The 41,372-nt window shown below is 60.4% G+C and carries 28 protein-coding genes and 1 tRNA gene; 17 read left to right on the forward strand and 12 right to left on the reverse strand.

What is annotated here, in order from left to right:
- The 4 genes from WKF55_14330 to WKF55_14345 all read left to right on the forward strand — a co-directional run.
- Positions 1-463 (forward strand): hypothetical protein (locus WKF55_14330; protein ID MEJ7760758.1); only part of this gene is annotated, 463 nt, incomplete at its 5' end.
- A complete protein-coding gene (locus WKF55_14335; GenBank protein ID MEJ7760759.1) occupies positions 460-1,743 on the forward strand; it encodes an MFS transporter in 1,284 nt (427 codons plus the stop codon). The genes WKF55_14330 and WKF55_14335, both read left to right, overlap by 4 nt.
- 141 nt (positions 1,744-1,884) lie before the next feature.
- Complete coding sequence (locus WKF55_14340; protein ID MEJ7760760.1) at positions 1,885-3,273, forward strand: MFS transporter; 1,389 nt, start codon at positions 1,885-1,887, stop codon at positions 3,271-3,273.
- 35 nt (positions 3,274-3,308) lie between these two features.
- Entirely contained in the window at positions 3,309-5,174 is a 1,866-nt protein-coding gene (locus WKF55_14345; GenBank protein ID MEJ7760761.1) for a PDZ domain-containing protein, read from the forward strand.
- Positions 5,175-5,340: 166 nt separating this feature from the next.
- On the opposite strand, the gene WKF55_14350 is transcribed toward WKF55_14345, so the two are convergent.
- Both WKF55_14350 and WKF55_14355 read right to left on the reverse strand, forming a co-directional pair.
- Positions 5,341-5,469, reverse strand: a complete 129-nt coding sequence (locus tag WKF55_14350; protein ID MEJ7760762.1) for a hypothetical protein — start codon at positions 5,467-5,469, stop codon at positions 5,341-5,343.
- A gap of 710 nt (positions 5,470-6,179) precedes the next feature.
- Positions 6,180-7,412 carry an acyltransferase gene (locus WKF55_14355; GenBank protein ID MEJ7760763.1) on the reverse strand — a complete coding sequence of 411 codons (1,233 nt, stop codon included), beginning with the start codon at positions 7,410-7,412 and terminating at the stop codon, positions 6,180-6,182.
- Between the two features lie 54 nt (positions 7,413-7,466).
- Between WKF55_14355 and WKF55_14360 the strand changes: the two genes are divergently transcribed.
- From WKF55_14360 to WKF55_14370, 3 genes are read left to right on the forward strand one after another with little or no spacing between them, the layout of a single operon-like run.
- The gene (locus WKF55_14360) at positions 7,467-9,020 is read left to right on the forward strand and encodes an SLC13 family permease (protein ID MEJ7760764.1); all 1,554 of its coding nucleotides are present in this window, start codon (positions 7,467-7,469) and stop codon (positions 9,018-9,020) included.
- 2 nt (positions 9,021-9,022) lie between these two features.
- Positions 9,023-10,261, forward strand: coding sequence for an MFS transporter (locus WKF55_14365; protein ID MEJ7760765.1), 1,239 nt, complete (start codon positions 9,023-9,025; stop codon positions 10,259-10,261).
- Between the two features lie 23 nt (positions 10,262-10,284).
- The gene (locus WKF55_14370) at positions 10,285-13,065 is read left to right on the forward strand and encodes a UPF0182 family protein (protein ID MEJ7760766.1); all 2,781 of its coding nucleotides are present in this window, start codon (positions 10,285-10,287) and stop codon (positions 13,063-13,065) included.
- On the opposite strand, the gene WKF55_14375 is transcribed toward WKF55_14370, so the two are convergent.
- On the reverse strand, positions 13,048-13,836 hold the full coding sequence (locus WKF55_14375) for a glycerophosphodiester phosphodiesterase (protein MEJ7760767.1): 789 nt from the start codon (positions 13,834-13,836) through the stop codon (positions 13,048-13,050). The genes WKF55_14370 and WKF55_14375 overlap by 18 nt on opposite strands.
- A 122-nt stretch (positions 13,837-13,958) precedes the next feature.
- A complete protein-coding gene (locus tag WKF55_14380; protein ID MEJ7760768.1) occupies positions 13,959-16,661 on the reverse strand; it encodes a TonB-dependent receptor in 2,703 nt (900 codons plus the stop codon).
- A 190-nt stretch (positions 16,662-16,851) separates the two neighbouring features.
- On the opposite strand from WKF55_14380, the gene WKF55_14385 reads away from it, so the two are divergent.
- Positions 16,852-18,126, forward strand: a complete 1,275-nt coding sequence (locus WKF55_14385; protein MEJ7760769.1) for a hypothetical protein — start codon at positions 16,852-16,854, stop codon at positions 18,124-18,126.
- A 55-nt stretch (positions 18,127-18,181) separates the two neighbouring features.
- Here the strand turns inward: WKF55_14385 and nagB are convergent, their stop codons facing one another.
- The 3 genes from nagB to WKF55_14400 all read right to left on the reverse strand — a co-directional run bounded on the left by nagB (position 18,182) and on the right by WKF55_14400 (position 23,300).
- Entirely contained in the window at positions 18,182-20,107 is a 1,926-nt protein-coding gene (gene nagB / locus WKF55_14390) for a glucosamine-6-phosphate deaminase (GenBank protein ID MEJ7760770.1), read from the reverse strand.
- Positions 20,104-21,237, reverse strand: coding sequence for a serine hydrolase (locus tag WKF55_14395; protein MEJ7760771.1), 1,134 nt, complete (start codon positions 21,235-21,237; stop codon positions 20,104-20,106). The genes nagB and WKF55_14395 overlap by 4 nt, the downstream gene beginning before the upstream one ends.
- Before the next feature lie 197 nt (positions 21,238-21,434).
- Positions 21,435-23,300 carry a glycoside hydrolase family 3 N-terminal domain-containing protein gene (locus WKF55_14400; GenBank protein ID MEJ7760772.1) on the reverse strand — a complete coding sequence of 622 codons (1,866 nt, stop codon included), beginning with the start codon at positions 23,298-23,300 and terminating at the stop codon, positions 21,435-21,437.
- Between the two features lie 251 nt (positions 23,301-23,551).
- On the opposite strand from WKF55_14400, the gene WKF55_14405 reads away from it, so the two are divergent.
- The 4 genes from WKF55_14405 to WKF55_14420 all read left to right on the forward strand — a co-directional run bounded on the left by WKF55_14405 (position 23,552) and on the right by WKF55_14420 (position 30,496).
- Positions 23,552-26,611, forward strand: a complete 3,060-nt coding sequence (locus tag WKF55_14405; GenBank protein ID MEJ7760773.1) for a SusC/RagA family TonB-linked outer membrane protein — start codon at positions 23,552-23,554, stop codon at positions 26,609-26,611.
- The gene (locus WKF55_14410; GenBank protein MEJ7760774.1) at positions 26,611-28,173 is read left to right on the forward strand and encodes a RagB/SusD family nutrient uptake outer membrane protein; all 1,563 of its coding nucleotides are present in this window, start codon (positions 26,611-26,613) and stop codon (positions 28,171-28,173) included. The genes WKF55_14405 and WKF55_14410 overlap by 1 nt, the downstream gene beginning before the upstream one ends.
- Before the next feature lie 7 nt (positions 28,174-28,180).
- Positions 28,181-28,951, forward strand: coding sequence for a hypothetical protein (locus WKF55_14415; protein ID MEJ7760775.1), 771 nt, complete (start codon positions 28,181-28,183; stop codon positions 28,949-28,951).
- 102 nt (positions 28,952-29,053) lie between these two features.
- Complete coding sequence (locus WKF55_14420; protein ID MEJ7760776.1) at positions 29,054-30,496, forward strand: carboxypeptidase regulatory-like domain-containing protein; 1,443 nt, start codon at positions 29,054-29,056, stop codon at positions 30,494-30,496.
- Positions 30,497-30,551: 55 nt separating this feature from the next.
- Here the strand turns inward: WKF55_14420 and WKF55_14425 are convergent, their stop codons facing one another.
- Complete coding sequence (locus WKF55_14425; GenBank protein ID MEJ7760777.1) at positions 30,552-31,484, reverse strand: hypothetical protein; 933 nt, start codon at positions 31,482-31,484, stop codon at positions 30,552-30,554.
- Between the two features lie 111 nt (positions 31,485-31,595).
- Between WKF55_14425 and WKF55_14430 the strand changes: the two genes are divergently transcribed.
- Both WKF55_14430 and WKF55_14435 read left to right on the forward strand, forming a co-directional pair.
- Positions 31,596-31,994 carry a hypothetical protein gene (locus WKF55_14430; protein ID MEJ7760778.1) on the forward strand — a complete coding sequence of 133 codons (399 nt, stop codon included), beginning with the start codon at positions 31,596-31,598 and terminating at the stop codon, positions 31,992-31,994.
- 198 nt (positions 31,995-32,192) lie between these two features.
- Complete coding sequence (locus WKF55_14435; GenBank protein MEJ7760779.1) at positions 32,193-34,178, forward strand: Ig-like domain-containing protein; 1,986 nt, start codon at positions 32,193-32,195, stop codon at positions 34,176-34,178.
- A gap of 125 nt (positions 34,179-34,303) precedes the next feature.
- Here the strand turns inward: WKF55_14435 and WKF55_14440 are convergent, their stop codons facing one another.
- The 4 genes from WKF55_14440 to WKF55_14455 form a co-directional block, all read right to left on the reverse strand.
- Positions 34,304-34,663, reverse strand: coding sequence for a hypothetical protein (locus WKF55_14440; protein MEJ7760780.1), 360 nt, complete (start codon positions 34,661-34,663; stop codon positions 34,304-34,306).
- A gap of 41 nt (positions 34,664-34,704) precedes the next feature.
- Positions 34,705-36,234 carry a leishmanolysin-related zinc metalloendopeptidase gene (locus WKF55_14445; GenBank protein MEJ7760781.1) on the reverse strand — a complete coding sequence of 510 codons (1,530 nt, stop codon included), beginning with the start codon at positions 36,232-36,234 and terminating at the stop codon, positions 34,705-34,707.
- Between the two features lie 175 nt (positions 36,235-36,409).
- Complete coding sequence (locus tag WKF55_14450; protein MEJ7760782.1) at positions 36,410-39,136, reverse strand: FtsX-like permease family protein; 2,727 nt, start codon at positions 39,134-39,136, stop codon at positions 36,410-36,412.
- Positions 39,133-39,816 (reverse strand): ABC transporter ATP-binding protein, encoded by a 684-nt coding sequence (locus tag WKF55_14455; GenBank protein MEJ7760783.1) that lies wholly within the window; start codon positions 39,814-39,816, stop codon positions 39,133-39,135. The genes WKF55_14450 and WKF55_14455 overlap by 4 nt, the downstream gene beginning before the upstream one ends.
- Between WKF55_14455 and WKF55_14460 the strand changes: the two genes are divergently transcribed.
- From WKF55_14460 to WKF55_14470, 3 genes are all read left to right on the forward strand, one after another.
- Positions 39,815-40,570: an arylesterase gene (locus tag WKF55_14460; protein ID MEJ7760784.1), complete on the forward strand. Its 756-nt coding sequence runs from the start codon at positions 39,815-39,817 to the stop codon at positions 40,568-40,570. The two genes, WKF55_14455 and WKF55_14460, sit on opposite strands and share 2 nt — an antisense overlap.
- A gap of 102 nt (positions 40,571-40,672) precedes the next feature.
- Complete coding sequence (gene efp / locus WKF55_14465; protein ID MEJ7760785.1) at positions 40,673-41,236, forward strand: elongation factor P; 564 nt, start codon at positions 40,673-40,675, stop codon at positions 41,234-41,236.
- A gap of 61 nt (positions 41,237-41,297) precedes the next feature.
- Positions 41,298-41,371, forward strand: a tRNA-His gene (locus tag WKF55_14470).
- Position 41,372: the final 1 nt, after the last annotated feature.

Genomic DNA, 41,372 nt, shown 5'->3' on the forward strand with positions numbered 1-41,372 from the left:
GGCGCGGGAGGCGTGCGATGTAGGCGCGGCATTCGTGGTTTCGCCCGGATTCAACCAGGGTGTGGTCGAGTACTGCCTAGGCGTTGACGTACCGGTTTATCCGGGGGTATGCACGCCGACCGAGATCGGTGCAGCGCTGGAAAAGAACTTGAGCGTACTCAAGTTTTTTCCCGCCGAGGCGATCGGGGGCATACCGTTGCTGCGCGCTATATCGGGGCCGTTCAGGGAAGTCAGGTTTATGCCGACGGGAGGGATCACTGCCGCTAACGTGAGCCAGTACCTGGCGCTCGATAATGTCGTGGCGTGCGGTGGATCGTGGATGGCACCGGCTGACTGGATTGCGGGAGGCCTCTTCGAGCGCATTACGGCTGCGGTTGGGGAGGCGGTGAAAATCGCCGGCAAACGCGGGGCCGCCTCTGCGATCGCCGGAGCAGAGCACGGCGGCGGCAGGGTGCGCCGATGACTGCGGCGCCGGATGTCACGCAGGACACCACAGTGACGGCAAGATACCGCTGGACGATTTGCTCGCTGCTTTTCTTCGCCACCACGATCAACTATGTCGACAGACAGGTACTCGGCATTCTCGCTCCGACACTGCAGAGCGAGCTTGGCTGGTCCGAGGTTGACTACGCGGCCATCGTATCCTGGTTTACGCTCGCATATGCGCTGGGCTATGTCGGTGCCGGACGATTGTTCGACCGCATCGGGGTGCGACTCGGCTTTGCTGTCTCGGTTACCGTATGGAGCATAGCGGCGATGGCGCACGCGCTCGCGAGCACGGCCGGAGGCTTCGGCGCCGCTCGATTTGCCCTGGGGCTCGGAGAATCCGGAAATTTCCCCGCGTCGATCAAGGCGATTGCCGCCTGGTTTCCGGTAAGGGAACGCGCCTTCGCGATGGGGATCGTCAACGCAGGAACCAACATCGGCGCGTTGGTCACGCCGATCGTTGTGCCAGTGATCGCACTGACCTGGGGATGGCGGGCGGCGTTCGTTGTCACGGGCGCAATGGGATTTGTCTGGCTGATTTTCTGGCTGCTGATGTACCGCTCGCCGGCTGGCGACGCGAGCGGAGAGACGATTGCCGCGGATGGAACCCGGTCCCAGGCGTCGGTGCCGTGGTCGCAGGTTCTGCGTCATCGGCAGGCATGGGCGTTCATTATGGGGAAGCTGCTGACTGACCCGGTGTGGTGGTTCTATCTGTTCTGGCTGCCGAAGTTTCTCGATGTCCGTTTTGATGTGAAGCTGGCGAAGGTGGCGGCGCCGCTGATCGCGATTTACCTGCTTGCCGATGTCGGTTCGGTGGGTGGCGGGTGGATTTCCGGGGCTTTCATGCGCCGGGGTTGGAGTTTGAACAAGGCGCGGAAGACGACGATGCTCATCGCAGCTCTCGCGATCGTGCCGACCATGTTTGCACCCGCTGCGCCGACTCTGTGGGCAACTGTTGCGGTTGTCGGTCTGGCGGCGGCGGCTCACCAGTGGTGGTCGACCAATCTCTTCACGCTTCCGAGTGACATGTTTCCGCAACGTGCGATCGGCACTGTTGTTGGAATTGGCGGGTTCGCGGGTGCGGCAAGTGGATTTTTCTTTCAGCGGGCCACCGGCGCCGTGCTTCAGGCAAACGGCAACAACTACACACCCGTCTTTCTGTTCTGCGGTCTTGCGTATGTCACGGCGCTGCTGGTGATCCATCTGCTGGTGCCGCGCATGGCTCCTGCGACCGTGTCTGAACCCGGGCCGCGCTGATCTTCTCGCGGACCCGCGCGACCATGTAGCAGGCGCGCGTACAACGCATGAACTGATTCATTCGTTCGGAGGCGGGGGTGGTCGCGGTGCGTCCGGGGGTATACTGGCGCCACCTCGACCTGCGGCTTCAATTTGCAGTCGATGATTGAACCCGATAGTTCGTCACCCCTGCTTCAAAGACTCGGCTTGCATCGCCGGGAGCTTCGCGCCTGGGCAATGTACGACTGGGCGACGTCCGCGGCGCAAACGACCATCGCCGTTGCAGTGTTTCCGATCTATTTCATCGCGGTTGCCGGCGCTGGGCGTCCCGAGGTCCAGGCTCTCTCCTATTGGTCGATTGCCAGCACGATCGCGCTGATAATCGCCACGGTGATTTCTCCGATACTCGGTACGATTTCGGATTACGCGGCGGTAAAGAAGCGCATGCTGGGTTTCTTCATGGGGGTCGGCGTGACCGCCTGCACTCTCATGTATCTGATACAGCGCGGCGACCTGCTGCTCGCCGCAGTCCTGTTCATCATGGCGAACCTCGGCATGCAAGGCAGTTACGTATTCTATGAAGCGCTGCTGCCGCATGTCGCCAGGGAACACGAACGGGACCGAGCTTCGACCGCGGCGTACGCGATTGGCTATCTCGGCGGGGGGATTCTCCTTGCGCTCAACCTGGCGTGGATCTCAAAACCGGAGATAATCGGACTTTCGGACGCAGCCGACAAGCTGTCGCCAGCGGGGACGTTACCCGTGCGACTCGCGTTTCTGTCCGTCGCGGTGTGGTGGTTCCTGTTCTCGATTCCGCTGCTCCGGTATGTGAAAGAACCGCCAATACGACTCGACGAAAACGAGAGCGGAGGCAGAAATCCCGTTGTCGTCGCGTTTGTAAGGCTCTCCGAAACGTTTCGTGAACTGCGGAAGTACCGGCAGACATTTCTGTTTCTGCTTGCCTATCTGATTTACAGCGACGGCATCGGCACCATCATCCGAAATGCGTCGGTCTATGGAACCGAGCTCGGTATCCCGCGCAACAGTCTGATCCTGGCGATTCTCATCGTCCAGTTCGCTGGCGTGCCTTTCTCGTTTGCATTCGGCATGCTTGCCGGCCGTATCGGCGCGAAGCGGTCGATATTCCTGGGGCTGCTCGTGTACGCGGGAATCAGCGTCCTTGGATATCTCATGCGTACGGCGACGCACTTCTACATTCTGGCTGCCCTTGTAGGCATGGTTCAGGGCGGGACACAGGCACTGAGTCGTTCGCTTTTCGCGAGCATCATTCCGGCCTACAAGTCGGGAGAGTTTTTTGGGTTCTTCAGCGTGTTCAGCCGGTTTGCGGGCATTTTTGGACAGATTCTTTTCTCGATCATCATCGCGTCAACCGGCACTATGCGGCCGGCAATTCTCGCCGTGATCGGCTTCTTCGTGGTTGGCGCAGCGCTGCTCTATTTCGTGGATGTCGACGAGGGCCAGCGTGTCGCCCGGGAAGCGGAAGCGATGGCTCGAGTAGCATCCGGCGGCGAACCTGTTCCCGCTTCCTGAAGGGATAGCTATGCAGACCTGCTGCAACTTCTGACATGCATGCGATTTCACGAACCATTCTGACGCTCGCCGCGGGCGTGTCGATACCGGGCGTCGCCGCCGGGCAGTCTGCGCGCGGCAGCGCCCCGGTGGTCTATGAGATTGCGTTTCCAAACGCAGTCCATCACGAGGCGCAGGTGAAGGTCAGCTTCGCTAACGTGCCGAACGGTCCGCTCGAGCTCCGCATGAGCCGAAGCTCGCCGGGCAGATACGCACTGCACGAGTTTGCAAAGAACGTGTACGGCGTGAGGGCGCTCGATTCCAAGGGCCGGGAGTTGATGGTGTCGCGTCCCAATCCGCACCAATGGAACGTGAGCGGACACGACGGGACCGTTGTCGTTACTTACACGCTGTTTGGAGATCGAGCCGACGGCACCTACGCCGCGATCGACCTCACGCACGCGCATCTCAACATGCCGGCAACCTTCATGTGGGCGCGTGGAATGCAGTCGCGCCCGATAACAGTCGTGTTTCGCCCGCTTCGGGCGGACTGGAAGGTGGCTACGCAGCTTGCCCCGACGCGTGACCCATTTACGTTCACTGCCCCCGGTTTGCAGTACTTCATGGACAGTCCGACGGAGGTGAGTGCCCACGATGTGCGAAGCTGGGCTATGCAGAGCGGTGGCCGGACGCAGACGATCCGGTTCGCATTGCACCATGAAGGCACGGCGGCTCAGCTCGACAGTTTCGTCGTGAATGTCAAAAAAGTTGTCGCCGAGCAGGAAGCGATGTGGGGCGAGCTGCCACGGTATGACAATGGCACATACACCTTTATCGCCGACTATCTGCCGTATGCGTCGGGCGACGGCATGGAGCACCGCAACTCCACAATCCTTACCAGCACGAGACCGCTTTCAACCGGCGCGGCCGGAAATCTTGGTACGGTGTCGCATGAGTTCTTCCATTCGTGGAACGTCGAACGCATCCGCCCGAAGAGTCTCGAGCCATTCGATTTCGAAGAAGCGAACATGTCGGGCGAGTTGTGGCTGGCAGAGGGATTTACCAGTTACTACGACGATCTGTTCATCCGGCGGGCGGGGCTGATGGATGTCGCCGGGTACGCTCAGTCACTCACCGGTAATGTGAATGCCGTGGTTAACGCGCCTGGCCGCAGATTTTTTTCTCCGGTCGGGATGAGCCAGCAGGCTCCCTTTGTCGACGCTGCCGCTTCGATCGATCCACAGAACAAGACCAACACTTTCATCTCGTACTACACGTACGGCGCAGCGCTCGGGCTCGCGCTTGATCTGGAGATTCGATCGAAATTTCCGGGCCGGTCGCTCGACGATTTCATGCGTCGGATGTGGATCAAGTACGGGAAAACCGAGCGGGCGTATACGCTTGACGACGTTCGACGAACGCTGGGCGAAGCAGTGGGGAATCCCGCGTACGGGGATGATGTTTTTCGGCGATACATCATGGGCAGCGACCTGCCACGTTACGAATCTTTGCTCGCTGCGGCCGGGATGTCACTGCGGCGCGCAAAGCCAGGCGCGGCGTGGATAGGAGATCTGGGGTTGCGGGTGCAGGACACCGGTATTGTGGTCGGTGCATCGGTGTTGCTGGGAACACCGGCTTATGTCGCTGGAATTGCGCAGGGTGATCGGATTGTTTCCATTGGTGGGAGGACAATTACGGCGGCAGGGGACGTGGATACAGCCGTCGCCGCGACTAGGCCTGGCGGTCGGCTTGCCATAGTGATCGCGGGGCGCGGCGGCCGGCGCGAGATTCAGGTAGCGGCAACAGAGAATCCGCGAATGGAGATCGTGCCGTACGAGGTGGCGGGGTTGCGTGTAACCGCGCAGATGAAGCGTTTCAGGAACGCCTGGATGGGTTCCAGGACAGAGTTGCGGCGGAAGTAGGAGGGAAGGCATACCCGGCGGAGGGGGTCTGAGCCAGCGAGCGGCCGCACGACGCTGCATGCGGCCGCACGGGCGGTGGTGAACGTGTTGTGGTGTTGGTTGCCGGCACCCCCTAGCCCACTCTGTTGGGGTTGCCCGAACGCTCCTGTTGAGCGTGGTTAACCGGTCATTCAGGGTTGGCTTCCGGCGGGCTCGCTTTCTTCGGAATGGTGCGGATATAGCCAACCAACGTGCCAAGCGCCATTGCTGGTGTTCCGTAGATAGCAATGTCATATAGTGGCCCGATGGTGAACATACAGTCCTCGCAGTCTCGGTCAGCTGTACGATATGAGACGAATCCCGCCACGGCCCCCAAGAGGGCCCCGACACCCATGTGCAGCGCGATGATATCCGACCGCGATCGAGTTCTCTTTGTCCGGTCCCTGACGGTGGTGCCCAGTCGGAGAGGCCCCGGCGCAAACGGCGCTGCCGCGTGTGCTTCAGCCAGTCTTCCTGTGTGAGCGAAGCCATCTGAGACTCTTTGCGCGGGCAGTTCTGCGGACACCAGTAGTAGCGTCGCCGAATTCGCGGCCAGGCAAGCTACAATCCGGTTCCTCGTTGCGCGTTTCATTTGCGTTCCCTCCCTCCTTCGCTCATGGCGGATCGGTCACGCACGTCGGGCACCCTTCCGGCGGCTCGGTGAAGTTGTGGCTACATTCTCGCCTGTGCGGGCGTCCGTGCAGAAATAAACCATCGACATGCCGCCACGGCCAAGCTCTCGCTGCACATGATAGTGTTCAGCAAGGATGCCTGGAGCTATGCGGCGACGACGAGCGACTGGACGGTAACCAGCCAGGGTTGCGCCCGTCATGGTGGCTCAAGCCGTGGATCCCGTCAACAGCCTTGCCCTCCCGCCAATGTCACCGTCGAGCAGAAACAATTGAAAGCCATATTACGGCGCCCCCGGCAACGGGCGCAACGGTTCGCTTACCGGCAAACCGCGAGCGTGCGAGGCGACTCACACCGTCATTGCGCCACCGGGATCTGGACGGGCTGCTCTTTCCGGGAATTGCCATCGAACACGAAATAACGCTTCAGGCCCAGGAACCGCTTCTCGAACAAATGCCACGTCAGCAAGGCACAGACGACGGTGGCCGCCAGCAATGTGGTCGTGTAGGCGATCAATGCAAGCAGCGAATTCCCGATGAAGGTCTCGAACCGAGCGCCCGTTACGCCGCTCGATCCGAGAACTATCAGCAGCGGAACATGAATCACATACATCCCGTAGCTGTATCGTCCGAAAAATGCCAGCGGCTTCGACTCGAGCACTGCGCTTATCAGTCGCGGCGGCCGCAGAACAGCCACCACCAGCAGCGAGCCATAAAACATGTCAATCGCGGTGAGACCAAAGCTCCGAAGAATCGGATTCGCGATCGCGAAATGTCCTGAGTCGGCGTAGCTGAAGCCGATTACCGCCAGAGCAACAAGAGCAACGGGAAGCGCGATTCTTCGGGCTGGGTCGAGGCCTCGGGTGCCGCGGGACATCAGAGCTACTGCCGCGCCGACAACGAGGCCATCGAGACGCATGGGAGTCGCCCAGAAAACGCTCCGCGGGGGCCCGTCCATGACGAGCAGCCACGAAATCCGCATGGCCAGTGCCAGCACAGCTAGACCGCCGCACAGCTGGAACGCGCGACGTCTCGAGAGCAGCAGAATTGCTATGGGCCATACGAGGTAGAACTGTTCCTCGATCGCCAGGCTCCACAGGTGCCCCGTGAACTGGCCGATCAGACCGCGCAGCCGATGAAAGTTCTGCAGATAGAGCCAGAACCAGGCCTGATCGGAAAATGGAATCTTCAGGCGCGCCGCAACCGGCGAAGAGAGGAATTGCGGAACGACGAAGATCGCCGCAAGCGCCGCGTAATAAAGCGGCACGATGCGCAGCGCGCGACGCATGTAGAAGGTGCGGAAGTAACTTTTCGCGCCCTTCGCATCAGTAAGAATGCCGGTGATCAGAAATCCGGACAACACGAAAAACAGATCGACGCCGGTCCACCCGAAGCTCAGGAACCGAAGCGCGCCTCTTGTGGCGAAGTCAGCCGTGTCGCTGAACGGCGCCGTGAAGTGATACAGCATCACCATTACCACCGCGCATCCCCTCAGCCCGTCGAGTGACGCGATGCGGGACGGGACGCCCGTGCCGCCGGTCACCTCGAGCTCAGCGAACGATGATAAGCACGCGACCAATATGACAGACACGTCGGCCTTCCGCTCGCTTGACCAGCCTGTCCGGGCCGTTTAACGTGCCGCGTCATGAAAGGAGACGAAACAGCACCCGGGTCCGCCTCGTCGACAACGCCGCGGCCACCGGAAATATTCGATAGCTCCGAAACCGAATCGGTTAGCCGGACGCGTGCGATCATCGGCGCGGTCGCAGCTCCCGCTGTCTTTCTCCTCGTGCTCCTTCTGCCACTGCCCTCGCTGAGCCCGGAGGCACACCGCCTTGCGGCAATAATGGCCGCGATCGTGGTACTGTGGGTGACAGAAGCGCTGCCGATGCCGGTCACGGCCATCATGGGGGCTGCAGCGTGCGTACTACTGCGCGTCGCGCCGGCGAAGGAAGTGTTCGCGCCATTTGCGGACCCCTTGATGTTTCTCTTCATCGGGTCGTTCATCCTTGCCCGCGCAATCACACTGCACGGCCTCGATCGCCGCCTCGCTTTTGGCGTCCTGTCGATGCGCTGGGTCGGAGCCAGCCCGTCGCGCATCCTCTTCGCCTTTGGCGCTGTCACAGCATTCATCTCGGCATGGATATCCAACACCGCCACTACAGCGATGATGTTCGCAATCGGCATGGCGATTCTCACGTTCATGTCCCAGTCCGAACGTGCCGAAGGCCGCCGATTGCATCCGCAGTACGCGACAGCCCTCATGCTGATGACATCGTTTGCGGCTTCAGTGGGCGGGCTGGCGACGCCCATCGGGACGCCGCCGAATGTCATCGGACTTGGATTCATGCGACGGCTGGTAGGCGTGGAGTTCCCGTTCTTCAAGTGGATGATGATCGGCGTTCCAATCGTCGTCGTGCTTTTTTCCTTCCTGTTCTTCTACCTGAATCGCACGTCACGGGGTGTCTCGATGAACCTCACCGGCAGCGCCGAAATGCTCCGCCGCGAAAGCGCCACACAGGGGCAGTGGTCGCGCAGTGAGGTTTCGACGGTAATCGCATTCGCTACAACCGTGGCATTGTGGATACTGCCGGGAATCATCGCCATTGTGTTCGGTGACACCAGTGCTCAGTTCAAGGCCATCACCGCGCGCGTGCCGGAAGGCGTTGCGGCGATAATCGGTGCGTCGCTGTTGTTCATCCTCCCCGGCGATCAGAAAGGGCATGCGATGGAGTGGCGCGAAGCCACAAAAATAGACTGGGGCATTGTGCTTCTATATGGTGGAGGTTTTGCTCTCGGAGTTCTTTCCTTCCAGACCGGATTGGCCGAGACGATGGGGCGGGGGATCATCTCCTTCCTTCCGGCCAGCACAGGGCTCGGACTTCTGATTGCATCGACCGTGATGTCGGTACTCGTTTCGGAAGTCACGTCGAACACGGCATCGGCAAACATGGTAGTGCCAGTGGTGATCTCGATCGCAGTCGCAGCCGGCGCCGACCCGCTCGAGCCCGCGCTCGGCGCGACACTCGGCGCAAGTCTCGGGTTCATGCTGCCTGTTTCGACCCCTTGCAATGCCATTGTTTACGGCTCGGGCTACATACCCATCGGCCGGATGATGCGTTACGGCATAGTACTCGACATCGCGGGCATCATCGTAATCGTGACGATGGTTCGGCTGCTGGTACCTCTCATCCGATAGCGATGGTCCTGAACTCCCGCCTCAATATATGGGGAAGCCTTCGCGGGCTGCCCCGCGACATCTGGATTATCGCTGCGGCTACGCTGATCAATCGAATCGGCACGATGGTGCTGCCGTTTCTTGTCCTTTATCTGACACGGGAGCTGGACTTCACGGTCGAGCGGGCAGGCTTTGTGCTGGCGGTTTATGGAGCCGGGGCGATCGTAGTTGCCCCGCTTGCGGGCAGGCTGTCCGATCGTATTGGCCCCCTGCCGATAATGCGTGCATCGCTGCTGCTTGCGGGTTCACTGCTGCTGATCTTCCCATTTCTGCGGAGTTTTCCAGCGGTCGTCGGACTCACTTTCGCGTGGGCGCTGGTTATTGAGTCTTTCCGCCCGGCGAATCTCGCGATCGTTGCCGACCTGGTCACGCCGGAGCAGCGAAAGCCGGCTTTCGCACTCACACGGCTTGCGATCAACCTGGGCATGAGTGTTGGACCAGCAGCCGCGGGTTTCATTGCAACACAATCGTTCTACTGGATTTTCATCGTCGATGCAGTCACCACGATAGCGGCTGGTGTGCTGTTGACAGTTGTGCCTCTCGATGCAGTGAACGCCGCGAGATCCAAAGCCGAGCGTGAACTTCACATATCGAGTGGAGCGAGTCTCCGACCGGCGGTTTTCGACGATCATCGGCTTTTGCTGTTCCTTGGCGCACTGTTCCTGACTGGCATGGTCTTCTTCCAGCATGAAGGCGCCCTGCCGCTCTTCCTCGTGGACGGACTCGGATTTTCGATCGCTTTTTATGGAACTCTGTTTACGATCAACACCGTCATGATTGTTTTCATCGAGGTGCCTCTCAACGCGGCGACGGCCGAGTGGCCACATCGCTGGGCGCTTTGCGCGGGCGCGTTTCTTTTCGCGGCGGGATCGGGGTTGCTGGCCTTTGCGACGTCCGCCGCAACGGTCGTCATTTCGATTGTCATCTGGACGTTCGGCGAAATGATGCTGTTTCCGCAGGCATCGGCATTCGTCGCCGAGATCGCTCCACCCGAGCGGCGCGGTGAATACATGGGCGCATATTCGCTGGCCTTCAGTCTGGCATTCGCTATCGCTCCCTGGGCGGGGGCAGTGGGCCTCACTCGCCTCGGCGCGCAAACCCTGTGGCTGGTGGTGTTTGCAGTGGGTATAGTGTCTGCGGCGATGATGCTGCGAGTGTCCACAGCACGTAATCCGCTATTATTATCGCGTTCGCTCGACTGAGCGAACGACTGTGACTTGTATTCATGTCGGCATCGACCCCCGGAGTTCGGATGCGCCGCCTTCGCCCGCTTTGGATCGTCGGACTAGCGTTTCTTTTCTTTACCGCAATCCCTACTGCCGTCCGGTTTCTCACTGACTGGTTCTGGTTCAAGGAAGTCGGCTTTGAAACGGTGTTCACCACGCAGCTCGTAACCAAGACGCTACTGTTTGTAGCAGCGGGCCTCGTCTCGTATCTGTTCCTTTCATTCAACGTGAAAATGGCGGGCCGGGGAGTGTCACGCGCGCCAGTGCTCTGGCGTGTGAGTCCAGATCTGCCGCCGGTCGACATTGCCTCGTCGCTGTCGCGGATTGCGGGTCCGGTGACCTTCGTGTTCGCGCTGCTTTTCGCACTGACGGCAACCGGCTACTGGATGGAAGTCCTCCAGTTTTTCCACAGGAGCGGCTTCGGCGTTGCCGACCCTGTATTTGGCCGGGATGTCGGCTCGTACGTCTTCGTTCTTCCCGTGCTCGCATCTCTTCTTGGCATGCTGCGGGGGATGATCATCGTTACCCTGATCATCGTTCTGGTGCTGCATGCATTACGCGGCCGTGTGACGCTTCCACCGCAGCGGGTGGGACTTGAATCACCTGCTGCCGGCCATGTCGCCGCACTGCTGGTGGGCTTCCTGGTTCTCACCGCGCTTCAGATCTGGCTGGTAAGAATACCCGAGCTGCTCTACTCCAATACAGGTCCTCTCGTTGGCGCCAGCTATTCGGACCTGAAAGCGCGTTACCCCGCATTGCATGTCATCGCGATTACCGCGCTCGTCGGCGCCGCACTGATTGTCTACGGCGCGGTTCGCCGAAAAATTGTCTGGTTTGCGTTTCTGGCTGCTGCGTCGTACGTGGTGGTGTCGTTCGTGGCCGGTGGGCTATATCCGTGGGCCGTCCAGCGGTTCATAGTTGCGCCCACCGAGCTCACGCGCGAAGCGCCGCAGCTCAGGAACCACATCCGTGCTACACGGACCGCATGGGGCCTCGACAGCGTAGAGGTCCGCGACCTCAGCGGTGACGCGCGCCTTAGTCTCCAGGACATCCGAGCCAACGCTGCCACCATCGAGAATGTCCGACTCTGGGATCGTGCACCACTTCTCAAGACGTTCGGGCAGCTTCAGGAAATCCGCACTTATTACGACTTCGTGTCTGTGGACGACGATCGCTACCTGATCAACGGGCGCTACCGGCAGGTGATGTTGTCCCCGAGAGAGCTCAATACCGAGTCGCTGCCGACACGCACTTTCATCAACCAGCATCTCACGTTCACACACGGCATGGGGCTGACGCTTGGCCCGGTGAACGAGGTGACAGTCGAAGGGCTGCCGGTGTTGTTCATCAAGGACCTGCCGCCGGTATCCAACGTTTCGCTCCAGGTGAAGCGGCCTCAGATATACTTTGGAGAACTCACCAGCGACCACGTATTCGTCAACACTCGGCAGGCGGAATTCGATTACCCGTCGGGCGAGGCAAACATATCCACCCGCTATAACGGAACCGGCGGTGTAAGGGTTGGGAACATTGTGAAGCGGGCACTGTTCGCGGTGCGGTTCGGTGCGCTGAACATTCTGCTGTCGGGCGATATCGGCGCGGACAGCCGGGTGCTGTACAACCGGACTGTATTGCGGCGCGCGCAGCTTGCGCTGCCGTTCCTGACATTCGACGATGATCCCTACATGGTGATCGCCGCGAACGGCGAGCTGAAGTGGATTCTTGACGCGTATACCTCTACGGACAGATATCCGTATTCGCAGACGCTGCAGGATGGCACCACCTACATGCGCAACAGCGTCAAGGTCGTTATCGACGCATACAATGGATCGATCGTCCCGTATATCGCCGACCCTCGCGATCCGCTGATGCGGACCTACTCGCGGATTTTTTCCGGGATAATGAAACCGATGACGGCGTTCCCCGCCGACCTGCGGCCGCATATCCGCTATCCGACCGATCTTTTCAGGGTGCAGACAGCGCTTTACGCAACGTTCCACATGGATGCGGCCGAGACTTTCTACCATCGTGAAGATCAGTGGCAGATTCCAAACGTGGGCGAGCGCCCGACCGACGGAAATCAGTTCATGCGTCACCTCGTAATGCGGCTCCCCGAGGAGCAGAACGCCGAATACATCTACATGGTGCCGTTCACGCCGAAGGGAAAGGACAACCTTGCGTCGTGGATGGTGGCTCGTAACGACGGAGCCAACTATGGCAAGCTGCGCGCGTACCGGTTTCCCAAGCAGAGCCTTGTTTATGGCCCGCGGCAGATCAACGCGCGTATCGATCAGGACACGGATATTTCGCGTGAGCTGACACTCTGGGATCAGGCTGGGTCGGAGGTCATTCGCGGTGAGCTGCTCGTGATTCCGATCGGGGAGGCGCTGATCTATGTGCTGCCGATCTACCTGCAGGCGGAAGGCGGACGCATACCTGAGCTGAAGCGGGTTGTCGTCGCGTATCAGAACAGGGTGGTGATGGCTGAAACACTGGAAGCGGGTCTTGGGCAGATGTTCGGCGGAAACGTGCCGCGACCGCGCGATGCGGAGACGCCCGGTGCTGTTGCCCCTCCCACCGCGGACAGTGCTCAGGCCCTGCCGCCGGCAGCAGGGCGACCTCCGACTGCAGCGCCGGACATGGCACTTCTTGGGGAGGCGAGAGGACACTACGACAGAGCGATCGCTGCACAGCGTGCAGGCGACTGGGCACTCTATGGCCGTGAGATCAAATCTCTGGGTGACGTGCTCTCGCGGCTGCGCTCAGGTACCACCAGGTAGGGTCGCGCGGGTTTTCAGCATCGCCGCCGGATCGTCGCTGATGATGCCGTTGACGCCGGCGGTCCACAGGTCGATCGCGACCGCCGGGTCGTTGATCGTCCACACATGTACCTGGCACCCGCGAAGCGGCGCAACTTTGGCGAGCCGGCGGACCGGAAGCGGCAGGCCGTTGTAACTCAACGGAATACACACGGCACTGAAGGGAAGTGACGTGACCCTCCGGTGAAGCAGAACGCCGGCCATCAGTTGCACAACTCCGGAGCGTCCTGCGCCCGTTGCGATGGACGATCCGCTGAACGGCCGCAGCGAGCGGGAGTCCAAGGCGTCGATGAGACAGCGTGAGCTGGCGTTTCGTGATTCAATCGCTTTGCGCACTGTGGGCGATGCAAGCGGATCCTTGATTTCGATCAAAAGCGGAAAGGCAGGAAAGGCGTCGAGAATTTCATCCAAGGAGGGAATGAGAACGCCGCTATCCTTGTAGGGAAATGACTTTCCAGCATCGTTGGTGAAGCGCGACCCTGCGTCCAGGGCGCGCAGCTGGGCAAACGTCATTCGCGCCACCTCACCTGAGCCAGACGTGGTTCGGCTCACTGTGGGATCGTGAAACACGACAGGGATTCCGTCCGCCGAAATCCGCACATCGAACTCGATCGCATCCGCCCCGGCAGCGACAGCCTGCCGAAATGATTCGAGGGTGTTCTCGGGAGCGAATGCCTTGTTGCCTCTGTGCCCAATCACGGGCCGGGCGGCTGGATCGAGAAGCGGGTTCATTGTCGTCGAAAGCTAAAAGGCCGCTAAGAAAAAAGGGGTACGCCAGATTCGGCGTGCCCCCCTTTTTCTGCAGTTCATCGGAATCCTTCAAATGCCACCCGCACGGCAGCGGGTAGAAGGTATCAGAATGTCACCTGCAATCTCGTCATGATCAGACGGCCGATTTCACCGCCGCCGACAAACTGGATGTGCTTTCTGTCCAGGAGGTTGGTTGCATTGAGTGAGAACAGTGCGCCTCTGAGGAACTCCGGCCGTACAGAGAAACCCGCATCCATCAGCGTGTAAGTCGGAATGGTGCCGTTGATGAACGAATACACCGGAAACTCGGCGACATACCGGCCGCGAACCTCTGCGCTGAGCGTGCTGGTGGGGCTCCGGTAGCGCGCCGTCAGCGATCCTTTCGACTTTGGAGCATTGAGCGAGATGTCCTGGACGCCGCCGCCGATCTCCTCGCGCGGGAAGAAATCCTTGTTGACCCACGAATAAGTGCCCTGCAGCGACACGCCACGGTCGAGCAGAAACTCGGCCGCAAGGTCACTGCCGTAAACGTTCAACTCACCGAAGTTGCGGTAGGTCACGATCACGTCGCTGCCGGTGGAGAGAGGGTTGTCGAAATTCACTACGCCAAGTGGAACGCCGACCGCCGCACCGGTGCCGCCGGAAACTCCGCCGAGGGCGCCCGAGACCGCGGTCGCGATCGTTGCCGCGGCCGGGCCAACTACCGGTGTGAGTCTTGGGATCAGAAACGCCCTCAGACTCGCGGCATCGAGAAAGACGTTCGGGGTTTCGACGATCAGAGGCCCGACGAAATTCCTTCTGTTCTCGTGCCAGACGTCGAGGCCGAGCTGGAGCCGCCCGCCGATGATTCCCTTGTAGCCGACTTCGAATGTGGTGTTGGTCGTCGGCTTGATCGGGTCCACGTCCCTGATGTCGCTGGGATCGACATCGTTGAACGTACCGTTGGCGGTGTTGAGAATGCGGAGCTTGGTGCCGACCTCGGCAGCGGTTGGCTGCAGTGAGCCGAGGAACTGGACCACCGCCGCGGGAATGCCGCCGGCGACCAGCGCGCCCGACGCCGCACCGACCGCGATCTTGTAGAGCGAGGCAGCGTTGGCGGGAATCTGACCTTGCGGGACGCCGCCGGGAACCGGGAATGCGCCTGCACGCATGAACAGCCCGCCCACGCCTCCGGTCGCCGCATCACGCTTGAACTTGAGACCGCCGTCACTCGGAACTCCGAGTGCCCGAACGCCGAACAACTGGGTTCCAGTCGTCGGAATGCGGCCCGCCGCAAGGTCGAGGAAGAGATTGAGGGTGCTTGGCGTCGAGAAGGCGCGATTGTACGTCGCCCTCAGGTTCTGATCCTCCGCGGGCTTGAATACCAGCGCAAGACGGGGCGAGAAAACAGCCTCATCGAGCCGGCTGTGCTTGTCGACCCGGGCAGCAGCGGTGACCTCGAATTTCGGTGACAGGCGGGAAACCGAATGCAGATACGCGCCGACCTCGCTGATGTCGTCGTCCTCCTCGTTGCGGCCGTTGATCGAGCCTTCGGTATCCGGCGTAGTATTCAGATAGTCGAAGCCATAAAGGAAGCTCTGGCGGAGCCCGAAGTCAGTCCCGTGCTGGACTTGTCCGACAATCTGCTTCGACTTGTCGATGATGGGATTGAGGGTGCGGAGCAGGAAGGTTTCTCCGGCGTCGCTGCTGTTGAGAAATACCTGCGCGAACAGCCGGTTGACCCGTCCGCGAAGCTGGTAGTTCTGCACTACCCAATCTTTTACCTGCGCGGGGCCAAGCCCTGTCGGCTCGACGCTGTTGGCCATGCTGCGACCGTAGGTGGCGATGATCTCGCTGGCCGGAGTCGGCCGGAAGTCGATGCGCGCTTCGCCACCCTGGCGTTTCAGATCGAAATCGCGCGGCGCTCGCTCGAGCGGGTCGATCGCAGGCGGACGCCACTCGTCCCCCTGGAAATAATCGTAGGAGACTTTGTAGCCGAACTTCGTATTGGGTGCTCCGGCATGGCGGAATCCACCCCTGAACAGACTGCGCTCGCCGCCGTCGACGGTTAGGGTGGTGCCTTGTGAGGAAAACGGCGACTTCGTGATGATGTGCATCACGCCGCCGGCAGTGTTCGGGCCGTAGAGCGCGGCACCCGGGCCAAGTACTATCTCGACTCGCTCGATGTCCTCGTTGGTGGTGGACTGGAGGTATGGAATGTTGACGCGGAGGGACGGTACGAACGCGAAGCGGTTGTCCGTGAGCGTGAGAAGCGCCCCCGAAAAAATGTTGTTGAATCCGCGCGTGACGATGTTTGCCTGCATCAGGCCACCGCGCGCGACATCCACCCCCGGCTGCGTGACGACGTGATCAGCGACGTTGATCGACGGCCGCTCGTTGATCTCCCGCTCGCCTACGACAGAGACCGACGCCGGTGCGTCGATGACCTTCTCAGGTGCCTTCGACGCAGTGATGGTGACCCCCTGAAGGAGTGACAGCGCCAGCGGCGTCAGCGTGAAGTTCGCGATAGCTGATGCGCCCGCGCCGACACTGACACCTTTTGCGTTGGCGGCGCGGTAGCCCGGCAATCGTGTAGTCAGGGTGTAGGTTCCGGAAGCGAGACCGGTAAGTCGGTATTCGCCATTTTCGGAGGTGACGGCCGTCGCGGCCTCGCTCAGGCCTGTAAGCGCAGCAACGGTAACTCCGCGTATTCCCGCGCCGGCCGCATCCACGACCCTGCCTTCGATCGATCCAGTCTGGCCCGACACCGGCAGCGCAAATCCCGCCAGTGTCACAGCGAACAACATGAGTATCCGTTTTGCGGACATTCGCTACCTCGGTCAGTGTGTTTGTCCGGCGATCCCTTTCCGGTGGGATGGTGGGGGCGCGCGAGTCTGTGCCGCCATAGCTAAGGTTGGTTACGGCCCCCGTCAAGACTGGATTCAGGCCCGGGAGCCACCCGTACTTGCCCCTTACAAACCCTCCGGCGAAGTTGATGTAAGCGGAGGGAGGTATCACATGACGACAATGACGGGCGTCGATGTAAACGCCACTGGTTACTCGACCGGCCCGATCGCGGAACCCGCGGTAACGTCTACTGTTGCCCCGGTCGAACGCCGCGAGCGGCTCATCTCCCTCGACGTTTTTCGGGGAATGACCATCGCCGGAATGCTCCTGGTCAACAATCCGGGCACCTGGAGCGCTATCTATCCGCCGCTGGAACATGCGAAGTGGCACGGGTGGACGCCTACCGACCTGATCTTTCCATTCTTTCTCTTCATCGTCGGCATCACTACGCACATTTCGCTCAACATTCGGCGGGAGCGGGGCGACACCGATGGGATACTCGTGCGGCAGGTTCTCAAGCGCGGGGGGATAATTTTCCTGCTGGGCCTGCTGATGTCGGCGTTTCCGTTCTATCAATGGGGGACGGTGCCGGGCATGACCGACCCATCGCTTCTCGAGCGCATCATCTACCGCTGGGAGCACGTGCGCATACTTGGCGTACTTCAGCGCATCGGTCTCGTTTATATCGCGGCTGCACTGCTCACACTTCGAACGACTCTCAAGCAGCAGGTAATCATCGTCGCCGGCCTGCTCTTCGGGTACTGGTTTGCGATGACGCTCATTCCGATACCCGGCAAGACCATCGGTGCACTGCTGCTCGACAAGCCCTCCGAAACTCTGGCGGCACATCTCGACCGCGCCATCCTGGGATTGAACCACATCTGGTCGGGAAGTGTGACCTACGATCCCGAAGGGCCGTTCTCCACTCTTCCGGCGATTGGCACCGCGATCCTCGGAGTGTTTGCGGGCCGGTGGATCGCGCAGCGCCGCCCATTGATCGAGCGGATCGCCGGACTCTTTGCCATTGGATGCATCGCGATTGTAGTCGGCCTGATGTGGAACTGGTCGTTCCCCATCAACAAGAATCTGTGGACGAGCTCCTATGTGCTGTTTACGGCCGGCATGGCTTGCGTGACGCTTGCAACAGCGATGTGGGTCATCGAGGAACACAACATCCGCTGGTGGACCAAACCCTTTGTCATTTATGGCGTCAACCCGATCGTGGCATTCGTCGGCTCGGGCGTTCTGGCGCGAATCATCTACACGTTGTGGAAGGTGCAGTACGAGGGGAAGCCGACTTCGATGCAGGCGGTGATGTTCAAGGAGGGGTTTGCAAGCTGGCTGGAGCCGAAGAATGCATCCCTTGCTTTTGCGATCACCACCGTGCTCTTCTGGTTTGCCGTGCTGGCGGTGATGTACCGGCGAAAGATCTTCCTCAAAGTCTAGCGCTGTCGACACCAGCGAATAGTCCCTCGCGCCAATTCTGACTGGCGCGTCGGGATTACATGGCTCTGGGCTTTGCCGGCCTCCTCGCGCCGGGAGCTCCAAGGGTGCTTGTGGGAACGATTTCGGCGGTCATCGGTGCTCCGTCGCGGCGCACCACATAGGCCTCCATTGCGAAGTACTCAGGTAAGCCGAGCCGGTCCACCTCGCCCGCGGTGTTCTTGTTGCGCTCCTCCACCCGCTGCCAGAATTCGCGCTCGTCCTGTCCTGGAAAGGGTGCCCGGTCTTTCTGGCTCTGATGTTTGAAGATCGCGAGAATCTTGTACCGCAGCTCGTCTTCCGACAACGGAACGAGCACATCCGCTTCGCGCACACCCCACTCCTGCCACGCTCCGCGATAGTACCAGACCTCAGGCTGCTCGCCCGAGTATTCCGCCAGCGCCTGCTGAACGGTCTCGAGGCACATGCGATGCGTCCCGTGCGGGTCCGACAGATCTCCCGCCACAAAGATCAGCGACGGCCGCTCTGCTTCGAGCAGCTCGAGGGTCACGCGAACGTCCTCCGGACCGATCGGATCCTTGCGCGTTTTCCCGGTCTGGTAGAACGGCAGGTTGAGGAACCGCGCCTGGTCGCGTGTCATCCCGAACGTCTCGATTCCTGATACCGCCTCAGCCTCGCGTATGCCACGCTTGATGGTCTGAACTTCAGGGATGTCGACCTGGCCGGGAAGCTTGGTTGCCAGAAACCGTTCAACAGTGTCGATCAGCTGACCAGTCGCCGAGTTGTTCGTGGAGAAGTCGCGATCGAAGCGCCTCAGAAAGTCGACGTACCGACGTACCTCATGATCGAATACGGCGATGTTGCCCGATGTCTGATAAGCGACGCAAATCTGGTTGTGGTTCTGGTGGAGCTTGTTGAGAATGCCGCCCATGGAGATCACGTCGTCGTCGGGATGCGGCGAGAAGACGACGATGTTTTCTCCGCAGGGAAGCTTGCTACGGCCGCGAATCTTCGAGATCAGCGCGTTGAAAACTTCACCATTCAACGGCCCCGCCGTCTGATACCGCGCGAGCAGCGAGCTGAGGTGATTGTCCCGGTAATCGAGGCTGTCGAGCTTGAGGATCGATTTTGTCGTCACCTCGCTGAGCCAGATCACCGCCGCCATTTCGAGGTCACGCGTCCACTCGACTTCACCGACAATCCAGGGGGTGCGCACACGCGTGAGCTCGGCGGCTGCGGGAAGGTCGACGTAGAAGACAGCGTTGGGGTGGTGTTGCAGATACGTTGCCGCCACGTCCGGGTCAGGGTGTCCTTCCACCGCGCGACGAATTATGGCCGACTTGTGCTCGCCTGTTGCAATGAGCGCGATCTCCCGCGCTTCCATGATCGTGGCGACGCCCATGGTAATCGCTTCGGTCGGCACATTGTCTTCGCCGAAAAAGTCCGCGGCCGCATCACGGCGGGTGATGGTGTCGAGTGCAATCGGACGGGTGCGCGATTCAATACCGGACCCCGGTTCGTTGAAGCCGATGTGCCCTGTCTTGCCGATGCCAAGAATCTGCAGATCGATTCCGCCCTGATCGCGGATCGCCGCCTCGTAGCGACTGGTCTCTGCAGCGAGTTCGTCACGCGGTGCGTCACCATGCGGGATATGGACATTCCCGGGCACTACGTTGATGTGATCGAACAGGTTCTCCCACATGTAGCGGTTGTAGCTGTGGATGCTGTCCGGCCGCATCGGATAATATTCGTCGAGATTGAAGGTCACGACGTCGGCAAAATCGAGCCCCTCTTCCCGGTGAAGTCTGATGAGCTCGCGATAAACGCCGATGGGAGTGCTACCTGTTGCCAGTCCCAGCACCGCATGCGAACCGGCGGCTCTTCGTTCAGTGATGATGTCGGCAATGCGGCGGGCGAGGCGCCGGGCGATTTCGTCGTATTCCGCGATTACTACCGAAACGCGTTCACGCACTTCGCGGCTCATCGGCGGGCGTCCCAGTCGATCAAAGGTGCATCGGTAATCGCGGACTGCGCCGCGTCGGCGACGGCACGACGCAAGGGCACATGCCGGCTGTTGTCGCGCCTCGGATTCACACGGTTGGTAAGAAGGATCACGAACAAGCCGCGTTCGGGATCAATCCAGATTGACGTACCGGTGAAACCCGTATGGCCGAAGCTGCGCGGAGAGAAGAACCGACCCGCACTCGAGCTGCCGGACGGAGTGTCCCATCCCAGAGCTCTGCTCGATTCGCGCGCCTGGGGCGACGTCCAGCGCGCAACAGTGGCGGCCTTCACGATGCGAACGCCGTTGTACTCGCCTCCGTTGAGCATCGTCTGTGCAAATACAGCCAGATCACGCGCGGTGGAAAATAGTCCAGCGTGTCCGGAAACGCCCCCCAGAGCCCAGGCGTTCTCGTCGTGGACCGATCCGCGCACGAGTCCTCCACGCGCGGAGTCAATTTCGGTGGGCGCTATGCGCGCGAGGAACGCCGTCGAGTCGGGGTTGAACATTGTGCTCGCCATTGCCAGCGGGCTGAACACCCGCTCTGCGAGAAAACGGTCGAGAGTAGTACCAGTGATTTTCTCGATCACCAGCTGCATGAGTATGAGGTCCCAGTCGCTGTATACCGTTTTCGTTCCCGGCGCGGATTTCAGGGGTCGCAGATTGATTTGCTGAAGATATTGTTCACGGCCCTTGAACTCCTTGTACAACGCAGCGAACGCCTCGAGACCACCCTTGTGGGTGATCAGCATTCGAACGGTTATGGCTGTCTTGTCAGAAGCGTTGAACTCCGGCAGATAGCTTGATACAGTCCGGTCCAGGTCGAGCATACCCTGTTCCTCGAGAATCATCGCTGCAGTGGTTGTCGCAATGACCTTGGTCAGCGACGCCATATCGTACACCGAATTTTCATCCACTCGCGGCGATGTCTGCGCAGTATCGAGGCGGCCATATCCTTTCATGTGCACAATGCGTCCGTGCCTTCCCACGGCAAGCGATGCTCCCGGCGCGGCGCCTTCGCGAAGGGCCACCGTCATGATGGAATCGAGCGTGCCAGTAAGGTCGTCACGCATTCCCGCCTCGTGTGGCTTTGCGTGTACCAGTGTCGTCACGGTAGGAGACCGGGCCGGAGCCGGTGGGAGTGGAGCTGACGGTGCGCAGCCGGTGATGAGCAAACCGAGCAATGCGACGGTGGACAAGTGCGTCGATCCGCCGCGAACCACGGATCGCCGCTTCGGGAACTCGTCACAATCCGGACTGGGAAAGACCATTCGACGGACAGCCCTGTTGCCCCGCCGGGGACAAGCGCTCATCGTGGCACCGCTGCTGGTGCAACACGTCGCGATACAGCGCGTTCGATGCCGGCGCCGGCGACAAAGTAGGGCGGGAGCGATATCGGCAATTTTCCGGCAATTGCTGTTTCTCCGAGCAACGCCGCCGCCGCTGCGCGCTGCGACACGGGCGCCCCGCCCCAGGCAAGCATGTAGGTCGGTACCGACGGAAACGCGCCGAGCAGATACGGACTTCCGAATGAAACCGCGATCACCGGCTTGCCGGCAGCGGAGAGTGATTCGATCAGCGCCGGCATGTCACCTTCAGTAGAGATCGACCCCTTGCCGTCCCGCGGTGACACGTATGCAGATACGATAATCAGATCCGCAGAATCGGCCTGCAGTCGCAGGTCCTCATATTGAGCGGCGGTTGTCCGCCCGTCGATTCCGACAGCGCTCAAAGCGTAACCGCCGCTCCTCAGCTGCTGGTTGAACACGCGCCCGGCTATCAGGTCGCTGGCGTCCGCGAAGGTAATCGACAGGACTCGTCGCGCTACGCGACTCATCGGGACGAGCGTCTTCGCGTCTTTCGCAAGGGTGATCGATCGCTCAGCAACATCTCTGGCGATCGCAGAGTTGGCGGGTATGTTGACGATGGTATCGATCGCGTTCAGGTCGACGAGCCGGCCCGTTCGAAGCCCTGCCTGCATCTTCGCGCGCAATATGCGCCGCACCGATTGATCGACCCGTGATTGCGTCACGCGGCCGGATGCAAGCGCCCCCATTATTGTCTCGATGGCGACGTGTACATCCCGCGGCATCAGGAGAATGTCGGCGCCGGCGTTCAGGGCGAGAATGAGGGGTTCGGTGGCGCCGTACCGGTTGGCAACACCGCCCATCGTCATCGCGTCAGTCACGAGCAGCCCGCGAAAGCTCATCTCAGTGCGCAGTATGTCGGTCATGATCTGCGGCGCCAGCGTCGCTGGCGGAGCGTCGGCGCCGAGCACTCCCGTCACAGCGATGTGCGCCGTCATTATCGCATCGATACCGCTGGTTATCGCGGCGCGGAAGGGCGGAAGATCGACTTTGTCGAGGTGTGCGCGATCAGCGAGAATTACCGGGAGCTCGATATGCGAGTCGACCCGTGTGTCTCCATGTCCAGGAAAGTGTTTACCGGTGGTCATCAGGCCCGATTCCCGGGCGCCCGCGATATAGGCGCCCGAGAGGCGCGACACGAGGGCCGGATCTTCACCGAACGACCGCGTGTTGATGATCGGGTTGACGGGATTGGCGTTGACGTCGAGCACCGGGCCGAACGTCATGTGGACCCCGACGGCACGCGCTTCGTTGCCAAGCACCCGGCCGAGCTGGCGGGCAAGGTGCTCGGAGCGCGTTGCGCCAAGCGCCATCACTGGCGGAAATACGGTCCCGCCGCCCTGCGGCAGCAATGACGGAAGTGCATACGACCCGCCCAGCCGCATGCCGGTGCCGTTCTCCATGTCGGAGGCAACGAGGAGGGGCACCGCGGCGAGGCGTTGCATGTGGTTCAGCTTGGCGGCGTAGCTGTGCGGCAGCCCCATCGACAGGATCAGGCCGCCGACTTTCTCCTTTTCAACCCAGTTTCGTACCTGTTCATACTCGGGCGATCCGACGGCCGCATACTCGCCGGGAACCCACGGCATGATGAGCTGCGCTACTCTCTCACGCGGTGATAGTCCGCGCAATGTCTGCTCGATCCACGCCGAGTCTGCGGTACCGAGCTTGACGAAGGCGCCGGGCTGCGGAGTGCCGGTGAGGCGGGTAATGCTGGCGTTTTGCGTCGATGGAGGCCGGCCCGTGACGGCCGGCGCGCACGCGCCAGTGGCGAGCAGCGAGAAGAGAAGCAGGCGACGATAGATATACAATTTTCGAGTCTCGTTGAGACGTTCTGCGAACGCTCCAGCCGTGCGTCGCGGCGCGGGTGAGAGAGCGAACGTACCTGCCGGGGGAAAAAGTGTCAATGATCTGGCCGGTGCCCCCGCCGCACTGGCTATTGCACTGGGCTGTGCGACATGCGACCATTGTGAGGCTCGAATCCTTTGTAGAACCCGGCAGGATCGCTTCCGACCGGCAGCTGAAGTTTTACTCACTCTCTACCCAACCGGTACACGTCGTTATGAAGAAACATTTCGTCATGGTATTGATGGGCTTAGCGTTGTTCGCTGGTCAAGTCTCTGCACAGCAGGCGACAGTTACCGGTAAGGTCACGACTGAGCAGGGTGCTCCCTTCGCCGGAGTAGCGGTTATCGTCAAGGGGACACGTACGGGCACCACGAGCAACAGCGAAGGGAATTATTCCATTCGCGCCGCTGCCGGCGAGGTCCTCCAGTTCAGATACATTGGAACCGCGCCCGAAGAACGTACTGTTGGGGCCGGCGCGACCAATGTCATCAACGTTCGGCTTCGCAGGGTTGCCGCCAGTCTCGACGCCGTGGTTGTCACCGCGCTCGGCGCCACCGCCACGCAGAGGTCGCTGGGCACCGCTCAGCAGGCGGTTCAGGGCGCAGAGATCGCGGAAACGCAAAGAGAGAATTTTGTGAACGCGCTGCAGGGACGCGTCGCTGGCGTCGAAGTGACGAGCAGCTCGGGCGTTCCGGGAGCCTCGTCATCGATCACCATCCGAGGCGTCAGCTCGATCAGCAGCAGCAATCAGCCGCTTATGATCATCGACGGCTTGCCGATGGACAACAAGACCCTCAACACCGGGGTGCTGGCATCCGACGCGCCGGGATCGACGACCGCGTTCAATAACCGCGGCGTCGACTTCACCAACCGTTCAGCGGATCTCAACCCCGAGGACATCGAGAGTCTGGTCGTCCTCAAGGGACCGGAAGCTTCCGCTCTCTACGGCATCGATGCCGCAAACGGCGCGATTGTCATCACTACCAAGCGCGGCAAACCTGGCGTTGGAGGGATGCAATACAGCAACAGCTTCCGGATGGAACGCACGAGAGCGAATCCCGAAACCCAGCGGGTATACGGCCGGACCACTGACGACGGCGCGCTTTCGTACTTCGGCACCCCGTACCCCACCGAGACTGTTTTTTACGACAACATCGACGGTTTCTTCCGGTCGGCTTTGACCCAGAAGCACAATCTGTCTTTCAGCGGAGCATCCTCCGACAGCAAGATCAATTATCGTGTGGCGACGGCCGTTACGAAGGAAGAGGGAGTCGTCCCAGGCTCGCAGTATGACAGGATCAACGTCACTGGCGCTTCGCGAGCCCAGGTTACCAACTGGTTGAACGCGGATCTTTCGATGGGTTATACCTACGCGAACAACGATCAGCCGTACAAGGGAAACAACGGTCCGCTTATCGGCCTGCTGCTGTGGCCGCAGACCGACGACGCGAAGGATTACCTGACTGCAGCGGGCGCCCGGCGCAGAGTGTCGAACCTCGCCGCATCGACCGAAGTTGACAACCCGTACTTCAACGTCCTGAAGAACAAGATCAATTCCAAGAACAACCGCATCATCGCCAACCTCGGCCTTATCCTGACTCCATTCTCATGGGGTAATCTCAAGACAAACATTGGCGCGGACAGCTACACCAACCAGAACCAGATCGTGCGGCACCCCGAGAGCGCGTACGGCACTACCGTCAATGGTATTATCGACCAGGCAGCCGACGTCACGCGAAGCATCAACGCGCAAACGTTGCTCAACTTGAACAGCCGCGCTCTCACCAGGAGCATCTCGATCAGTGGTTTGGTGGGTAATCAGATTTCTGACTACAAGTCGAACACGGATGCACTCAAAGGTCAGGATTTTCTGGACCCGAACTTCTCGTCGATTAACAACACGAATCTGAGAATCAACAGGACCACTATCTCGCAGCGCCGTCTGGTGGGTCTCTACGGGCAGGCGGTATTCGATTACAAGAAGTACCTGTACGTGACGCTTCAGGGCAGGAATGACTGGACGTCCACGATTCCGCAGGACAAGAACTCGTTCTTCTATCCTTCCATTTCGTCGAGCTTCGTCTTCTCCGATGCATTTCCGGGCATCGGCCGCTTCATGACCGGCAAGCTGAGAGGGGGCTACGCCGAAGTCGGCAAGGATGCGAGACCCTACGCGTACCGGCCGTCACTGGAGTTCAAGACGACCGCCAACGGTGGTTACGGGTATGGATTTACTGGCCCGAACCTCGATCTGAAGCCTGAGTTCGCGCGCTCATACGAGGTCGGAACCGAGCTGAGCTTTCTGGAAGATCGCATCGGAGTCGATGCGACCTATTACCGTAAGCAGACCAAGGATCAGATCGTCAACGACATCCGCGGCAGCTACGCGACCGGCTTCATTCTTTTCAATCTCAACGGCGCCGTCACGCGAAATCAGGGCGTCGAAGTGACGGTGCGCGGGACTCCCGTACAAAGGGCCGGTTTTTCATGGGATGTTCTGGCCAACTTCGACAGATCGAGAGGCAAGGTGCTCGCATTGCCGAATGCGTTGCCTGAGTCCTATGTCTCGGACACCTGGCTCTTCGGCAATGTGAGGAATGGGACGGCGCCGGGCCTGTCGACGCGATCGCTGACCGGTCTGTTCTATCTTCGCAATACGAAGGGCGACCTGCTGATCGATCCGACCAGTGGCCTTCCATTACGATCGACGACTTTCATCGACGCCGGCTACGATCGTCAGCCCGACTATACGGTTGGACTGACTAACACGTTCCGGTTCAAGCGGCTTTCGATGAACTTCCTGCTCGACATACGGAAGGGCGGAGACGTATTCAACGCGACGGAGCAGTTTCTTACCGCGAGGGGGCTCAGTCCGCGGACACTCGACCGGGACCAGCCGCGGGTGATTACGGGTGTGCTGAGAGACGGCAAGGAAAATTCTGCCAACCCGACGGCAAACACCATCGTCGTGATTCCAGCTGTTCAACCGTCGTACTACACGAACATCAGCGAAGAGCTGTTCATCGAGAAAAACATCAACTGGCTGCGGCTCAGGGATGTGACGCTCCGCCTCGCGCTTCCTGAGCGGTTCGCAAGAAATGCAAGCGTGTTCGTCACAGGAACGGATCTCTTCCTGTTGACCAACTATTCTGGACTCGACCCGATTGTGAACGGTAATACCGCAGCGGTTGGTGGGTCGGGAGCAACGGGTATCGACTTCGGCAACTTCCCCATGCCTCGCGGCATGAACTTCGGAATCAAGGTGGGCTTCTAATGAAAAGACGATATGCAGCACTGTTCGTGGGCGTTCTCGGCCTGACGAGCTGTGACGAATTCCTGGACGTCAATACGAATCCGAACGCGCCACAGAGCGTCTCGGCGAATCTATACCTGCCGCCGATGCTGCACTGGATGGTGACGTCACCCCAGTTCGACGGCCGCTTCGTTGCCCGCTACACGCAGCAGTTCACGCTGCCGGGCACGTTTCTGTCGACATGGGACAGAATGGGATACGATCCATCGAGTGACAACGGTGGTCAGCAATTCCGGGACGTCTACTGGACACTGGGTCAGAATCTCGTCGACATGAATACCAAGGCGGAGGCCGAGGAGCGCTGGGACCTCCTTGGCGTGGGTTATATCCTGAAGGCGTGGGGCTGGCAGGCAACGACCGATCTCCATGGCGAAATCATCGTCAAGGAAGCCATCGACCAGTCGAAGTTCACATTCAACTACGACACCCAGGAATACGCTTATCAGGAAGTACAGCGGCTGCTGAAAGAGTCGATCGGCCTGCTGCAGCGTTCCGGGGGAGCTACCGATCAGACATTTCTCGCCAGGGGCGACAAGATTTACAACGGTGATCGCTCGAAGTGGTTGAAGCTGGCGCACGGAATGCTGGCGCTCAACCTGAACCACTATTCCAACAAGGCCTCATACAGACCCGCCGAAGTGATCGCCGCGGTAGATAAGTCGTTCACGGGCAACATCGATGACGCATTGCTCACTTATCCGAACACGAACAATGACGACATCAATTTTCTGGGTCGAACAAGGAATAATTTCACCAGCTACAGGCAGACCCAGTTCGTGGTGAATCTGATGAACGGAGTGCAGTTCGGGGGAGTTGTCGACCCACGGATGAGCCGCATGCTGTCGCCGTCACCGGACGGCCAATTCCGCGGCCTTGATCCGAACGTCGTCAGTTTTGGCGGTCTCCCGACAACGCAGCAGCCGAATAATTTTTACGGGTATGCGGGAACCGGAGGGGGGCAGCTGCCCGGTCGTTATCTGTTCGACGACAAGGCAAAGATGCCGGCAATGACCTACTCGCAGTTGCAGTTCATCAAGGCGGAAGCCGCGTTTCGCATGGGAGACAGAGCAACGGCTTTGCTTGCGTATCGGAACGCAGTCTCATCTCACATCGATTTTGTCAATGCAAGGAATGCTGACAACAATCAGACTCCCACCCAGATAAGCGCGGCTGAGAAAGCAGCATTTCTCGCATCGCCGGAGATTGTCCCGGCGGCGGGCGCTCTGACGCTGACCCACATCATGTCCCAGAAGTACATCGCCCAGTGGGCTTGGGGACACAATGAGCTCTGGATGGATATGCGCCGGTATCATTACACGGACATCGATCCTGCAAGCGGCAAACAGGTCTTTCCTGGATTCACTCCCCCCACGAATCTCTATGGGGACAATGGGGGCAAGCTCGTACAGCGCATCAGGCCGAGGTACAACTCGGAGTACGTGTGGAACAGGGCAGGGCTGGACGCGATCGGCGGCCTCGCTCTGGATTATCACACCAAGCCGTTATGGATAACTCAACCGTAATATGACAATGAACAGATACATGTCAGTGGCAGCGCTCCTGTCCGCCGCGCTGTTGGCATCGTGTGAAAAGAATGCCGTGCAGGACATCACGGGGGTCGTTCCAGGCGCCAGCGTAAAGTTCTTCAACTTCGCGGTGAACGCGCCCGGCGTCCATTTCTACGCCAACGATACCAAGGTGACCGCAATCTTCTCAGCAACGGGCGCAGAGGCAGTTACGGGAACCATATACGGTGGTGTGGGCGCGGGCGGATTTTATTCCGCGATTGCGCCTGGCCAGTACACTCTCTCCGGGAAGATCGCAGCCGTGACCGATAAGGATCTGGCTATCTCCAAGGCGACCGTAAACATTGCCGAAGGCAAGCGCTATTCCTACTACCAGAGTGGATTCTACAATGCCGCGGGGAAAGCCGCGGACGCTTTCATCGTCGAGGATAATTTTGTCAACACTCTGGATTATTCCGTCGCCTACGTACGATTCGTCAATGCGATTTCGAATGCCAACCCGATGACGTTGTACGCGAGGAACACGACGACCATGACAGAGGCGGCCCTCGGCTCGTCCGTCGCTTACAAGTCGGCGGGCGCATTCACGGCCGTACCGAACGGCGTCTACGATCTAAGCACGCGTTACACGGGGGTCGCGACGAATGCCATCACCAGAGCCGCGGTCTCCTTCGTAGCAGGGCGGGTCTATACGATCGGTGCCAGAGGTGACATCACAGTCGTTTCGACGACAGCCGTCAACCGTCCCTTTCTCGATAATGACGCGAACAGGTAAGAAAAGCTGACGAAACCCCGGTAATTCCTCCGGGGTTTTATCGACCGCCATTCGGATTGCGAGGCGACCAATCGCATGAGGCTCGGGTTGCTGGTTTTACTGATGTTGCCGGCTCGGCTCATTACCGGGCAGGCACCGGCCATCTCCCATCGTGATCCTGTCGCCACCGTGAGCGGTCTTGTGCGGGACAGCGTTGCGCGCACTCCGCTTGTCGGCGCGATCGTTCAGCTTGTCGCAGCCGAAGGCGGGGCCGCTATCAATCGCACTGCGGTCTCGGACTCCATTGGCCGGTTCTCACTGAGCGATGTCCCGAACGGCCGTTTCATGCTGGGCTTTTTTCATCCCATGCTCGACTCGCTTGGCGTGGACGCGCCGCTGCGCGAGGTGAACGTCGATGGGCAACGTGTCGTTCGCGCTGATTTGGCCATCCCGTCCCCGGCAAGGCTTCGTGCCGCGATCTGCGGGGCAAAGCCGGCGTCGAAATCCGATGTTTTTCTGATTGGCATCGTCCGCAATGCACAGGATGGCGCGCCCGTAGCCGGCGCCAGGGTAAAGGGAGAGTGGCTCGAGCTCTCCTTCAGGCGAGACGGACTCGCCCGGCGTATTCCATCTCTGGTTGCAACGACTGGAACCAACGGCTGGTTCGCCATGTGCAACTTGCCAAGTGACGGAACGATAGAGCTTGTAGCCAACCGTGGAGCTGACAGCACGGCCGTAATCGAGGTTCAGGTTCCAGCCGAGGGGTTGCTGCGGCATGACCTCTACATTGGGGCGGCGGGGGCGGCCTTTGCCGCTGGGCTCGTTACTACTACGAACGCGCCTGTCGCTGGGGTCACTTCTGGGGAGAATGCAGTTGCAGGTCCGAGCCGCACCGTGCGCCGGGGCAATGGACGCCTGAGTGGCACAGTGGTGGCTACTGCGGGGGGAAAACCGCTGGCGGGTGCGCAGGTCAGCCTTACCGACGGCCCTGAAGCCCGGACCAATGAGCGCGGAGAATGGACGATCGTGCAAGCGCCTGGCGGCACACGGATGCTCGAGGTGCGCGCGGTCGGCTACTACCCTGAGCGTCGCCGCGTCGACGTTGTAACCAGTGCCACGCCAATCCACCTGACGCTCTCTACGCTCAAGACTGTACTGGACACAGTCAAGATTCTGGCAAGCCGTCGGGTGTACGACCGTGATCGCAACGGGTTTCAGCACCGAAGGCGCGCAGGTCTCGGACGCTACCTTACCGCTGAAGATATTTCGCGGCAGCGTCCGATCGTAACGTCGGACCTATTTCGGAACATGTCGGGCGTCAGGGTTGCATCAGGCGCAACCGCCCTGGACAGGCAAATCCTCGTTCGAGGCAACATGGCCGAGTGGTGCTCGCCGTCGATCTACCTCGACGGCCATAACGTCGGAGGCCTCACCGCTGAGGACATCGACGTCTGGGTGGACCCCGATGATGTTGGGGGTATCGAGATATACCCGGGACTCGGCACTCCACCGGAATTCCAGCAAGGAATGAACAACTGCGGCAGCATTCTGATCTGGACGAAGTAACCGCCTCGAGGTCGACAACCCGCGCAGCGAAGCATCGACGGGGCCCGTCGTCAGATCACTTTCTGAGCGTCTGCGCAAGGAGCTCGGGCATCGCGTGAAGGTGGTCGACATGGTCCGGAGCAGAGTTGCCGGCGTAGCCGAGCAGCTGGAAGTGGCCCGAGCGGACTTCGCTGAGCTGCTGCATCCCGCGGGGGCCCCACTTGATGACGGGCCTGCGACGGAGACCGAGCGCGCGTAGCAGCCAGCTGGCCGTCTCTGTGGTGCTGGCGAAAGTGCCGGGAAAGATTTCCGAGTGCGTAACCATGAAGCGCTTTTCACCGCGCTGCGCGGCCCGGGCGAAGTCAGCGAACTCCACGAGGTTTGTCGGATCCAATGTGCCGCCGGCAGCAAGCATCGCGCCGCTGGGCAAGTACGAGGTGTGCATGCCATCGAGCAGCAACACTGCGCTGACGGCTGCGAAGTGGCGGGGTTCGCGCAGGATTGCACGCACGGCCCCGTGGCCAGCGGAAAACCCTGCCAGCGTTACACGTTCGATCCGCGTTGGTTTCCCAATCGCCGCCGATACCTCCCGGGTAACTCCGGCCAGAAGTGACTCGAATGCGGTACCATCGGCGAAGGCGGCATGGTAAGCTCCCGAGCCGGCGCCAAGGTTGACGACCACCGTGACCGAATGTTCGTCAAGTTCAGCAACCGCCTGTTCCGCGACCCACGCGGCGCCATGGAAGTGAACAACAATATCGACGGTTTTGCGCACTCGCGCTTTATTGCGCACCAGAAGCTCGACGCGCCTGCCCCCAGGCCCAACGAATGAGCGTCGATCTCCCTCGATCGCCCTCGGGGCAAGACGCTCATGGGGCCGTGTTTCTTCCACCATTGGCGAAGGATTCTGCGACGCAGCCGATGGGGCTGGAGGCTGAGCAGCGGCGAACGATGACGACGCCAGTGCAGCCAGGGTGGCGATCAACGCGGTGTTCAGGCGTACAGTCACCCTCGCTTGACGTAAACGATGCGCAGGTGCACCATACCGTCGTACTGCGAAGGACCAACAGCACGAGGGTTCATGCATAAATCCGGCGGGTTGAAGTTGAGGAGTATACGAATGAGTGCGGCCATCATGCTGCTTGGGTGCAAGTCGGCGGTGGCGCCGCTCGATGGAGACATCTACATCCTGGAATCCATCTCCGAAAGGTCGCTCCCGGCACCATACTCGGCCATTGCCGAATCCGCCAACCGCATTCATGCCGACACCATCGCGTTTGACGTTAACGGAAGCGGTGAACGCCGTACTGTGTATGACTCCTATCAGGGGACAATGAGGCTCGCGCGCGCCACATTCACCTACCATCGCATGGGTGGCCGTGTCGAAATAGCGTTCGACTGCCGGGACACCGAAGTGTGCATTGCCCCGCCCCAGCTTGCTGGCACAATCACGAACACCGGACTGACTATTACCGAGTCAAAAATCACGCGCCTGCCGCTGGTCTTTCGCCGTCTTTGAGGCGGGTTGAGCAGGTACGTCCATGAATTTTTTGCCGATATCGGGCCCGCGTTTGCAGGTGCGCAGCGGAATGCTTGACCACGCAGTTAACGGGAAGTGATAACGGTTCTCCCAGCGTGTACCTTTGATACGTCTAATGTGTAGTACTATACGTTAGCGAATGCCCGACTCAACCATGCGATGAGGAGTTGTATCTAAATGCACAAGTTCCGTTTAGTGGGTGCCGCGCTCCTCGTTATCGCCTGCAGTGGCGATAAATCAGTCGGTCCGCCGGTTACGTCGTCGGTTGCCGTCACGTTCGCGCCCACGCAGATCTCTGTAAACGAGACCGCCCAGGCGACTGCAATCGTGAAGGACCAGAGCGGAAACGCTCTGACTGGCAAGACCATTGAATGGACCAGTCTCAACCCCAACGTCGCGACCGTGACCGCGGCCGGGGTGATACGCGGGGTCTCTGCCGGTACCGCGACGATTCAGGGGAAGGTCGATGGAATCGTTGGCACTGCGACCGTGATCGTGATTGCACCAGCACAGTCCTGCTTGGGTGGCCCGACGGTGGTCGACCTTGCTCCTGGTGGCGTTCGCGTCCTGAGCTCTGCGCAGACCAGAGGTTGCATCAAGATATCCTCGACCGCAGCGGCATCCGACCACGTGGTCATAGCTGCAAATGCGAACGCGCTTCCTGATATTGTCGCGGATTACATCATCAAGTCTGACGAAGGAGAGACCGTACCTTCGAGCAATTTCCTGGCGACGCCTGCCATGATCCGCTCGTCGCTGACGGCCGCCGAGCCATCGTTCGGGGGGGCACTGCAGGTGACGTTCGAGCAGAAAATCAGACGGATGGAGCGTCAGGTGCTTGATCTGCCCGGTGGCCAGCGCGCATTTCGTGAGCGAACGGCAAGCAATGCACTCAGGTACTCGCAGTTGGCTGCGATACCCGTTGTTGGAGAGAAGACGCCGTTCAAGGTTCCGCAGTCATGTTCCAAGTTCACGAGCATCACAGCGACTGTGCAGTACATCAGCACCCGCGCGATCATCTACACGGACGATGCATCTCCCGGTGGAGGCTTCACTGCCGCGGACTTCCAGGCTATCGGTGATGAGTTCGACAATCTGATCTACCCCACCGATGTTTCGTACTTCGGCACGCCGCTCGACCTGGACAACAATGGCCGGGTTATCATCCTCTACACGCCGGAGGTCAACAAACTCACTCCGATGGGTAACCCCGGCGGTTTCGTTGGAGGGTTTTTCTTCGCCGGCGATCTCTTTCCGGCGAGCGGTCAGAACTCATGTGCGCAAAGCAACGTCGGCGAAGTTTTCTACGTGCTGGCGCCCGATCCGGATGGCTCCGTCAACGGAAACGTTCGCAAGACCATTGACGTTAGGCAGGGGACCCGTGGCACCATCGCGCACGAGTTCCAGCACATGATCAATGCGTCGGAGCGAATCCGGACACCCGTGGTCGTCGATGACTTTGAATCCGTGTGGCTCGACGAGGCAATGGCCCACTTTGCTGAAGATGCGACGGGCAGGGCGCTGAAGCAGATTGGAGAGGCGGAGAATGCCGATTTCACACGATTGGTGAGCAATCGCAATGACTACAACGCTTACTTCTTCCAGAATTTTGCGCGGTTCCGGCTCTACCTGCAGAATCCGGGGCCGAATGCGCCAACGAGCTCGCTTGCTGACAGCTCACTCGCGGCCCGCGGAGCGGCCTGGGCCTTCCTCAGGCACACGGCCGACCATTATGCACCTGGCGGCGACATCAAGGCCTTTACGAAGGCGCTTGCAGTTTCCCCCGACACGGGCGTGTCGAACCTGCTCAAGCGCATCGGCGGCGGCGTACCGTTCGACACCCTTGTCGCGGGCTGGATGGTTGCCAACTACGCCGACGACCTGGGGATCCCCAATCTCGCCGTCAAATACACTTACAAGACCTACAACATGAGGAGCAACGTTGCGGCGCTGAACTCAGGAACGTATCCGCTCCTTGTGAATCAGATTGCCGGTGGTTCGTACGTGTCGCCACCACTCAAGGCGCGATCTGCCTCCGGCAATTATTTCCGGTTTGTGAGAGCTGCTGGCGCGCCCGCGCGGAGCTTTCGGTTCCTGAATCTCGATGCCGTGACGGCGGCGAGCTTTACCGGAGCGACGTTCTACATTCTTCGCGCGCAGTAGCGCTGCCGCGGGCGGCATAGCAGGGCGCTGCTGCGGCTCAGGTATCAGCGCCACCTCGAGGAAACGGAGAAGGGCCAGCTACGATTCGCGGCTGGCCCTTCTTCTTGTTCTCTGTACTGCGCAGACTATCGCTTGATAGGCCTGACCTTTCCGTCTTCCCCGATTTCAAGTACAGGGGCCGTCACGCTGTCGCGCTCCCTTGAATCAGTCGCTGGCCGCTTGGCGGTTTCTCCGGCGACGGGAGGCAGGTTCCGCCTGACTGCGCTCTGCGAGGGGGCAGTGTCGGCCGCTGGCGGCACCGTTTGCGGCATCACTGCGGGAGCCGCTGTGTCCGTGGGTGTATTCATGCCTGCGGCACCGGTGTCAATCGCCGCAGCACCGGTATCCACTGCAGCGTCGTCGCCTCCACCCGAGCAGCCGGCGATGCCGCCGGCGTAGCCAATGATTATTGCCGTCAGCACAGTCCTTCGCTTTGCGAACTTCATGATATTCTCCAGGCTGTTCACGTTAGTTGCTTCCGTGCCGCTCACTGAACCCGCAAAGTGCGGATGCCGCCGGTAGGCGTGACTTCCAGGCGCGGCGGAAGCAGAACTTCCCACGCCTGTGTAGCGTCGCTGCTGGCAGATTGGCGAAGAGGTGCGGCAACAGGGGTGGGAACCGTGTACGGATCTGCGGCAGCGGGATTCACCGTGTAACCGAGATCGGCGAGCGCCTGAATCGTCATCAGGCTGTACTGGTTCGGGATTCTGACTCCTCCCACAAGGCCTTCGATGAAGCCAGTCATCAGCTCTGAATCGAAAACTGTCTCGCGCCAGTGGCTGTCAGCCGTGCCCGGCCCACCCGTATTCTCCAGTGGAACACTTCCCGGACAAACCGCCGCCCCCCCCAGGGTAACGCATGCAGCAACGCCCAGCACGCCGGTGTATCGCGTTTCAGGCGTGCCTGCGCCGGCAATGAGGCCCTTGGGCTCCCACTTGAATCTGTTGATGCCAACAACGTGCAGCATCTCGTGGAGAACCGTATCATCCAGCCGCCCCGAAGTTGCCAGCCCGTTGATGTCGTCGGCATCGAATCGCATGGTTCCGATAATGGTATGGAGCGATCCGGGTCGTGATAAACACGAACCCGCGCTTGCGAGTATCCTGCCGGGACCATCGATGGGAACCACAGTGGCGTAGATGATTACATCATCTATGGGTTCGTTGAGCACTACTCCTGTCGGGCCGCACGCACTGACATCTTGCGGGGTAGCGATAAAGTTGTTGAAGTCAGGAATATCTCCAACGATGCTCGCCCTGATTCGCGCCGCAGCGGAGGTGAACGCCGTCATCGCAGCTGCGGCGGGAGTCGGCCCGAAGAAGCGAATTTCCGGGTGATAGCTCGATAGCACCGCCGCCGTCACGACAACCGTCAGCGAGCCCGCGGTGGCCTGCAGAATCTGAGGCACGGCGCTCCGGCCGAGCTGCCACGGGGGAGAAGTCGCAACGCCGGTGCCATCGGTGTTGACCGGCGCACTCGACACCGTTCCGCTTCCGTTGCCCACCGTAAAAATCACCGGAGTGTTAGGAACACCGTTCCCGAATTGATCGCGCACCTGCACCCGTATGTCGGCCGGAGGGATTGTACCGGCGAGCGCGAGCTGATTGTCGCCGGAGAGAACGGCGATCGAAGCTGGGGCTCCCGCCGTTCCGATAATCGTTATGACAATCGGGGCAAGATTCCCCACTGTGATGGTGATCGTGTTGGGGCCCGCTACCTTCCCAGGTATGAACGTTCCGATTGGCGTAGGCGCTCCGGCGACCGTCTGCGTTGGCGCGTTCGTGAGCGTACCGCCGCCCGACGTCACCGTGATGGTGACCGGCACCCCGCCCAGAATATTCCCGCTCGCATCCTTGACCACGAATGAGGGTGCCGCAACGAGCACGATTCCCGCCGTGGCGGTCGGTGCGTTTGCCTCCGTCGCATTGATTGACGCCGCGGCGGGGGGAGCGGTGCCATCCTTACAGGCCGCGCTCACGAGAAGGAACGCGATCGTGATCCTGCGGGATACAGACAATCGACTGATTCTGGCCATCATAAGGAGTGGGGAAAGAGGTCGGATGCCGGGGGTAGTCCGACGGGTTCGGCTACCACGGGCAATTGATAGCAGCCGGACTGCAGTCCCGCAAGAAATACCCGGCCCTATGATAGTATGCACACAGGAAGAATCGTTCCACGCAAGCCCCATGGCATCAGCTCTCGCGCAACGCGGTCATTGGCGTTTCCCGGAACACGTCACGGCCCGCGAGCAGGCCGATGGCAGCGGTCAGGCCGAGCATCGACCCGGCAATCGCCAGAGCGGGCCCCAGGGCCGGGGAAAATGTGTTGCCGAAAACAAAGTGCGTCAGCGCCCAGCCGCCGCCAATAGCGAGCAACAGCCCGGTCAAGCTGCCAAGAAGTCCCAGCAATACGTACTCAGCAAGCAGAATCCGCATGATCTGCCCGCGAGTAGCGCCGAGCGTCTTGAGAAGCACTGACTCTCTGATGCGATCCCTCCGTGTGGCCGCTACCGCGCTGAACAATACCGGGATTCCGATCGCAAGACTGAACAATGCCATGAACCGGATTGCAGTCGACACCTTGCTGACAATTCGTGCGACTGTCTCCCTGATTAACGAAAGATCGAGGCTCGACACATTCGGGAATCGCGAAACAATATCGCGCTGAAGACCCGCCACGACGGTCTTACCCGGGACGTTCGCCAGCAGCACAAACTGTTTTGGCGCAGCTTCGAGGGAAGGCGGCGAAAAGACGGCAAAGAAATTTGGCTCGAAGCGCGCCCAGGTCACTTCGCGCAGGCTCGTGACCCGTGACGGAATTCCCACTCCCTGCACGTCCCACATAATCACGTCGCCGACCCTGATCCTGAGCTCATCGGCAACATCCTTTTCGAACGATACCTCGCCGGTATCGGCCCCGGTACGCAGCGAGGCGGCCGCGAACCATTTTCCGTCGACAATCTTCTCTCCCGACGTAACGGTATCCCTGTAGGTAGACCGGTATTCGCGACGCAATGCCCAGGAAGGGCGCCCGGACGGCCGCCGCTGTGTTGTCGTCGCCCCTGCCGGCGGCCGGGAGGTTTGCCGCGCGCGGTCCACATCCCGGCTCGGCTGAGGATCAGTGGAGGAATCGGATGCATCGTCCGCTGCGACATCACCGCGGGCACGCAGTGCCGAGTCGCCGCGTCTGCTCGCCACGCTCGCGGCGACAATCTGTTCAACAGTACGGCCATTGATCGCGGCAATTCTCATAGTCACGACAGGGGCAGTCTGCAGCACCTGACCGCGTGCGCGTACCAGCGAATCCACACGCGCCGCCTGATCCTCCTGAATATCGAAGAAGACGAGGTTCGCGTTCGACCCTTCAATATTGAGATCCACCTGGCGCAGCAGATTGCTCTGAACGAGATACAAGGTCGTTATCAGGAAAGCGCCGAAGCCGAGTGACAGAACCACGGATCTCGTCTGATTGGCGGGCCGGTAGAGATTGGCGACCCCCTGCCGCAGCACATACGGCCAGCGCGGGCGAATCGACTTACGGGCTGCATACGACAGAAGCATTGCACTCAGCGTGAGAACTGCGATCACACCAAATGTCGCTGCACTGATCCACAGCCCCTGCTCGATGTCACCCGCGCGGAGCAGGGCGATTGCAACGACGCTGGCAGCGAGCGCGACATCGACGGCCAGCCGCGGCCAGTCGTTCCAGCGCAATCGCAGAATCTCGGAATCCGCATCTCGCCTGAGTGTCTGAAGCGGCGACACGTTCCGGAGTGCCAGCAGCGGCCTCAGTGAGAAGATCAAGGCGATCCAGCCGCCAATGATCACACCGGTGAGTATTGCGCCGGGCTCTACATGTACGACGACATCGACAGGAAGAAACTCCCCGAATACCGACGGCAGCCCGAACTGAATCGCCACTCCAAGTGCGGCCCCCGCGCAGGCGCCGACGATGCCCATTGCCGCTGCCTGCGCAACGTACATCCCCAGCACCTGACCGCTCGACGCCCCGATGCAACGCAGTATGGCAACCGTGTCGATCTTCCGCGATACGAATGCCCGAACGCCACTCGCCACGCCAACGCCACCGAGCAGCAGCGCAACAAGGCCGACGATGCCGATGAAGCGCGATAACTGCTGAATGGCATCGGTGGTGTTCTCTTCGCTCTGGGTCACAGTGCGGACCCGCACCTGGGCTTTTTCGAACGACTCGCGCAACGGGCGGATGGCGCTAACTGGGTTCGTTCCGGCAGGCAGTCGTCCCAGCACCGAGTAATCGGCGGTGCTGCCGAATGTCAGCAGCTGCGTCTCTGCGACATACCGCTCGGGGATGAACACACGGGGTCCGATAAGTTCGGCTACCCCCGGGGTACCAGGAACGTCTTTCAATACTCCCGCAATTGCGAATCTGCCAAAGCCCAGGGTGATGGTATCACCGAGCGTGGCATTCAGCGCGATGAGCAGCGACGGATCGACGAGCGCGTGAGCGCCCTGTCCAAGTGATTTCCAGCGGCCCGCCGGTTCGGTGGTGATAACTCCGTAAAACGGATAATTCGAGCTGACCGCGCGAACCTGTACCAGACGCGTTGCGCCGGAGCGCGGAACGAGCGCCATCGACGGAAACGTGGTCACTCTGGCATAAGTGACGCGCTGTGTGGTCGCGAGCGAGTCGAGAAGCTTTTTCTGAGCGGGGCTGAACGGGCGGCGTGATCCGAACGAGAGATCGCCGCCGAGCAGTGCTCTGGATTGCTCGCTGATGGAGCGGGTGACGTTGCCTGCGAATGAATCGATTGCGACGAGTGCCGCGACGCCCAGCGAGATAGCCGACATGTACAACAGCAGGCGCCGTCGTGCGGAGCGGCTCTCGCGCCAGGTGAGGCTGGCAATGTGGCGGAACGATGCGCGGCCGCTGGTGGTCACGCAGCGGCCTCGGTTGCCGAGTCGGAAATGACAGCGCCATCGGCGAGCCGGATCGTACGGGCCGCGCGCTCGGCGAGAACCGCGTCATGGGTGACGAGGACGATCGTCGATCCACCTTCGCGGTTCAGCGCCTCCAGAAGATCGAAAACGCGTATGCCGGTTGCGGCGTCGAGGTTTCCGGTGGGCTCATCGGCAAACAGAATGCGCGGGGAGTTTGCAAAGGCGCGCGCGATGGCCACGCGCTGTTGTTCACCGCCTGAGAGCTGCATGGGAAAATGGTGACCGCGATCTTTCAGTCCCACCCTGTCAAGCAGCTCGTTGGCCCGGGCAGCTGCGCCGTCGACGCCTTGCAACTCGAGTGGAACCTGCACGTTCTCGCGGGCGGTGAGCGTCGGTATCAGCTGAAAGCTCTGGAAAACAAACCCCACCTTCTCACCGCGGAGGCGGGCTCGTTCGTTCTCCGACATTGCCCCAAGGTCGTGGCCGTCGAGGATCACCTTGCCTCGCGTGGGAGTATCAAGACCTGCCAGCAGGCCGAGAAGCGTCGTCTTTCCGCTGCCTGAGGGCCCAACGATCGCGACGAATCCTCCCTGTGGTATCGTGAACGAAACGTTCCGAAGCACCGCGAGCTGATGGTCTCCGCTGCGATATTCCCGTGTAACTTCTCTTGCAATGAGCATGAAGATCTTGATTGTCTGTTTGACCGCTGCGGTGCTGGCGTGCCAGCCTGATACAAACGTGGATGCGACGCCGTCCGAATCCAGCGATGACAATCGCGAGGCGGCCGGGCAGGTCGCACGTTCCGGAGAGCAGCGCGATGAGGGCAACACCGACACTGTCGATGCAGCCCGGGGGAAAGTTACTGTGCTCTTCTTTGGAACGAGCCTCACCGCGGGTTACGGGCTCGATCCCGGGCAGGCGTTTCCAAACCTCATCGCGCGAAATGCCGCCGCAGACTCGCTGCCGATTACAGCCATCAACGCCGGGCTCTCGGGAGAAACGTCGGCCGGCGCGCTTCGGCGAATTTCGTGGACGATGCAGCGGCCGGTGGATATCGTCGTGCTCGAGACCGGCGGCAACGACGCGTTGCGCGCGCTGAACGCCGATTCGCTGGAGGCCAATCTGTCGGCGATCGTCTTGCGCATCAGAGGCGCACAGCCTGCAGCCCGAATACTGCTGGCGGTGATGGAGGCACCACCCAACCTGGGCCAGACGTACACTGCAAGGTTTCGCCGCGCGTACGTCGAGGTGGCACGTCGCAATGGCTTGACCCTCGTGCCGTTTCTTCTCGATGGAGTAGCGGGAGAAGCCGGATTCAATCAGGCGGACGGCGTTCATCCCAATGTTCGCGGCGAGGCGATCGTGGCGGCCAACGTGTGGCGGGTGCTGCGGCCCGTTGTGGAAGAGGTTTACCGGTTGCGGGTGCGGGGTTAATTTTGAGGGCTACGCCTGAATTGACTCACCGATACGCAGCTCGTGCATTTCCCGCCTTGCCGGAGATGGCGCGCGCCTGCGGTATTAATTGGATCCGCGCTCATGGCATTCCCAGCTACTCAGATTCGCAGAGGTATGGTCCTGGTTTTCGAAGGTGATCCCTGCCGGGTGATCGAGTTCCGTCATCACACACCGGGCAACCTTCGCGCGATGGTGCAGGCCAAGCTCAAAAATCTCCGCAGCGGTTCCAACTTCGAGCACCGCTTTCGTGCCGCGGACACTGTTGAGCGCGCCGCGATGGAGACTCACGATCTGGAATTTCTGTATCAGGGTGGAGATACGTTTCACTTCATGAACACGGAGAACTACGACCAGCTCGAGATGGACTCCGAGACGCTCGGCGACAATGCCCAATGGATGCAGTCCGGCATGAAGATCCAAGCCGAGTACTACAATGGCCGGCCGATTGGCATTCAGCTCCCGAATTCGATGGTGCTGGAGATTGTCGACACCGCCGGAGTGATGAAGACTGCGACGAAGAACGCATCGTCCAAGCCCGCGAAGCTGGAGAACGGAGTGACAATCAACGTTCCGGAATTCGTGAAAACCGGTGAGAAGGTGCGCGTCAATCCGAACACCGGGGAGTACATGGACCGAGCCAAGTAAGGGGCTGCGGTCTGCGGTTGTTGATTCACTCTCACGTTGCGGTTAAGATGCAGGGCACATGGTGGCTGTAGCTCAATTGGTTAGAGCACCGGTCTGTGGCACCGGGGGTTGCGGGTTCAATCCCCGTCAGCCACCC

The sequence above is a fragment of the Gemmatimonadaceae bacterium genome (assembly GCA_037721215.1).
In the GTDB taxonomy this organism is placed as follows: domain Bacteria; phylum Gemmatimonadota; class Gemmatimonadetes; order Gemmatimonadales; family Gemmatimonadaceae; genus UBA4720.

Excerpts from the sequence above, each read along its gene's own strand:
- WKF55_14455 (MEJ7760783.1), bottom strand. The coding sequence starts at position 39,816 with ATGCTCATTGCAAGAGAAGTTACACGGGAATATCGCAGCGGAGACCAT.
- WKF55_14460 (MEJ7760784.1), top strand. The coding sequence starts at position 39,815 with ATGAAGATCTTGATTGTCTGTTTGACCGCTGCGGTGCTGGCGTGCCAG.
- WKF55_14440 (MEJ7760780.1), bottom strand. The coding sequence starts at position 34,663 with ATGAAGTTCGCAAAGCGAAGGACTGTGCTGACGGCAATAATCATTGGC.
- WKF55_14420 (MEJ7760776.1), top strand. The coding sequence starts at position 29,054 with ATGTTGCCGGCTCGGCTCATTACCGGGCAGGCACCGGCCATCTCCCAT.
- WKF55_14340 (MEJ7760760.1), top strand. The coding sequence starts at position 1,885 with ATGATTGAACCCGATAGTTCGTCACCCCTGCTTCAAAGACTCGGCTTG.
- WKF55_14410 (MEJ7760774.1), top strand. The coding sequence starts at position 26,611 with ATGAAAAGACGATATGCAGCACTGTTCGTGGGCGTTCTCGGCCTGACG.
- efp (MEJ7760785.1), top strand. The coding sequence starts at position 40,673 with ATGGCATTCCCAGCTACTCAGATTCGCAGAGGTATGGTCCTGGTTTTC.
- WKF55_14405 (MEJ7760773.1), top strand. The coding sequence starts at position 23,552 with ATGAAGAAACATTTCGTCATGGTATTGATGGGCTTAGCGTTGTTCGCT.
- WKF55_14430 (MEJ7760778.1), top strand. The coding sequence starts at position 31,596 with ATGAGTGCGGCCATCATGCTGCTTGGGTGCAAGTCGGCGGTGGCGCCG.
- WKF55_14370 (MEJ7760766.1), top strand. The coding sequence starts at position 10,285 with ATGTCGGCATCGACCCCCGGAGTTCGGATGCGCCGCCTTCGCCCGCTT.
- WKF55_14415 (MEJ7760775.1), top strand. The coding sequence starts at position 28,181 with ATGAACAGATACATGTCAGTGGCAGCGCTCCTGTCCGCCGCGCTGTTG.
- WKF55_14385 (MEJ7760769.1), top strand. The coding sequence starts at position 16,852 with ATGACGACAATGACGGGCGTCGATGTAAACGCCACTGGTTACTCGACC.
- WKF55_14345 (MEJ7760761.1), top strand. The coding sequence starts at position 3,309 with ATGCATGCGATTTCACGAACCATTCTGACGCTCGCCGCGGGCGTGTCG.
- WKF55_14335 (MEJ7760759.1), top strand. The coding sequence starts at position 460 with ATGACTGCGGCGCCGGATGTCACGCAGGACACCACAGTGACGGCAAGA.
- WKF55_14380 (MEJ7760768.1), bottom strand. The coding sequence starts at position 16,661 with ATGTCCGCAAAACGGATACTCATGTTGTTCGCTGTGACACTGGCGGGA.
- WKF55_14365 (MEJ7760765.1), top strand. The coding sequence starts at position 9,023 with ATGGTCCTGAACTCCCGCCTCAATATATGGGGAAGCCTTCGCGGGCTG.
- WKF55_14350 (MEJ7760762.1), bottom strand. The coding sequence starts at position 5,469 with ATGTTCACCATCGGGCCACTATATGACATTGCTATCTACGGAACACCA.
- WKF55_14360 (MEJ7760764.1), top strand. The coding sequence starts at position 7,467 with ATGAAAGGAGACGAAACAGCACCCGGGTCCGCCTCGTCGACAACGCCG.
- WKF55_14435 (MEJ7760779.1), top strand. The coding sequence starts at position 32,193 with ATGCACAAGTTCCGTTTAGTGGGTGCCGCGCTCCTCGTTATCGCCTGC.
- nagB (MEJ7760770.1), bottom strand. The coding sequence starts at position 20,107 with ATGAGCCGCGAAGTGCGTGAACGCGTTTCGGTAGTAATCGCGGAATAC.
- WKF55_14375 (MEJ7760767.1), bottom strand. The coding sequence starts at position 13,836 with ATGAACCCGCTTCTCGATCCAGCCGCCCGGCCCGTGATTGGGCACAGA.